Origin of the sequence: Myxococcus faecalis, from assembly GCF_050039385.1 — a bacterium.
Taxonomy (GTDB): Bacteria; Myxococcota; Myxococcia; order Myxococcales; family Myxococcaceae; genus Myxococcus; species Myxococcus fulvus.
On the sequence record NZ_CP144336.1, the window covers coordinates 4,248,444 to 4,303,095 of the forward strand.

A 54,652-nucleotide genomic window follows, 5' to 3' on the forward strand; every position below is an offset into this window, starting at 1 on the left:
CTGCGCACGCCGCGCGTGGAGGTGACGGGCGGCGAGCCGCTCTTGCAGCCCGGCGTGTATCCGCTGATGCAGTCGATGCTCGACGCGGGGCTCATCGTGCTGCTGGAGACCAGCGGCGCCATCGACGTGCGCCTGGTCCCTCCGGCGGTGCACAAAATCGTCGACATGAAGACGCCATCCTCGGGCGAGTGCGCGCGCAACGACTTGCGCAACTTCTCGTCGATGAACGCCAACGACGAGGTGAAGTTCGTCATCGGCTCGCGCGAGGACTACGAGTGGTCCAAGGCGCTCATCGCCGAGCACCGCCTCACCGAGAAGCCCTTCTCGCTGCTGTTCTCCACCGTGTTCGGCAAGCTGCACCCGCGCGAGCTGGCGGAGTGGACCATCGAGGACCGGCTCTCCGTCCGCTTCCAGCTCCAGATGCACAAGTACATGTGGGACCCGAACGAGCGCGGCGTCTGACGACGGGCCTCACCTGTCGATGGCGAGGAACAGGAACATCGCCACCCAGACGAGCACCAGCAGGAGCGTCAGCCCCCCCAGCACCCAGCCGACGCGCGCGGGCCACTTCCCCCGGACGGGGCTTTCGGCCCTGCGGATGCGCCCGGTCTCACGCAGCCCCAGCACCAGGGCGCCCGCGCCCGCCACCAGCGGCGGCAGGGGAATCCCCAGCGAGCACGGCAGGAGCAACAGCCCCGCCACGCCCAACCCCAGCGCACCCCAGGCCACGCGCGACGCGGGCCCGTCCATGCGCAGCCGCGCCCGGCACGGCTCGCACACGGAGCCCTCCGGGACCAGCTCCACGCACTCGGCACACAGGAAGGTGCCGCAGCGCGCGCAGGTGGCGACCGCGGGCTCTTCCGGATGAAGGCCGCAGCGCGCCACGGCGGAGCGTCAGAAGCCCGGCGGCGGGAAGCGGATGGGCGGCGGCGCGAGCGCATGCGCGCCCAGCCCCAGGAACACCGCCGCCAGCGCCGCACACGACACGAAGCCGGCGACGATGAAGCCCTTGTGGCGGTGCTCGAACTGGCTGAACGCGTAGAAGAACACGTAGCAGGGGATGAGCAGCACCATCACCCCCGTGCCCACGCTGCGACGGAAGGCGTGGACGAGGAGGAAGGCGGCGCACACCAGCGCGACGAGACTGAACAGGAGGGCGAGCGGGAGCAGCGGCACGCCCCTCCCTTAACACGTTCCCCCCTGGCCCGCGCGCCGTGCACATACTAAGCACGGCCCGCCGTCCTCCTTCCGAGGTGCTTGCCCATGAACGCCGCCAAGACGCTGCTCAACTTCGTCCTGCTGGGAACGCTGCTGGGCGTCCTCGTGGCGTCCTGGGTGGGCCCCAACTACCTGGGCTGGTACAACGAGACGCCGCTGGCCAGCCAGACGATGTGCAACCTGCCCGAGGTGATTCGCAACGTCACCACGGACCTCATCCACTACCAGACCATCGGCGCCGGCGTGGGCGCCTTCATCTTCCTGGTGCTGGGCGTGCTCTTCGTCATGCGCGCCAACCGCAAGGCCCGGGACACGGGCGCTCCGCCCCCGGCCGCCCCCCAGACGGCCCCCTGAAGCACTACGGCACCCGCACCAGCACCGACGGCGCCGTGCCGAGCAAGCCGCCGCCCTCGTTGTCCACCACGTTGACCTGCAGCAGGAAGTGCTTGGGCCCATCCACGTCCGGCGCCGTCCACGTGGGGGCGCGCGCGTGAGGGTCACTGAACCGGCCCGCGGGCTCCGCGGGCGACTGCGTCCAGTAGTACTCCATGCCGTCCCCGTCCGGGTCCTTCACCTCGAACAGCATCTGCACCACCTCGCCCGGCGCCACCGTCTTCGGGCTGGGGATGGGCCCGGCGGTGACCTCGGGGGAGTGGTTCACCACCATCCCGCAACCGGTACCCAGGGCGGAGATGACCAACGCGAGGAAGACTCCCGAACGAGACCGAAGCATGACCGACCCCTGCTGTGAGGAATGACTGCACGGTAACGCGTGGGCCGGGTTTCGTGTATCGGCATCCGGAACGGAAAAGACCCGGATTCCGGGATGAAAACACATGCGCGGAGAAAGGCTCACCGAGCAACAGACATCCCCGCTCCGAGGTATGACGTCGAGCCGCCGCCTTCAGCGCGGGCGGCGCCTTGCGGGTGGACGGGCCGCCTCCACCATCAGCAGCTTGTCGCCCCGGGACAGGCGCTTGATGGCGGCCTCCCGCCGCAGGGCCGCGCTCCGGTCCTCGGCCGCCTCGCTCCAGACGAGCGTCACCGGCAGCCGCGCCCGCGTGTAGGCCGCGCCCCGCCCCCGACCATGGGTGGCCACCCGGCGCTCCAGGTTGTTGGTGGCGCCGGTGTAGAGCGAGCCATCACGGCAGCGCAGCATGTAGACAGTCCAGCGGGGGGCGTCGTCCGGCACGGGGGGCGCCACTGTAGCGCCACGCCGCGCCCGGCGCGCCCCCGGACGTCAGGTGGGCAGGCGCCCCTTGCCCCCACGCCGCAGGGTCAGCTTCGGCAACCTCAGCCGGAAGCGCTGCCGCTCCGGAGGAGGCTCGCCCACCCTCGCCATGACCGCCGACACCGGGGCCAGCGGATCTCCCCGCCACGCCGCCAGGATGTGCTGCTCGCTCACCAACCCCATCAGCCCGCCCCCCTCCCCCACCACGCCCAACAGCTGTACCTGGTGCCGCTCCATCACCCTCAGGGCACGCAGGAGGGTGTCTGTGGGAAAAACGGTGGCGATGAAGGATGACAATGCTTCCTTGATTGCCCGGTTTTGCCGCATCCAGTTTCCTCCGAACGGATATGCCTACATCTCCTTGCAACCCCCCTGCCGACAGGGGTGACTGCCCAGGATTGGACACGGCAACGAGCCCTGGACCGGCGTAGAGTAGGGGTGTGACACGTAGACAGGCGGCGCGGCTGGGGCGGATGGCGGACCTCTTCTCGCGGACGATGACGCGCGGAAAAGAGGGGCTGCTGACGCTGACGTTCCGCCCGGACGAGCTTTATCGGGTGCCCACGGACGACGGCGCGGCCATCTCGTTGGGGCGCTATCACGCCCGAGGGGAGCGCCGGCACGCCGAGCCCGTCATCCTCTGCCACGGGCTGGGCGCCAACCGCTTCCACCTGGACTTCGACGAGCAGTACAGCCTGGCCCGCTACCTGGCCCGCTCGGGGTTCGAGACGTGGGTGATGGAGCTGCGCGGCCGGGGGCTGGCGGGCGACTGCTCGGACTTCACGTTCGATGATCAGGCCGAGCACGACGTGCGCACCGCGCTGCGCACCGTGGTCTCCACCGGTTCCAAGGAAGTACTCTGGGTGGGGCATTCCAAGGGCGGGCTGATGCTCTACGCCCACCTGGCGCGAAATCCGCAAGCGCCGGTGCGCGCGGCGGCCATCCTCGGCAGCCCCTTCACCTTCGCGGTGCAGCCGGGGCTGCGCACCTTCATCCAGAAGGTGGAGCCGCTCCTGCGGCTGAAGGTCATCCCCACCGGCCGCGTCACCAGCATCGCGCTGCTCGGCGCGCCGCCGGGCCCGCTGAGCCGGTACATGATGCTGGCGGAGAACATGGAGCCGGACGTGGTGCGGCGCGCGCTGGCCAACGTGCCCGCGAACATCTCCGGCGGCGTGGGGCGCCAGTTCGCCCGGTGGATTTCGACCAACCGCTTCACCACCTACGACGGCGGCTTCGACTACCGCGAGGCTTTGTCGAACGTGCGCATCCCCTTCCTGCTGCTTGCGGGGAGCAAGGACCTGCTCGCCCCGCCCATGTCGGTGGCGCGGGCGAAGGAGGCCCTGGGCGGCCCGGTGAAGTTCCTCGTCGCCGGGCGGGGGCACGGCTTCGGCGCGGACTACGGGCACGCGGACCTGGTGCTGGGCCGCCGCGCCCCGGATGAAATCTTCCCCCTGGTGGAGGCGTTCCTCTCCGCGCACGCCACCCGGCCGTGAGCCGGCCGACGTGAGGGCCTGGGCCCGGGTTGTCCCCTCCTCGGCCGCGTGCTACCCCGCTGAGCCTCTCCCCCATGAGTCTGTTCCCCCGCCTCCCACGCCCCGCCCCGCTGGCCGCCGCCCCTGGTGGACACGTGCCAGCCGAGCGCGCCCGGGACGGCGGGCGGCGCGACGACGGGGCGTCCGACAGGGCGCACAGCCCATGAGGGCTCGCTTGCCAGCTCGGGGGGCCATCCCCACCTTTGGGAGTCGCCCCCACCCTTCCCCCAGGACCTCGCGCATGCGTCTTTCTCCCACCCGCGCCCCCCTTCTGTCCCTGGTGCTCGCCCTGGCGCTGGGCCCGGCCTGCAACACCCCGGTCAAGTCCGCGCCGGAAGACACGGTGGTCGCCACCGTGAATGGCGAGGTGCTGTCGCGCACGGACTTCGAGCAGGAGCTGGCCCGGGAGCTGGCGTCCACGGACGTGTCCCAGCGCACGCCAGAGGAGATCGAGCCCTTCAAGCGCACGCTGCTGGACACGTACATCCACCGGATGCTGCTCTTGCAGGCGGCCCGGAAGAACAACCTCACCGTCACGCCCGAAGAGGTGGACCGGGGCGTGTTGAGGCTGTCGGGCGACTACCCGGCCGGCAACTTCAACGAGGTGCTGGCCCAGGGCCAGCTGTCCATGGCGGAGCTGCGCGCCCGCGAGGCGAGCCGGCTCACGATTGAGAAGCTCTTCGCCAGCCACGTGTACTCGCGCGTCGCGGTGACGGAGGAGGAGCTGCGCGCGTACTACTCCGCGCACGAGGCGGAGCTGAACGAGAGCGAGCAGGTGCACGCGGCGCAAATCGTGGTGAAGGGCCTGGACGAGGCCCGCCGGGTGCAGGCGCAGCTGAAGTCGGGCAAGAAGTTCGCGGACCTGGCGCGCAGGTACTCGCTGAGCGCGGACGCCAAGGTGGGAGGCGACCTGGGCTTCTTCCCCCGAGGACAGATGCCGCCGGCCTTCGACGAGGTGGTATTCAAGCTGGGAGTCGGTCAGGTTTCGGACGTGGTGTCCACCGAGTACGGCTACCACCTGTTCAAGGTGCTGGAGCGAAAGCCCGCCCGCAAGCGGGACTTCGCCGAGGCCCGGCAGTGGGTGGAGGCCAAGCTGCTGGAGCACAAGCGCACCGAGGCCCAGGAAGCCTTCGAGAAGGACCTGCGGGACAAGGCGCAGGTCCAGGTGAACGAGGCCACGCTGCAGGCCATCCGCGGAGTGCCCGCGGTGGTCCCGCAGGCGGCGAAGTGACGGGAAATGCAGGGGGTCGTCGGAAGGTTGGACGGCGCCTGGGTGGTGCGGAAGGATGCACGGAATGAAGAAGCTGGTGGCATTCGTCGCTGCGGCGGCGCTCCTGGGGGGCGCCACGTCGGCGCGCGCGGAGCTGGTGGACAAGGTGGCCGCGGTGGTGAACCGCGACGTCATCGCGCTGTCGGAAGTGCAGCAGCGCGCGGCGCCGGAGGTGTCGCGCCTGAACGACCCGGATCCACGCAAGCGCGCGGAGATGCGCGCGCAGCTGATGAAGACGGCGCTCGACACGCTCATCGGCGAGAAGCTGATGGAGTCCGAAATCACGGAGATGGGCATCTCCGCGACCGAGGGCGAGGTGGACGAGCTGGTCAACGACGTGCGCCGGCAGAACAACATCACGGACCCCGCGCAGTTCGAGCAGGTGCTCGCCGCCGAGGGCCTGACGATGAAGGCCTACCGGGAGATGCTGCGCAAGCGCATCCTGCGGGACCGCCTGCTGCGCATGAAGGTGGGCCCCAAGGTGAAGGTCACCGAGGAGGACCTGAAGGCGGCCTACAACCAGTACGCCCGCGTGGAGAGCGAGGACTCGGAGGTCCACGCGCGCCACATCCTGGTGCAGGTGGACCCGAAGGCCACCGAGGAGCAGGTGGCCGCCGCGCGCAAGAAGGCCGAGGGCATCGCCCAGGAGGCCCGCCGCGAGGGCATGGACTTCGCCTCGCTGGCGCGCGCGCGCAGCGAGGGCCCCAGCGCGCAGGACGGCGGAGACCTGGGCTGGTTCAAGCGCGGCGTGATGGTGGCCGCGTTCGAGAAGGTCGCCTTCAACCTGAAGGAGGGAGAGGTCAGCGAGCCGGTGCGCACCAACTTCGGCTGGCACATCCTGAAGGTGGAGGAGCGCCGCTCGGTGGCCGCCACCTCGTACGACGAGATGCGTCCGAAGCTGGAGAACAAGCTGCTCCAGGAGAAGACGGACAAGTTCCTCGACCAGTACGTGCAGGAGCTGCGGCAGAAGGCGAACGTCGAAGTGAAGATGTAGCCGGACGGAGGTCCGGCGGGGGATGCTCGGGTGCGTGAGCCTCCCCCTCGTCGGAATCTCCCTGGGTGATGTGTCGGGCATCGGGCCGGAGGTGACGGCCGGTGCCCTGGCCCGCCCCGCCGTGCGTCGCGCGCTCATCCCCGTCGTCTTCGGGGACGGGCCCACGCTGGAGCGCTTCCCCCTCTTCCGCCGCTATGCCCGCGTGGAGCTCGCCGCGCTGGGCCGCGTCGAGTCCCCCACCGTGGTGGAGGTGACGCGGCTGAACGAGGCGGAGCGCGTGCCGGGCAAGCCCTCGCGCGTCGGCGGCCGCGCGCAGTTCGCGTTCATCACCCGCGCCATCGAGGCGATGCGCGAGGGACACGTGGACGCGCTATGCACCGCGCCGGTGTCCAAGGAGCAGATTTCGCGCGCGGGCATTCCCTTCATGGGCCACACGGAGGTGCTCGCGGAGGCGTTCGGCGCGGACGTGCTCATGATGATGGACGGGCCGCGCGTGCGCATCGCGCTGGCCACCAACCACGTGCCGCTGTCCTCGCTGTCCTCGCTGCTCACGGTGGAGAAGCTCGTCGCGCAGCTCAAGCTCCTGTCACGCAGCCTGGAGCCGGTGGTGGGCCGCAAGCCTCGCATCGCCGTGCTGGGGCTCAATCCACACGCGGGCGAGGGTGGCCTGCTGGGACGCGAGGAGGTGGAGGTCATCGGCCCCGCCATCCGCAGGGCGCGCGCGGCGAAGGTGGACGCGCACGGGCCCCTCCCCGCCGACGGCCTGTTCGCCAGGCCGGATGACATCGCCGGCAGGTACGACGCGGTGCTGGCCATGTACCACGACCAAGGGCTCATCCCGGCCAAGGCGCTGGACTTCGAGCGCACCGTCAACGTGACGCTGGGGCTGCCGGTGCCGCGCACGTCGCCGGACCACGGCACCGCCTATGCGATTGCGGGCAAGGGCGAGGCGAGCTGCGTGCCCATGGTGGAGGCGCTGCTCAAGGCCGCCCAGCTGGCGGCGGTGGATTCGCGAGGCGCTCGGCCAGGTCCTCGCCGTCCTTCGCCGCGTCGATGAGCTGGAGGCTCGAGCCCGTGCCGTTGGGAGGCAGCACCAGCACGGTGACGAGGCCGAGCGGGCACTCGCCCAGACATCCCGAGGAGAACACGCGCGTCGTCGGTCCCAGGCCTCGCGCGGCCACGGCCTCGCGGATGCGGCGCGGCAGATCCACGCCACCCAGGCTCGAGTCCAGGCGCACCATGCAGTTGTGACAGACGTGCAGCTCCGTCGCGGGAGCGCCGGGCGGGACCTCGGGTGGGGGGGGCTTGCGCGACATTTCGAAACATTAAGGCCAACACGCGCCGCGCGCCGCACACATGCTCGCCTGACAGGCTCCCTGGCGCGCCCACGAAAGACCTTGCGACGACAGGGGGGCTCCGTAAGCTGCCTCATGGGTGTCGAGGGACGCCCGGACCCGGAAAGACGACGTCACCCTCCGCTGGAATCGCGTGGCCCGCTCAGGCTCCTGGCGAGTTCCTTTCATGGCCCATGCTCGGGTGAGGGCCGCTCCTGAGGGACTTTCGATGGACCCCCTGAACGAGAGCTTCGGCTCATGAAACCGTCATTCAGTCGCGACCTGACCACCGGCAGCATCCCCCGTCACATCGTCGCCTTCTCCATCCCCATGCTGGTGGGGAGCTTCCTGCAGACGGCCTACAGCTTCGTCAACGCCATCTGGGTGGGCCGCTTCCTGGGCACCGAGGCGCTGGCGGCGGTGACGGTGAGCTTCCCCGTCGTCTTCGTCCTGTTCTCCATCGGCATGGGCCTCACCATGGCGACGAGCATCCTGGTGTCGCAGAGCTACGGCGCCAGGAGGATGGACGAGCTGCGCCGCGTGGTGGACAGCTCCACGCTGCTCATCTACGCGCTGGGCCTGGTGCTCACGCTGCTGGGCGAGTGGCTGGCGCCGACCATCCTCACGTTGATGGCCACGCCGCCGGAGATCCACGCGGAGTCGGTCAGCTACCTGCGCATCTTCCTGCTCTCCATGCCGCTGGGCTTCGGCCTGTTCCTGACGCGCAGCCTGCTGCAGGGCGTGGGGGACTCGAAGACGCCGCTGTACTTCCAGGCGGCCTCGCTGCTGCTGACCACGGTGCTGGACCCCATCCTGATTTTCGGTTGGATGGGATTGCCCAAGCTGGGGCTGAACGGCACGGCGTGGGCCACGGTCGTCTCGCAGCTGCTCGCGCTCACCGCGCTCATCATCTACCTGCGCAAGAAGGACGTGCCCGTCGCGCCGCGCATGCCCCGGCTGGGCCACCTGGGCCCCACCACGTTGAAGACGCTGCGCATCGGCGTGCCGGCGGCGGTGCAGCAGTCGCTGGTGTCCATCGGCATGGTGTTCGTGACGGGCATCGTCAACAGCTTCGGCGAGGTGGCCACGGCGGCCTTCGGCGCGGCGTCGCGCATCGACCAGATTGCGTTCATGCCGGCGATGACGTTCGGCATGGCCGTGTCCACGCTGGCGGGACAGAACCTGGGCGCGGGCCGGTACGACCGCGTGCAGGAGATCTTCAAGTGGGGCTGCCTGTTCAGCGGCGGCATCACCCTGCTCATCTCGCTGGTGGCGGTGTCGTTCCCGGAAGCGCTCTTGCGCATCTTCATCTCGGACCCGGCGGTCATCGCGCCGGGCGTCTCGTACCTGCACATCGTCGGGACGACCTACGTGCTGTTCGCGCTCATCTTCGTGAGCAACGGCATCATCAACGGCGCGGGGCGCACGTTCGTGACGACGGTGTTCTCGCTGGTGAGCCTCTGGGTGGTGCGCGTGCCGGTGGCGTACTGGCTGTCGCACCGGATGAACAGCGTGACGGGCGTGTGGCTGGCGATGGCGCTGAGCTTCGCGGTGTCGCTGGCCGTGAGCATGGCCTACTACTTCTCCGGCCGGTGGCGCACGCCGCTGGCCAAGAAGGCGCCGGAGGGCCCCGCCGCGCCGAACCCCGGCGAGGTCTTCGGACACGAGACAGGCGAGGCCTGAAGCACGGCCCCGCCCCCTCGTCGACGCGCGGACTAGAAGACGAACGGGAAGCGGATGGGCTCCTGCATGCGGACCGCGTGCACGGGGAACTTCCAGGTGCGCACCACGCCCTCGATGCAGCCGGCGAGCGGCGTGGCGCGCAGGGCCTGCGTGTCCATGGCGACGTTCGTCGTCTCGCCGCCGGGCTGCACGGACCAGCGCATCACGAAGCGGCCGCTCTTCTCGGCCGAGGTGTCCGCCGCGTGCTGGCGCAGACACGCGGTGATGGCGGGCTGATTCGCCAGCACCACCTGCTTCACGTCCTCCGGCGTCAGGTGCTGCTTCGCCTCGAGCGCCGGAGGCACGTACACCGTGCGGGTCGGCGCGGTGTCCTCCTCGGCCTGGGCGTCGGCCTCTTCCGTGAAGCCCAGCTCGCGCGCGAACTCCTCATCCAGCTCGGACTCCGGCTCGTTGGCGGCGTCCGAGTCATCCCCGGTGTCGGCGGGCGCGCTAGCGGCGTCGTTGCCGGTGTCGGGCTCGTCGAAGGTCATCTCCTGCACGGCGGCGGTCGCCACGGCGGCGACCGCAGGGGCCGCGGGCTTCGCGGTGGGCACGGGCGCGGGGGGCTCCACGCGGGAGCGACGCTCGCCGTTCTTCACCGCCCGCGTGTCACGGTGGGCCATGAGGTCCGCGTGGCTGGGGCCCGTGCTCGACGTGGGACGTGCGTTCGTGCCCACGCTCGCGCCCTGCGTGCCGACGCTCGCGAGACCCGGCAGGGCAGCACCGGCGGAGACGCCCGGGACACCGCCGAGGGACCACGCCTCCGAGGGCACGGGACGCAGGACACCGATGGGGCCCGTCGAGCCGATGCCCGTCCAGGTGGACACACCGGGGATCACCTCCCCCACCTGCGAACCCGCCGCGTTCGGTGACACACCCGCAGCGCTCCCGACATACGAACCCGAAGCGAGCATCGATGCGCCCGCGAGGACTCCCACCTGCGCACCCGCCACGCTCGGTGACGTACCCGCAGGGCCTCCGACGTACGAGCCCGAGGCCTGCGTCGAGACACCCGTGAGGCTCCCCACCTGCGAACCCGCCGCGTTCGGTGACACACCCGCAGCGCCGCCGACGTACGAGCCCGAGGCCTGCGTCGAGACACCCGTGAGGCTCCCCACCTGCGAGCCCTCCACGTTCACGGACGTACCCGAGGCGCCCCCGGCGTATGCACCCGACGCGTGCATCGGTGAACCCGCCGTGTTCACGGACGCGCCAGCGACGCTCCCCATCGCGCCCGCGCGCTCGTACGGAACCGACGCGCTCGAGCCCTGCTCCCAGATGCGAACGCTCGCGACCACGAGCATCCCCGCCGCGACGACGCCCACGCCCGCGACACCGAGCAGGACGCCCGAGACCACATCACGGCTCCGACGCGACGCCTGCGCGCCACGCCCGTGCGCCACGGCACCACTCGTCGCGCTCCATGGGTTCGACATCCCCGGCGCAATCGCGCCATCCCAATCACTGCGCGCGCCCGCGGCGCCACTCCCCTCCAGCGCGGAGGGCGGCACCAGGGGAATCCCCCATGGTCGCTCCTGCAGATTGAGCGGAGCCTCCGAAGTCCCCGTCGCGCGCACGGCCCGCGGCGCCTCCTTCGAGTACGACCACGCCATCCGCACCGGGTCCGCGACGGGCACCTGGGGGTTCGCGCGCATCCACTCGGGGAGCACCACGGGCACCGACTCCGGCGTGGCCACCCCGTCCGACGCCTCATCGGCGCACGAGGGCGCGGGCAGGTCCGCCAGCCACCGCGTCTCCTCCTCGGCCAGCTCCAGCAGCGCGCGCATGCCCTCCGTCACCTCGCGCGACGACGGCGAATCCACCAGCTCACCCACCGTGAGCTCACGGTCCAGGTACGCGTCGAGGTCTCCCTCCAGCGCCTCCATCACGTTCAGCGCGTCGTTCGCATCCCCGGGCCCCAGGCCCTCCGTCTCCGGAGCACCCAGGTCCCGCGCGCGGAACCGTTCCTCGCCTCCAGTCAGAAGCTCGCCCACACACCCCTCCCCTCGACCGCGCGACCCGTCTCGCGCCAGGGCTCGCAACGTAGGGATGGGTCCGGCGCACGCCAGCGCGTCTGTCCGACGCATGACGCTTCACCGCCCGGGCACGCGCTCGCTGTCCGCTGTATCACCGCTCGCGCACGAACACGGCGACGTGCCACGCCTGCACACCGACATCACACCCCAGCGGGGCGCTCACACCCTGTCACACGGCGGAGCACCCTGACGCCGAGGCAGCCCGCCCGGAGGCCGGCGACTCCCGCGTCACGGACGACGCGGGCCCGAGGACGACGACATCCCCAGCGGCCGCTGCGGCAACAGCTTGAAGAGGAAGGCCAGCAGGTTGTCGAAGTGGTCGCCCTTGCGGAACACCGCGTCCACCGGCATGTCGATGGGACTGTCCGCTCCGGTGACGAACACCACCTTCGCGCCCGGCATGTGGTGACGCACCAGCGGAATCAGCCCCGTCCCGAAGCCGTCCCCCAGGCTCTGGTCCAGCAGCACCGCGTCGATGGGCCGCGGCTGGTTGAGCCACCGCTCCGCTTCCGAATAGGAGCCCGCCGTGACGACCGCGAACCCCGCCTCCTCCAGCAGCGCCGCGAGCGTCATCCGGTTGGACGGGTCATCTTCCACCAGCAGCAGGCATCGCCCGAAGGTCCAACTCGTCTCCATCACTTGCTCCCCCGTATCTCGTCCTGCCCCAGCCGCGTCCGGCCGCGCGCCTCCGGGCGATGGGGAAAGATGACCTCGACGTGGGTCCCCCCGGAGGGCCCCCCATCCAGCGTCACCTTCCCACCCTGGCGCAGCACCAACCGCTGCACGATGTTCAACCCCAGCCCCGCGTGTCCCGGGCGCGTGGAATAGAAAGGTTCGAAGGCACGCGAATACGCCTCCGCCGTCAGCCCCTCTCCCGAGTCCTCCACGCGAATCCCCACGCCGCCCTCACCCTCCTCAACGTCCCAGGTCCGCAGCGTGAGCATTCCGCCGCGCGGCATCGCCTCCACGGCGTTGTCCACCAGACAGCGCACCAGCAGCGCCAGGTCCTCCACGTCCAGCGGCACCGTGTCGCGCGCCTTGAGCTCGCGCACCACCCGCACGTGCTCGGGCACCCGCGCCTCCGCGAGCCCGCGCTCGGCGGCCTCGCTGGCGTGACACAGCGGCCGGTCACTGCTCGACACCGGCGCGCGGCGCGTGAGCACCTCCTCCGCGGCCGCCAGCTCCTTGTCGATGAGCTGGAAGAAGGCCTCCACCCGGGCATCCGCGCCCCAGGCGTCCGTCTTCTGCATCTTCCGCATCAGGTAGAACGAGGCATTGCGGACGCTGGCCAGCTTGTTGCGCAGGTCATGCCGCAACGTGGAGGCCACGACGTCCGCCACCGCGGCCCGCTCCCGAGCCTGGAGGTCTGCGCGCGCGCCCATCCGTCAATTCCTCGCGCCCTGGGTCCCCGCGGGCCCCTGCGCCCTCGGCTGACCCCTCACCCGGGCAATCGCTTGCACCAGCTCCCGCAGCGGCACGGGCTTGGTCATGCACACCACCGCCCCCTGTGCCGCCACCTTCCGGAGCAGCTCCGGCACCACGTGGCCCGACATGGCGATGACCGCCACCGACAGGTCCGCCGCCTTCACCTTGGCCACCAGCTCCGGCCCGCTCATCTCCGGCATCACCAGATCCAGCACGCACACGTCGAAGTCGCCCGAGCGCAGCCACGTCAGCGCTTCCTCGCCGCTGTACACGGCCCGCGCGCGCAGCCCCACGGTGCTCAGCGCACGCACCATGGCGCGCGCCACCGGCTCCGTGTCGTCCACCACCAACACCTGCGGCGCCCGCGCCGCACGCAGGATGGTGTCCAGCGCGTGCGCCACGTCGAAGGGCTTGGGCAACACGGTGAACGCGCCCTCCGCGAGCGCGTCCTCCACCAGCTCCTCCGCCGTGAAGGCCGTCATCAACACCACGGGCATGTCCGGTCGCGCCTGTTTGATGCGGCGGAGCAGGTCCACCCCGTGCAAGCCCGGCATGCGCATGTCGCTGAGCACCACGTCCACCGGGTGTTCACCCAGCAGGCGCAGCGCTTCCTCGCCGTTGGAGGCCTCCAGAACGGTGTGGCCCTCCAACTCCAGGTTCGCCGCGAGCGTGATGCGCAGCCCCTCCTCGTCGTCGACCAAAAGGATGCGAGCGGGGCCCAAAGCCACGTCCTCCATCATGCGGCCTGCGCCGCCGCGGTTGCCGGGAGATGAATATGGAATTCACTACCCCGGCCGGCTTCGCTTCGCACAGAGATTGTGCCTCCGTGACGTTGCACCATGTTGGCCACAATGGCCAGCCCCAAGCCGGTGCCGCGCGTCTTGGTTGTGAACAGCGGTTCGAAAATCTTGGGCAGCACATCCGGTGGGATGCCCGTCCCGTCATCTACCACGCGAATGGCCCAGGGCCCCGCGTCTCCACCTTCCGCCAGCACTGAAACCTGTCCCGTCCTTCCCTGAGGCATGGCCTCCACCGCGTTCTGCACCAGATTCACCAGCACCTGACGGAATTGTTCCTTGTCCAGGCTGGGCACGGGCAATGACTCCGGGACATCGTTCACGATGCGAACACCCTCCCGGGAGGGAACCACGCCGATGGCCTCGTCCACCAGAGGTCGTAAAGGACACGGCTGCAGCGCGGGGGGACGCTCGCGCGCGAAGTCGAGCAGGTCGGAGATGATCTTCGCGCACGCCCCCAGCTCGCGCTCCATGACGCCCAGGAACTGGGGCACGCGTGGGTCATCCGCGGCCCCAATCGCATCCCGGCTCAACCGTCGGGAGAGGTAGGCGTGCGCGTTGCGCACGGCGGCCAGGGGATTGCGGAGCTCGTGACCCACGCTGGCGGCGAGTTGACCCACCGCGGCCAGCTTCTCCACGCGGATGAGGTGCTCCTGGAAGCCGCTGAGCTCGCGCAGCGCGCGGTCCAGCTCGGCGGACTTCTCCTCCTCGCGCTCGCGCGCCAGCTCCAGCTCCGCGCGCCGCACCGCCACCTCGCGCATCTCCCGCCGCATCACCCTCCCCGCGTGCAGCAGCACCAGGTCCAGGCAGCCCACCCACAGCGCGTGCTCCAGGAAGCGCCACCACTCCGGATTGGGCAGGCCGTACACCGACTCCGGCCAGAGCAGGCCCCGGATGACGTGGTCCGCCACGGTGGCGCACGTCGCCGTGAGCAGCACCCACGGGTCGCGGTACAGCGAGAGGAAGGCGAGCGACACGAAGATGTGGAAGTGTGTCTCGATGCGCCCACCCGTCAGGTGGATGAGCAGCGAGGACCACAGCACCTGCGCCAGCGCCACGCCGTGCCGGGTGGAGGTGGCCCCGGGCCGCCAGTGCGCCAGCGCGATGGGGAACACGGTGAGCGCCGCGCCCAGGAAGAGCACCGCGTACACGTGTGCATGCAGCGCGCGGTCCTCGCCGGACCAGCCATAGGGCGACACGAAGAGGGCCACCAGGACCCCCACGGCCCACTGCGCGAGCATCAACCCCGCGAACAGCCGGTCCGTGCGACGGCGCACGGCGCCCAGGTGCTCGTGGAACAGCAGGACGGCGCGTTCCTTCAGAGCCACCGTGGGGCCGCTGACATCCTCCGTGGGCTTCATGGGGTGTTCGTGGCCCGGGCCGCGGGCGGTTCCTCCGGTACGGGGCCGTAGACCGTTCGCATCATAGGCCAAGGAATGTCCGGAAGTGATGACTGCAAACCCGCGTGCCTGCTCGCTCCCCTGGAAGCAGCGGCCCTGGGAACACACGGCGCCGTGCGTCGTGCGCCAGGGTGGTGGAGGACTCGTGGGGAACGGCCCGGGGTGAGGGGATGTCGGCACGAGGGCGCGAGGTCCGGCTGCGAGCGCCGTGTGTCGAGGGGGCTTCGTCGTGAGCTTCCCCCGGAGGACCGGAGGGAGGGCTCATCGAGGCCCCCACTTGTGTTCGGCCAGGCCGAGCGAGAGCTGGCTCATCTCCCGCTTGAGGCGAGCGGACTCGGCGGCGCGGCGGATCATCCCGATGAGGTCCGAGGGCTGATAGGGCTTGAGCACCAGATAGAAGAGGCCCTGCGTGTCCAGCCTGTCTCGCCAGTCGAGGTACTCGCGCGAGCCCGTCACGAGCACCCCGGCGAGGAAGGGGTCCCGGATGACCGACTGGCGCAACAACTGGATGCCGCTGGGCCCGGGCATGTGGAGGTCCGTGCAGAGGACGTCGAACGGATGACGCGCGAGCAGCCTGCGCGCCGCGAACGCGTCGCGCGCGGTCTGGACGTCGAAGTCCTCGGAGAGCACGGCGGCGGTGGTGGCGAGGACGGGCGCCTCGTCATCCACCACCAGGACCTGGAGCCGCGGAGCATTCATGGCGGGCAGACGCCGAGGATAACGAGCGGTCCACGCGCGCGTCCGCGGATGCGCAGGACTGTTCGCCACTCACTGGCACCCTGCACACGAGCGCTAGATGGCGAGCACCCACACCCGCGGGGGAGGCGACAGGCGTCATCCGGCGGACGTCCCGCACACGGCGGCAAGCGCCTCGGCGCTCCGAGCGCGCGCCATGCGGGCCAGCGCCGCGGCGTCGAACGCGCGTCGGGCAGGCGACCTCACGCGCTCCGTCCCAAGCGATGGAAGGGTCGAGCTCGCGCTGTCCGCGCCACATCGTCGAACGGGCGCGTCGGGCAGGCGACCTCGCGCGCTCCATCCCAAGCGATGGAGGAGGCGATCTCGCGTTGCCAGCCATCTCCCTGGCGACTCGCGGGCGAGGCGTCGCGCCGTCTCGCCCCGGAGGCGCCCGCTCCTCAACGCCCCGGGGACTTCGCGCGCGGAGCACTTCGCGCGGACTTCGCCTTCGCGGGCTTGCCGTCCACCCCCTGCTCGCGCGCGGGCAGCGACGGGGCCTTGGGCAGGTGCCGCAGCCCCATCCAGCCGAGCGCCGCCACGTGACGGGCCACGCTCTCGGTGGAGAACGACTTCCCCTCGGCGGCCCACCAGTGCCCCACCTGCGTCACCATCCCGACGAGCGCGTTGGCGTAGATGGGCGCGACCTTCGACGGATATCCGGCGCGCTCGAACTCGCTGCGGAACACATCCCCCACGCGGTGGGCCAGGTCGTCGATGACGCGCGTCAGGCCGCGCCGCGCCGTCGCCAGGGGGGAATCCCGCGTCAACACCGCGAAGCCCGCGGGCTCGTCCTTCACGTAGGCCATGAACGCGAGCACCGCGCCCTCGAAGCGCCGGCGCGGCGAGCCGTCCGTGATGCTCGACGACACGCGCGCCACCAGGTCGTCCATCTCCCGCTCCATGATGGCCGCGTAGAGCCCCTCCTTCGCGCCGAAGTGCTCGTAGACGATGGGCTTGGACACGCCCGCCCGCTGCGCGACCTCCTCGATGGAGGTGGGCTCGTAGCCCTTCGCCGCGAAGACCTCCCGGCCAATCTCCATCAGCTGGACCCGGCGCTCGGCGCCCGTGAGCCGTTGCTTCTTCTTCACGTTGACCTCGAACCTACTCACCAGTAACCTACCCGACCGGAACCTACCATGCGGTAGGGACGAACCAAGAGGGCCGTCGTCATGGATGCTTCCGTCTGGATGGGTATCGCTTCCGGCGGGGTGGCGCCATGACCGCGGCGGTGCTCGCCGGGGAGAAGCCGAAGCTGCGCGGCGTGCTGCACCAGTGGGCGGCGACGTTCGCGGTGGGCGCGGGAATCGTCCTGGTGGCCATGGCGCCCACGTGGCGCACGGCCGTGGCCGCGGGCGCGTACGTGGTGAGCCTGGTCTCCCTGTTCACCATCAGCGCGACGTACCACCGGGTGAACTGGTCGCCGCGCGGGCGCACCTGGATGCGCCGGGCGGACCACGCCGCCATCTTCCTGCTCATCGCGGGCACGTACACGCCGGTGATGCTGCTGGGCCTGCCGCCCGAGGTGGGCAACCGCCTGATGCCGTGGCTCTACGCGGGCGCGCTGCTGGGCATCCTCCAGTCGATGTTCTGGGTGAACGCGCCCAAGTGGGTGACGGCGGCGCTGGCCGTGGGCGTCGGGTGGACGATGATGCCGTACTTCGGCGACGTCTTCCGCGCGGTGGGGCTCGGCGCCACGCTGCTCATCCTCGCCGGAGGCCTGGCTTACACGCTGGGCGCGCTCGCGTATGCCTTCAAGCGCCCCAACCCCCGGCCCGGCGTCTTCGGCTACCACGAGGTGTTCCACGCGCTGACGCTCGTCGGCGCGGCGCTGCACTTCGCGGTGGTGCTGGGCATGGTGCGCGCGGCGGCATGAGCCCCCGGAGAGGGCCCCTCACGCGGACCCTCTCCGACCCACACCGCGCTCAACCGTGGCGGTGATGCGCGTGCAGCGCTCCGGTGTAGTGCTGGAGCTGTCGGCGCACGGCCTCGAACGCGTCCGTCACGGCCTGGTACGGGTCCTCGTGCGCGGCATGCTCGTCGGGGTCCCTGGCGGCGACCAGGTCCTTGCCGGGCACATGCAGGTCCACGCGCACCCGGAAGTGGTTTCCCTGGTGCTTGTGTCGATGCGGCTCGTCCACCACCACATGGCATCCGACGATGCCGTCGAAGAACTGCTCCAGCTTCTCCGCGTGGTCGCGGATGTGCTCGTTCAGTGCCTCGCTCGTCGCCATGCCCCGGTAGGTGATCTGCAACGCTCGCTTCATCGTCGACCTCGGGTGCTGTCCCCGCTCGTGCGGGGCTCGGGTTGCACCCCTTCTCATTGCATCCCCCCTGCCAGCACCAACCCCGCGGAATGTCAGGGGTTCGCGCGGCACGGGCCGCAGGCTTTGCGGAGGAATGGGACAGCGCGCAGAGCCTGCGGGGCGGATGGCCCCACCTACCCGCGAACCTCCAGCACGGCCGCGCCGTGGACCCGTCCCTCGCGCAGCGCGAGGAGCGCCTCGTTCGCCGCCGCCAGGGGGAACACCTGCACCCGCGTGTGCACCGGCACGCGGGGGGCCAGCGCCAGGAACTCCACCGCGTCCGCCCGCGTCAGGTTGGCCACCGAGCGCACCACGCGCTCCTCCCAGAGCCACGCATAGGGGAACGTGGGGATGTCGCTCATGTGGATGCCGCCGCACACCACCACGCCGCCCTTGTCCACGGCGCGCAGCGCGGCCGGCACCAGGCTCCCCGAGGGCGCGAAGAGGATGGCCGCGTCCAGCGGCTCGGGGGGAATGACCTCCGAGCCTCCCGCCCACTCGGCCCCCAGCTCCCGGGCGAAGGCCTGCCCCGCCTCGTCACCCGGACGCGTGAAGGCGAACACCCGCCGCCCCTGGTGACGCGCCACCTGGATGAGCAGGTGCGCCGCGGCGCCAAAGCCATACATCCCCAGCCGCGCGCCCGCGCCCGCCATCCGCAGGCTCCGATAGCCGATGAGCCCCGCGCACATCAGCGGCGCCGCGTGCACGTCATCGAGCCCTGGCGGCAGCGGGAAGCAGAACGCGTGATGCGCCAGCGTGTACTCCGCGTAGCCGCCATCCATCTGGTAGCCGGTGAAGCGGGCGAAGTCGCAGAGGTTCTCGCGCCCGGAGACGCAGAAGCGGCACTGGCCACACGTCCAGCCGAGCCAGGGGACCCCCACGCGCGTGCCCGGCTCCAGCCCCAGCACCTCGGAGCCCACCTCCACCACGCTCGCCACGATTTCGTGGCCGGGAACCACCGGCAGCTTGGGGCGGGGCAGCTCACCGTCCACCAGGTGCAGGTCCGTGCGGCACACCGCGCAGGCGCTCACGCGCAACAGCACCTCCTGCGGCCCCGGATGGGGGATGGGCCAGCGCTCCTCGCGCAGCGGCTGTCCCGGCGCGTGCAGCGCCATCACGCGCATGGTGCCTTCCATGGGCCCGCCCCCCGGACTGCCCACCCCAGGTGAGCGCGTCCGAGGGGAACATGGGGCGGGCCCTCCACGTCGGGAAGCACCCGCCCCTCCCGCTCAAATCTGCACGCCCGCGAGGATGCCCGGCCAGGTGCGCACGATGGTGCGCCCGCTGTCGGAGACCTCCCGCCACTCCGGACCGATGCCCAGGTCCTTCCACGGGTCGCTCCCGTTCCAGGTGACGAGCGTGTTGGCGCTGACGCCGCCGAACACCGCGAAGCGCTTGGACAGCTGCCAGCCCGCCATCACCCGCAGCTGCCCGAGCACGTGGTTCGTGTCGTCGTCGAAGTCGAACAGCCGGTTCGCGTGCACGCTGGAGCCGAGCAGGTCCACGTCGAAGAAGAACCGCCCCGCGGGGATGTGCCCGCCCACGCCCGCGCCCAGCGTGTAGCGCCGCCGCTCTCCGCCCATCGGCGGGTTCAGGCCCACGGTGAACAGCGTGTACAGGTGACGTCCGCCCAGCTTCACGCCCACGTTGGTCAGCGCCACATCGCTGGCCCACACCTGCACGTGCGCCTGGCCGTTGCCGACGAAGCTCAACAGGCCCACCGACTCGCCCTCCGTCTCACCCGCGAAGTTGAGCAGCCCCACCTGCGCGCCGTCCATGTGGCGCGCCACGTTCACCAGGCCCACCTGCGCGCCGTCCACGTCGCCGCCCACGTTGATGATGGACACCTGCGCGCCGGCCAACCTGCTCGCGTAGCTGACGCCCGACGACATCTGCAGGCCCGTCAGCTCCGAGGCCACGTTGACGCCCGCCGCCATCTGCACGCCGCGGGACACGCCGCGCGCCACGTTCGCGCCCACCGCCATCTGCAAGCCATTGAGCGTGCCCCCCGCCAGGTTGCCGCCCACCGAGAGCTGCGCGCCCACCACGTTGGCGCCCGCCACGTTGGCGCCCACGCCCAGCTGCGCGCCGTCCAGCGCCTGCGTCGCCACGTTGGCGCCCACCGTGAGCTGCGTGCCCTTCATCGTGCCGCGCACGATGTTCGCGCCCACGCCGGCGAGCAGCCCCTCCGTGTCCGCCCCCACCACGTTGCCCCCCACCGTCAGCAGCGTGCCGCTGACCGGTCCGCCCGACACGTTGACGCCCACCGAGGCGAGCACGCCGCTCGCGCCATGCGTCACCCAGTTGCCGCCCAACGACAGCCCCATCACCCGCACCCGCTTGGCGTGCGTGGCGAGCAGGCCGATGGATACGTCGTGCACCTGGTTCTTCTGGCTGAAGCCCGACGTGCTCAGCCCCGGGACGACGGTGAAGCTGAAGGGCACGTGGACCTCCGCCTCTTGCGAAGCCTCCGAGGTGGCCTTGGCCTCCACCTCCGTGGGCGCGTCAGCAACCGGCGCCGAGCTCCCCGCCACCGTCGTCGCCTCCACCAGCGGAGGCGGGGCCATCACCCGCTCCGCGCCAGGCCCCTCCACCAACCCCTCCCCTCCCGCCGAGGCCACGGGCGCCTGGTCGCCCGCCTTCGCCTCCTCGGCCCCCGCGGCCATCGCCACCATTGCCGCCATGACGCCCGCACACACCGAGACCTTGCGCTTCATCGCTGGACCTTCCTGAGTTGTTTCCCAGAGGGGCTCGGCCCACCTTCACGCGGGCACACGAGCCACGGTTGCTTCGCGGGAGGCTGTGACGCCCCCCTCGCGCAACGGAACACCGGTCCCACGAAATACTGTCACCCGTTAGAGTCCCGCCATGTCCCAGCCCCCCTCCCCACCCTCGCGTCGGGACGTGCTCGTCGCGGGACTCAGCGCCGCGCTGCTGTCCCCGCTCACCCACGCCGCCCAGCCTGTCCCCAAGCCCACCATGCTCACCCGCCCCATCCCCAAATCCGGCGAGGCGCTGCCCGTCATCGGCCTCGGCACCTGGCAGACCTTCGACGTGGGCGCCTCCCCCGCCGAGCGCGCCCCCTTGAAGGACGTGCTGCAACGCTTCCTCGACTCGGGCGCGCGCCTCATCGACTCGTCCCCCATGTACGGCCGCGCCGAGCGCGTGGTGGGCGACGTGCTCGCCCAGTTGCCGGACGCGCCCAGGCCCTTCCTCGCGACCAAGGTGTGGACCACCGGCAAGGAGGCGGGGCTCGAGCAGTTGGAGACGTCCGTGCGCGACATGGGGCGCGGACGCATGGACCTGCTCCAGGTCCACAACCTCGTCGACTGGCGCACCCACCTGCCCGTGCTGCGCGAGTGGAAGGCACAGAAGCGCGTGCGCTACGTGGGCATCACCCACTACCAGAAGAGCGCCTTCCCGGAGCTGGAGCGCCTGTTGAAGGAGGAGACGCTGGACTTCATCCAGCTGCCCTACTCGCTCACGGACCGCGAGGCGGAGAAGCGGCTCTTGCCCGCCGCCGCCGCGAATGGCGTGGCGGTGCTCGTCATGCAGCCCTTCGCCACCGGCGACCTCTTCCGCCGGGTGAAGGGCCGCGCGCTGCCGGAGTGGGCCCAGGAGTTCGACTGCGACAGCTGGGCGCAGTTCTTCCTGAAGTTCATCCTCGGCCACCCCGCGGTGAACTGCCCGCTGCCCGCCACGAGCAATCCCAGACACGTGGCCGACAACGTGCGCGCGGGCTTCGGACGCATGCCCGACGCGAAGACACGCGAGCGCATGGCCCGCGTGCTGGACACTTGAGCTACAGCTCCGGGTCCGGCGTGTACTGCACCTCACCGGTGGCGGCGAGCACCACGCCGGTGCCCGGCTCGCCCGCGTCATCATCGCGGCCGACCTCCAGCACCTCGTCCTTCGAGTCCCACTGCCCCAGGTAGTACGAGCCGCCCGCCACCATGCACGCCTTGCCGTCCGACACCACCGTCTCCACCACCTCCTGCTTGTCGCTGGTCGCGCGCAGGAGCGTCCACGGCTTGCCGTCCTCGCGGAACTCGCGGACCATCTCCTCCAGCTCCGCGTCGCTCGGCGTGCCCTTGTCCAGGGTCTGCTTCTCCCACCGACGCCCGTCCTTCGCCGGCTGCCGCTCCTTCCACGCCCGCCCCAGCTCCAACAGCTTCTCCTCCGCCGCGTCCTGCAGCCCGTGCATCTCCTCGGGCAGCTCGATCTCCTCCAGCGCCAGCAGCGCCGTCTCAATCTGCAGCGCCTTGAGGCACCACTCGTTCCACGCGGTCTTCAGCATCGTCGCACTCGCTTTCCATCCCCGGACACGGCAACCACCCCGCCACCGTGAGGGCTCTCCACGCCCACTACCACACCGCCCGCCTGCCCTGGCGCCATCCAGCCGGCCCCACCCGCCCCGGCCTCCGGACACTGCCTAGTTTTCAAGGTCAGGAGGCAGCCATGAGCAAGAAGCAGGAGCAGGGCACGCGAGGCGCCGTCGAGCACCTGGGGCAGCTCATCCACGGCATCAAGGTCGCCATGATGACCACGGTGGATGCCGACGGGAGCCTGCACAGCCGTCCCATGTGGACCCAGGACCATGACTTCGACGGAGAGCTCTGGTTCTTCACCCGCGAGCACTCGCACAAGGTGGACGAGGTGGAGCAGGACCACCACGTCAACGTCTCCTTCTCCGACCCCGCGCGCGAGCGCTACGTCTCCGTCAGCGGCCGCTGCCGGCTGGTGAAGGACCCACGCAAAGTTCGCGAGCTGTGGAGCCCCGCGCTCAAGGCCTGGTTCCCCGACGGCATGGATGATCCCGAGCTCGCGCTCCTGTGCGTGCGCGTCGAGCGCGCCGAGTACTGGGACACCCCCTCCAGCCGCATGGTGCAGCTGGTCGGCATGGTGAAGGCCGCGCTCACGGGCAAGAGCTACGCCCCGGGCGACCACCAGTCCCTGGTGCTGGGCGACCCGCGCTCCCATTGACACTTGGGGTTGCGCCACGGCGACATGGGCGCCATGACAGGCCCGCAGCCGACTGTTGGCTCGCGGGCCGTCCCACACCCCTCGAAGGCTTCCCCCACCCCTCGACACTCACCCTGTCAGTTCACCCCGGGTCCTAGCGACCCCGGACCTACCCTCCACGCCCATGGAAGGTCAGGTAGGTGTCATTTTTCTCACGACGTGGTGTTTCTCTGACAGGCGCGTTCGCGGCGGCTTGTACCTGGGCCTGCGCTGATCCATCAGTCCGCGCCACACCGTGGTAACCAGCCTGCCCCACATCACGTTGAAGTCACGAACGCTTTAGCGTATCAACCATCCGCATCCGAGATTTTCCGCAAACCCCACGGCATCCAGTCGGTGCGCAGCGGCAAGTCCGAGAAGACTCACCACAGGGCGGCCCCCCGCCCCCCTTAAGGAACCCCACGATGGAGAACAAGAAGTCGGTCACGAAGCCCGAGGGCAGGCTGGCGGTGCTGGTGCCCGGGCTGGGCGCGGTGTCCACGACGCTGATGGCGGGCGTGGAGCTGGCGCGGCAGGGCAAGGGCGCGCCCATCGGCTCGTTGACGCAGATGGGCACGGCGCGACTGGGCAAGCGCACGGACGGACGGACCGTGAAGCTGGGCGAGCTGGTGCCGCTGGCGGGCCTGGGTGACGTGGTCTTCGGCGCGTGGGACATCATCAGCGAGGACGCGTACCAGGTGGCGGTGCGCTCCGGCGTGCTGCACGACAAGCACCTGGAGCAGGTCAAGCCGTTCCTGCAGGGCATCAAGCCGAAGAAGGGCGTGCACGACCCCGAGTTCGTCCGCCGCATCGAGGCCAACCACACCAAGTCCACCAAGACGCATCGCGAGAGCGTCGAGGCGCTGCGCCAGGACATCCGGGACTTCATCAAGGAGCTCGGCGCCACCCGCGCGGTGATGGTGGTGTGCAGCAGCGTGGAGACCTTCCGTCCGCTGCCCGAGGCGTTCAAGACGCTGGCCGCCTTCGAGAAGGCGCTCGACGAGAACAGCCCGGACATCAACCCCACCGCGCTCTACACCTACGCGGCCATCAAGGAGGGCGTGCCCTTCGCCAACGCCACGCCCAACGCCAGCGTGGACACGCCGGCGCTGCAGGAGCTGGCGAAGCAGGCGGGCGTCCCCATCGCGGGCCGCGACCTCAAGAGCGGCCAGACGATGATGAAGACGGTCATCGCCCCCGCGCTCAAGGCCCGCATGCTCGGCCTCGAGGGCTGGTTCTCCACCAACATCCTCGGCAACCGCGACGGCGAGGTGCTCGACGACCCCGCGGCCTTCAAGGCCAAGGAAGTGACGAAGTCGAGCGTGCTGGACACCATCCTGCAGCCGGAGCTCTACCCCGAGCTGTACAGCAAGTACTCGCACAAGGTGTCCATCCACTACTACCCGCCCCGCGGCGACGCGAAGGAGGGTTGGGACAACATCGACATCATCGGGTGGCTCGGCTATCCGATGCAGATCAAGGTCAACTTCCTCTGCCGCGACTCCATCCTGGCGGCGCCGCTCGTGCTGGACATCGCGCTGTTCCTGGACCTGGCCAAGCGGCTGGAGTGGCGGGGCATCCAGGAGTGGATGTCCTTCTACTTCAAGAGCCCCATGGCGCAGCCGGGCCTGCCCGTCGAGCACGACCTGTTCATCCAGCTCACCAAGCTGAAGAACACGCTGCGCGTCGTGGCCGGTGAGGAGCCCATCACCCACCTCGGACTCGACTACTACGGGGATGACCTCCCGCTCGCTCGCTAAGACTCCGGCGTTCATCTGGCTCGTCACCCTGTTGGCGATGGGCCATTTGATGCTGGTGACGGCCACCGGTCGGCTCCGGTGGGACCACGTCGCGGCGGACGCGGCGCTGTTGGGGGTGGCCTGGGCGGGCCCCCGCACGCGCCGCTTCCTCTTCGGTGGGTTCCCGCTGTGGCTGACCGGCATGCTGCTGGACAGCCAGGGGCTCTGGCTGTTCCTGCGCGGCCCCATCCATACAGGTGACTTGTGGGTGTGGGAGACGCAGTGGTTCCCCGCCCCCGGCGGTGTCAACTGGCCCCAGTGGTGGAGCACGCGCTCGAACGTCGCGCTGGACCTGCTGTGCGGCTTCGCCTACGCGGCCTACCTTTACGAAGTCTTCCTGATGGCCATCTTCTTCTTCGTGAAGAAGGACGCGCGCTTCGAGAAGCTGTGCTGGGCCTTCCTGGTGGTGAACGCCCTGGGCGTGGTCACCTACCTGCTCTATCCGGCCGCGCCGCCCTGGTACATCCTGGATTACGGCCCGGGTCCCGCCAACCTGGCCGCCCTGCCCAGCCCCGCGGGCACGGCGCGCTTCGATGCCCTGTTGGGCATCAACTACTTCGCCGGCTTCTACGCGCGCAATCCCAACGTGTTCGGAGCCATGCCCTCGCTGCACGCAGCCTACCCCTTCATGGTGATGCTGTTCGTGTGGAGGGATGGGTGGAAGTGGCGGGTGGGCACCGGGGCGTTCGCCCTGCTCGTCGCATTCTCCGCCATCTATCTGACGCACCACTATGTCCTGGACGTGCTCGCGGGTCTCGCCTTCGCGCTCGCGGCCTTCCTGGCGGTGGAGCTCGCGTTCTCTCGCAAGAGCGCGCCCATGACTGTTTCGATGCCGCTGACACCTGGAGGGGACACCCGTGCTTGAGAACCTGGTTGCCTGGTTGACCGGAAACCTGTCTCCGTCGGCCCGCATCTGGACCGCGCTGGGCCCCGCCATCCTCGCCTGTGTGTACTTCCTGGGCGGCCTGCTCATCTTCTGCATCCGCGTCGCCTTCAAGGGCGTGCCGCGCGACGAGGAGACGCTCAAGCGGGGCAATGCGGGCTTCGTGGGCTACTTCCTGCGCCACTACTTCTTCTGGGTCATCCAGCCGCTGTGGGCCGTCATCCTGCGCTCGGGGCTGCCGGCCAACGCGCTGTCGATGCTGTCGGGCCTGCTGGGCATCTCCTCGGGCGTGGCGGTGGCGGCGGGGCGCTTCGCGCTCGGTGGCTGGCTGTTCCTGGCGGCGGGCATCCTGGACGTGATGGACGGGAGAATCGCCCGCACGCGCAAGGAGGCCAACCCCGCGGGCGCGGCGCTGGACTCGGTGCTGGACCGGTACGTGGACTCGGCGATGTTGATGGGCCTGGCCTGGTACTACCGGGACACGTGGGTGCTCCTGCCCGCGCTGGGCGCGCTGCTCGGCTCGTCGCTGGTGCCGTACGTGCGCGCCAAGGGCGAGGGCCTGGGCGTCAACGTGCGCGACGGCGCGATGCAGCGGCTGGAGCGCGTGCTGTTCCTGGGCGCGGGCACGGCGCTGTCGCCCATCCTCGAGGCGGTGTTCTGGCCCGAGGAGAAGCACCCCATGCACTGGATGGCGGTGGTGGGCCTGGTCTTCGTCGCCATCATGAGCAACCTGACGGCCATCTCCCGGTTCAGGAACCTCGTGAAGGCGCTGGCGCCGAAGCGCCAGGAGGCGCGCTCGGAGAAGGCGATTGTGAGCCTGAACGCGGCGGCGGGCGCCATCGCGACGGTGGCGGACTTCGCGGTGGTGCTGGCGCTGGTGGAGTGGATGGGCCTGCTGCCCGCGTGGGCGACGGTGCTGGGCGCGCTGCTGGGCGCGGTGGTGAACTACTCCATCAACCGGGTGCTCACCTTCCGCAGCACGGCCGCGGTGGGCCGGCAGATGATGCGCTACGCGGTGGTGAGCGGGACGAGCGCGCTGCTCAACGCGGGCGGCGTGGCGCTGCTCACGTTGCATCCGCAGCTGGCGTACACGCTGGGCTGGTGGCTGGTGCGCGGCGTGGTGTACTTCGCGTGGAACCTGCCGCTGCAGCGCGACTACGTCTTCAACGACACGAACTCGTCGGACGCGCTCATGGAGCAGCGCCCCCATGCGGCGTGAGGGACGGTCCCAGGTCCTGGGACTCCTGCTGACGCTGCTGCTGCCCACCGTGGCGGCGGCGGGCGCGGCGCTGGAGCCCACGCTCTCCCCGAGCGACAACTACGGGGAGAGCTTCACCTTCATCGGGGACCTGGAGGACGGCACCTTCGTGCTGGTGCAGTTGCAGGTGACGAACATCGGCCCGGGCTCGCGCACGGGCATCTGCCGGGCGACGGTGCTCAAGCCGGGGCAGCGCGCGTGGACGCCGCAGAAGAAGGTGGGCGCGAAGGAGTGGAGCTATGACGCGGCCACCAGCACCTTCCGGGTGGGAGCGTGCTCGGCGCGCTCCGCGGACGGGGTGACGAAGGTGGAGGCGGGACTGGAGGGCGGGCGGGTGGTGCTGGAGTACGCGGCGCAGGTGGAGCCGCGCTCGCCGGAGGGCTCCGAGGTGGAGGTGGGCAGCGCGCGCTACCGTCACGAGGTGACGCTGGCGTTCAGCCCGCTGAAGGCGACGGTGCAGCAGCCCAAGGGCGCGGCGGTGACGCTGTCGGGCGGCGGGTACGCGGACCACACGCGGTCCACCATTCCCCCGGGGAAGCTGGCGCGGCGGTGGGTGCGCTTCCGGGCGCTGCGCGACGGTGGCGAGCGGATGGTGTTGCTCGCGCGCGAGGGACAGGACGGTGAGTTCGGCCCGGTGTACTCGTGGACGGAGGGTGGCGCGCCGAACGCGATGGAGTCGTTCACGCTCAGCCGCGAGGGCGCGAAGGAGCGCAGCGTTTGGACGGTGGACGTGTTCGGCGGCGATGGCGCGAAGGCCATGGTGCTGAAGTCCACGTCGCTCCTGCAGCGCAGCGCGCCCGTGGAGGAGCTGGGCATGCTGGGTGGGCTCATCAAGCCGGTGGTGGGCTCGCCGGTGACGTACCTGCACCGGGCGGTGCTGGAGCGCTCGGGGAAGACGCCGGTGGCGGGGCTGATGGAAGTGACGCTCGAGGGTGATTTGTGAGCGTGTCGTTGTTGCGGGACGTGCATCACGTGCCGGGGGTTCGAGGCTGGGTGCGCAAGCAGGTGCTGCGCTCGGTGGCACGCTGCGTGGAGTGGACCACGAAGCTGCCGGGCCAGGGCCTCAACGTGTCGCAGGTGAACGAGTGGCTGCACGTGGGCGGCTCGGTGTCGCCGTCTCGGTACGCGGAGCTCCAGGCGCGCGGAATCACGGCGGTGATTGATTTGCGCGCGGAGCGGGTGGACGACGCGAAGGCGCTGGCGGCGCTGGGCATCGAGCTGCTCAACCTGCCGGTGACGGACCGGTATCCGCCGACAGTGGAGCAGCTGGTGCAGGGCGTGGAGTGGGCGCTGCCCCGGCTGGAGAGGGGCGGGCACCTGTATGCGCACTGCGAGCACGGTGTCGGGCGTGGGCCGCTGATGGGATTGGCGGTGATGGTGGCGAAGGGCTGGGAGGCGCCGGATGCGTACCGCGCGCTGAGGAAGGCCCGGTGGCAGTGCACGTTGAATGACCGGCAGCTCGGCGGCCTCGCGGACTTCGTCACCGCGTGGGCGGCCCGTCGGTCCGGGCGCGCGGCGTAGCGGCGGCTCGTTGTCTGACGGATGGCGTGGGGTGTCTCGGACACTCGATGCCTGACGACGGTCGTGCCTTCCACGAGAGGACACTCGAGGGCGAGGGGTCTGCGCTTCGCGGAGGGGGGATTCCTACGCTGGAGGCATGGCGCGGCGGGGCGCTCGACGTGTCCCTCCGATGGGAGACCGCTCGACATGTTGGACCTGTTCACCGATGACACGCGTCGGAGTCCCTTCGCGCTGTACGCACGGTTGCGTGAGCGCTCGCCGCTGTTGCATGAGCCGCGAGCGGACCTGTGGTTCCTGTTCGACTACGACAGCGTGAAGCGGGCGCTGCAGGACCATGCGGTGTTCAGCTCCGTCGTCACCAGGCCGGGAGGGAGGACGCCGGACTGGCTGTTGTTCAAGGACCCGCCCCAGCACACAAAGCTGCGCGGCATCATCATGCAGGCCTTCACGCCGCGCTCCATCGCGAACCTGGAGCCGCACGTGCGGGAGCTGTCGCGTGGGTTGCTGGCGCCGCTGGTGGGGCGTGGGGAGCTGGACGTGGTGGCGGAGTATTCGAGTCAGCTGCCGACGATGGTCATCGCGGAGATGATTGGGATTCCGGTGGAGGACCGGGCGCGGTTCCTCAGGTGGGGGGACATCATCCAGAAGCTCAGCCACACCATCTCCGAGGGAGAGGAGGCGGAGCGGGCGCGGGCGGAGAACGCGGCGATGCGCGACGAGATGCGGGGGTATCTCTCCACCATCCTGGAGGAGCGGCGGAGGGCGCCGAGGGATGACCTGCTGACGCGGCTGGTGGAGGCGGAGGTGGATGGGGAGCGGCTGGACGAGAAGGAGCTCCTCGGCTTCTTCCAGTTGCTGCTGGCGGCGGGGACGGAGACGACGACGGACCTCATCGACAACGCGCTCTTGTGCTTCCTCGAGTCCCCGGACCAGTTGGCGCGGCTGAGGAGGCAGCCGGGGTTGTTGGGCTCGGCCATCGAGGAGGTGCTGCGGTTCCGGTCGCCGGCGCAGTCGATGTATCGGTCGACGAAGCGGGAGGTGGAGCTGAACGGGCGGGTGATTCCGGCAGGGAAGTTCGTGTTGCCGATGATTGGCTCGGCGAACCGGGACCCGCGGCACTTCGAGGAGCCGGAGCGGTTCGACATCGGCAGGGAGCCGAATCCGCACCTGGCCTTCGGACACGGCATCCACTTCTGCCTGGGCGCGGCGCTCTCGCGGATGGAGGCGAGGGTGGCGCTCACGGACCTGCTGGAGATGCTGGGCGACTTCAGGCTCGCGAGCGACGCGCCGTGGGAGCCCCGCGAGGCGTTCCACGTCCACGGCCCCAAGCGCCTGCCACTGCGCTTCGAGCCGGGTGCGCGGCGCTGAACAGGGCAGCCCGAGACGATCCGGAAGCGCTATGAAGGGCGAATGAGTGCTCGACCTGCCTGGCACCTGAGCCTGTGGTGTTACGTCCTGGTCTTGCTTCAGGCGGGCTGCGGAGCCACCACCGTCAATCTTCGTGACTGGGGGAGCATCCACGTCACGACGGACGAAGACACTGCGGGGGCATTCCTGCCCGACGAAGCAGCCGATGGCACAGGCCGGGCCGAATTCGAGCAGCCGGAAGCGTACTGCGCCTCACGAACCGATACTGCGTGCGAGAGCGCGGGTATGAGACCGCCGCTTCGGCGAGGGCCCGGAGCACGCCCGTGGCGACGCCCTCCTCTGCTCACCCCGACGCTGACACCGCAACAGAGTCAGCTCCAGGCGCATCGGCTGGCGAACCTTCAAGTCGTCCAGCAGGCACGACAGCTCTATGCCCAGCGGCTCAAGGAAGCCCAGGCCCGCTATCCGAATAGCGCCGGATTCCAGGAGCACCATCTGGTCCCGCTGTATCTGGGCGGCGCCAAATCAGGTGCGACCTACCGACTGCCGACCGCGTACCACAAAGCCATCACCCAGGCCTTTCGCGAGCGCTGGGCCTATGGTCAGGAGCGACCTGCTCCGGACAAGCTCCAGCTCCTCCTGGTCCAGGTCTACTCCCAGCATCCCATTCCCCAGCTCATCGGACTGCAGCCCTAGCTCATGCGCGAAACCATCGAGCTCCGTGTCGAGGAAGCCGAAGCATCGCGACTCTTCCGCGGTGATGAGGGTGTCGTGCTGCCGAGTGGCACGGTGCGCAAGCTGACACTCCCCACGGATGATGAGCGCATTCCACGCATCCGTGAACTCGACCGCGCCCTGCGACAGCAGGGCAAGTTGTTCTTCTCGGGCTGGCGCCTCCTGCGCCACTACACGCCCAAGGAGCTGAAGTCCGCCGAGTTGCTCGAGCTGCGCCTGGATGCGGTCTTCGAGCCCTCCGGTGAGGAGTGCGGCACTCACTACGACGAGTCCACCGCCTGCGCGCTCTGCGGAGCAGGCGCCAGACAGGTCACGGACCTGCACCTCGACCCGCGCCGGATTCCCCAGCGCGCGGACCTCGCGCGAACCCTCGCCCACGAGTGGGTCATCTCCGCTCGGCTCGCGGACCTCTGGCGAGCGCATGGAATCACAGGCGCGGACTTCCGCCCCATCCGGCGCGCAGGCCCGAAAGCCGAACCCGTGAAGGAGTGGCACCAGCTCGTCGTGACAGCCCATCCCCTGGACCTCCTGCCTGCGACTCGCACGGGCAATGACCCATTCGACCTCGACGAGGACAACGCGCAACGTTGCCCCAGGGGACACATCGTCGGCCTGAACATCCTCTCCGAGCTGTCCCTCCGACGCGGAGACCACGACGGCAGCGACCTGACCTGCACCCGTCAGCACGTGGGCATGCGTAGCGGAGTCCTGCGTCCTCACCCGCTCCTGCTCATGTCCCCGAAGCTGCACGCGCTCCTGGAGGAGCAGAAGGTGAAGCGCCTGGACATCCAGGTCGCCCACCTCGCGTAGCCACTACCAGCGCCGCTCCGGCTCCATCGCCGTGGGCCGGCGCTTGTCCGTGGGCGTCAGCGCATCCGCGGGCGAGCAGCGGCACACCTCACAGCCCCGGTCGCGGTCCATGGAACACTCCGTGCCCGTGATGCACGAGAGATTCCGCGACTCCTCACAGCGCGTGTCGCCCTTCTTCTCCTCACGCTGGCCCCCGTGGGAACACCCCACCAGGGCCACCGCCATCGACACCGCCGCGAACCACCCGAGCGCCTCGCCTCGCATCATCACGCTGCCCTCCTGAGCTACGCCCCCGGCGCCGGCTCCTCCGCCGTCGCGCCGTGCTTGCGCCGCCAGCGCTCCACCAGCAGCAACAGCGACGGGAACCCCAACAGCACAATCACCAGGTTCAACCCGAACCCCAGATTCGCCAGGTCGCCAATCGAGTTCAACCCCGGGTGCTTCGCCAACACCAGCGCCACGAAGCCAATCGCGCTCGTCAGCAGGCCGCCGGTAATCGCCCGCCCCGTCTCCGCGTACACGGAGATGAAGTCCGCCCCCGGCTCACCCAACCGCTGCACCAGGTGCACGCCCGCGTCCACCGTGGTCCCCACCAGCACCGGCAGCACCATGATGTTCAGGTAGTTGAACTGCAAATCCAAGAGCGCCATCAGCCCCACCAGCCCCGCCACCGACAAGAGCGTGGGCACCATGCAGATGAGCGCCGTGCGCAGCTTCCCCAGCGTCAGCCACATCGCCGCCAGCACGCTCAACACCGCCGCCGCCAGGATGCGCGGCCCCTCGCGCGACACCATGTCCAGGATGTCCGCCAGGATGAGCGCCTCACCCGCCGCCGACACCTGACTGCCGTCCGGCATCTGCAGCCCGCGCACCTCCTTGGAGAAGCGCCGCGTCCCCTCACCGTCCGACAGGCTCACCCCGCCGCCCGCGTACACCAGCACCACGCCGCCCGTGCTCCCATCCAGGCTCTCGAACTGGTGACGCACGCTCGCCGGCAGCTCCGCCTGCGTGAAGGGCTTCGCCTTCGACATGTTCAACGCCCGCGCCAGCGCCACCCGCGTGTCCTCCGGCAGCCGCTCCGGGTCCAGCTTCTCCAGCCGCGTCCGGATGGCCTCCAGCACCGCCTGCTTCTCCGGCTGCTGCCGGGGCACCAGGTCCTCCAGCGCCCCCACGAAGTCGATGGTGGACTCCTTGCCCCGAGCCGCCTTGCGCGCCTCGAGCTGCCGCACCACCTCGCGCTCCATGTCCTGCGAGTCCGTCAGCACCACCACCGGCGTCTGCGAGTAGCCCAGGATGTTGTTCACCTTCTGGTCCAGCACCGCCGACGCCTGCTTGTAGTCCTCCAACGTGCGCGAGTCGTAGTTGAACGAGATGCGGTACGCCTGCGAGATGAGCACCACCACGCCCACCCCAATCACCACCGCCACCCCGCGGTAGGAGCGCGGCAGCCAGCGCCCCAGGAGCGCCATGGGCCCCGCCCCCTCCTCCTGCGTGCGCGGCGCCCACCCGAAGCGCGACGCCATCCCCAGCAGCGCCGGCAGGATGAGCACGTACGCGAAGATGCTCACCAGCATGCCCACCGCCGCGATGATGCCGAACTCGCGAAACGCCCTGAACTCCGACATCGCCAGGCTCAGGAACGTCAGCGCCGCCACCAGCGCCGCGATGAGCGCGGAGAAGCCTGTGTGCCGGAAGGACTCCTGCACCGCCGCCTCGGAGGTCATCCCCTCCGAGCGCAACGTCCCGTATCTCCCCAGCAGATGGATGCCGTGCTCCACGCCCAGGCCGCCGAGCACCGCCGCCAGAAAGCCCGTCAGCAGATTCACCTGCCCGTACGCCAGGCCCACGAAGCCGTACGTCCACCCCAGGCCCGCCATCACCGGCACCATGGTGAGCACCACCGACAGCGCGCTGCGGAAGTGGAACACCAGGTAGACCACCAGCAACACCATGGCCAGCGTGGACGCCCGCGCCAGATCACTCACGATGACGCGCTGCTGGTCGATCTTCTTCTTGAAGGTCCCCGTCACCGCCGTCTTGAAGCCCGGCCCGTACTTCGACAGGTCCTGCGTCGCCAGGAACTCCTCCACCTGCGTGACGACCTTCTTCGAGTAGTTCAGGTCCGCGGCGCTGCCCTTGGGCTTCGCCATCAGCACCACCATCCGCTCCGTCGTGTCCAGGTAGTACAGGTCCCCCTGGCCCGACAGGCGCTGGTTGGCGCGGCCCGTGTACTTCTGCTCGATGTCGGAGAAGTCCACCGACGGCGCGGGCTCCTCGTCCAGCCGGACGAAGAGCGGGTTGGCCTGCTCCTTCTCCCACGCGATGCGCGCGTCGATGCGGCCCTGAATCGTCTTCAGGTCCTCCAGGTCGACGTAATACAGCGCGTGCTCGTTGAAGAACTCGCTGGGCCGCTGCGAGTTGACGTAGCGGATCTCCGACAGCTGCGCGAGCTTCGGCGACAGGTCATCCACGAAGCGCTTGAGCGCCTCGGGCTCCGCCCCCATCCCCACCACCACCACGTTGCCCTGGCCACCGAAGCGCTTGCGCATCTTCTCGATGTCCTGGACGCTCGGGAACGACTTGGGCAGCAGGCCCACGAAGTCCGCGCTGAGGGTCAGGTTCCTGGCGAAGTACGCACCCAGGAGCGTCAGCACCACCGCCACCACCACCGCATGCATCGGACGCCGATGGCTTCGCGCGGCGAGTTGGCCCATCGCCCCCTCGAACCGCTCCGACCAACGCTTCTCACCCATGTTGCGACACCTGCTGTGTTGTTTTCGGGCCGACCCGCGGCCCACCTTGGGCATGCGCCAACCGGGGAGTCAACGCGTTTATGCCGTAAGCCGGAATGTAAGGCCCCGAATGACTTTCCCTCTGTAACAGGCCCCCACGTCCCCCGCTCGACTGTCCGCACGGCCGCCTGCGGGCTCGTGACGCCCACGGCCCTGCGTCGCGCATCTGGACCGCGCGCACCGGGCCCGAAGGCCTCCTGGAGGGCAGACGGCCGAGCGGCGCGGACTGCACACCCCGCGCCGCGTCCCCAGGTTCCCGCCCACATGGGGCCGCTCTCGCGGACACCCGAGGGAGGGGAAGCCGTGCCACCTTCCACGCCGTCGGACTTCTCCGGGGGTGGGAGGCTGGGACGCCCGCGCGACGGATGGACTCGGAGCCGACCACATCGACGCAGGGAGAGCGCCGTTGGATGCAGCGCGTGGAGCGGGGGCTCGGCGCCCTGGCCGCGCGCAGCCACCGGCGGCCGGTGCTCGCGCTGGGCCTGGCGGTGCTGCTCGCGGCGGTGGGAGGAGTGCTGTCGCTCAAGCTCCGCCTCAACGCCAACCTGGTGGACCTGCTTCCCCGCTCCTTCGAGAGCGTCCAGGACCTGGGGGAGCTGGAGTCGCGCTTCGGCGCGCTCGGCTGGGTGGCGGTGGTGGGCGAGGGAGGCGACGCCGAGTCGCTGCGCCGCTTCGCCGATGACCTGGCGCCCCAGCTGGAGAAGCTGCCGGGCATCCGCTTCGTGGAGAAGGAGCGCACGGGGGCCTTCTTCCGCGACAGGGCGCTCTACTTCCTGTCGGAGGAGGACCTGAAGGAGGTCCACCGTCGGCTCGCCGCGCGGCTGGCGTGGGAGCGGCAGCGGGCCAATCCGCTCTACGTGCCGCTGGTGGACGAGCCGGAGCCGTCGCTCGACTTCTCCGACCTGGAGGCGAAGTACGGCGGCGCGGCCGGACAGAAGCTGTCGGGCGCCCAGGACGACTACTACCTGGACGCCAAGGCCGGGCGCGTCGTCGTGCTGGCCAAGCCGGAGACCACGTCCGCGGACCTGGCCTACTCGCGGCGAATCGTCGACGAGGTGCGCGGGCTCATCGACGCGCAGGACCTGTCGAAGTACGGCCCCGGCTTCCGGGTGGACATCACCGGCACCTTCCAGAAGAAGCTGGACCAGCAGCAGCAGATTGTCCGCGACATCGCCGTGTCGTCCGCCGTGGCCACGGCGCTGATGCTGCTCTACCTGCTCTTCCACTTCCGCAGCCCGGTGGCGGTGGGGCTGGTGCTGACGCCGGTGGGCGCGGGGCTCGCGTGGACGTACGGGCTGGTCGCGCTCCTGTATGGCCAGGTGAATCTGCTGACGGGCTTCCTCGGCGCCATCCTCGGGGGCCTGGGCGTCGAGCACGGCATCCACCTGCTGGGCCGCTATCTCCAGCTGCGCACGCAGGGAGAGGACTCCGAGCGGGCCACGCGCGAGTCCTTCACGCACACGGGCGGCGCGGCGCTGGTGTCCGCGCTGGTGGCGGCGCTCACCTTCTTCGTGCTGGGCACGTCCCGCTTCCGAGCGTTCCGCGAGTTCGGCGTCATCGCCGGCATCGGCATGCTGGTGCTCGTCGCGGCGTACGTGCTGGTGCTGCCGGCGCTGCTGGGGCTGACGGCGCGCCTCGGCTGGCGGCCGCGACACGCGCGCGTCGCGCCGCGCGAGTCCTCGATGGGCCGGGTGCTGGTGCGCCACCGCGTGGCCATCACCGCCATCTCCGCGGTGGTGCTGGTGGGGCTCTTCTCCCAGGTGCCTCGGGTGCGCTTCGACTACAACTTCGGGACGCTCGAGGACCAGGACCTGCCGTCGTTCGTCCTGGACCGACAGGTCAACGACATCATCGGCTACTCGCAGACGCCCGTGGTGGTGCTCACGCGGGACGAGCAGGAGGAGCACGCGATGGCGTCCGCGCTCGCCCGGCGTCAGCGGGAGCGGGGCAAGGACTCCACCATCGACTTCGTGGCCTCGCTGTCCTCGCTGGTGCCCCGGGACCAGCCGAGCAAACAGGTGGTGCTGCGCGACATCCACGCGCTGCTCGAGAACGTCCCGGAGGAGCGGCTGTCCGCGGAGCAGCGCGCGCAGGTGGCGCAGCTGCGTCGGCAGACCCAGGCGCCGCCCTTCACGCTCGCGGACCTGCCGGCGAGCGTGCGGCAGCAGTTCACCGGACGCGAGGGGACGACGGGTGGCTTCGTGCTGGTGTACCCGGCGGTGAACCAGTCGGACGGCCAGGCCGTGCGAGCGCTGGCGCGCGAGATTCGCGGCGTCACGCCCCCGGGAGGCGGACGCGTGTCCGCGGCGGGCGAGTCCATGGTGATGGCGGACATCCTGGACATGGTGACGCACGAGGCGCCGCTCATCCTCGGAGGCGCGACGCTGGCGGTGCTGCTCGCCATGTGGATGACCCTGGGAGGGCTGCGCATGGCGGTGCTGTGCCTGCTGCCCACGGTGGTGTCCTTGCTGGCCTTGATTGGCCTGATGCCGGTGGTGGGGTTGGAGTTCAACTATCTGAACATCCTCATCATCCCCGTGCTCATCGGGACCACGGTGGACGCGGGCGTGCATCTGCTGACACGGCTGGCGTCGCCGGGCAGCGACTTCGTGGCGGTGTACTCGGAGACGGGCCGTGCCATCGCGGGCGGCCTGCTCACGAGCGCCATGGGGTTCGGCGCGCTCTTCCTGGCCAGGCATCCAGGCCTGAACTCGGTGGGGGCACTGGCCAGTCTGGGATTCGCCACCAATCTACTGGTCATGCTGGTGGCGTTCCCCGCGCTGCTGTTGGTCCTGACGGCGCGGGGGCACCGCAAGCGGCGAGCGCGGTTGGACTCGGAGGTGAAGGAGAGGGCGGCGGCGGGGGGCACGGGGCCCGAGCACGCGACGCCTTGAGCTGAAGCAACACATACCCACGAACGGAGGCGGCAATGGTGAAGCACATGAGGCGGTGGATGTGGGCGGGTGCCATGGCGGGGACCCTGGCGCTGGGCACGGCTTGCAGCGCGACGGAAGCGCCGGTGATGGTGGCCCAGGCGGACCCCAGCACCACGACGAGTGAGCCCGCGACGGGCGGCTCGGGCACGACGACGACGACGCCCAGCCCCACCACGACGGACCCGATGACGCAGGACCCGACGCAGTCGACGCCGGGCACGGTGCCGAGCACGCCGGACACGAACCCGGGCAGCACCACGACGATGCCGGGTGACACCACGACGGCTCCGGGCAGCACGACCACGGCGCCCGGCAGCCTGCCCACATTCGACGGCGACGCGGGCATGGGCGGCTCGGGCCCCACCACCGTGCCGGGCCCCGCGGACGACAACGCCTCCGGCACCTTCACGCCGCCCGCGGGTGGCTCGGTGCTGGACGGCGGCACGTACTGACGTCCGCTCGCGCCTGAGCGCGACCTGAGGGAGCGGAGGGCGACTCGCTGGAGACGTCTTCCGCTCCCGTCGCGTGGCCCAGGCACAGGCTCGACGCTGGACAGCCCCCCGCGCGCCTGCTTTGTCGCGAAGCCGATGCAGACCCAGACGCCCCGCATCCTCTCGCTCCACATCGGCATGCCCCGCGAGCTCGGCACGCCCGGCGCCGCCGACCCGATGGAGCGGCCGTGGACCAGCGGCATCCACAAGCAGCCCGTGACGGGGCCCGTGTGGCTCACCCGCACGGGGCTCACCGGTGACGGCCAGGCGGACCTGCGCGTGCACGGAGGCCCCGAGAAGGCCGTGCTCGCCTACGCCGCGTCACACCATGCCTTCTGGCGCGAGCAGCTCGGCCGCGAGGACCTGGGCCCGGGCGCCTTCGGCGAGAACTGGGTCGTCTCCGGCGGCGCGGAGGAGAGCGTCTGCATCGGCGACGTGCTGAAGGTCGGCACCGCCGTGGTGCAGGTGTCCCAGCCAAGACAGCCCTGCTGGAAGCCCGCGCGGCGCTGGCGCCACAAGGAGCTGGCGCTGCTGATCCAACGCACCGGCCGCACCGGCTGGTACTTCCGCGTCCTCCAGGAGGGCGAGGTCCGCGCGGGAGACGTGTTGGAGCTCGTGGAGCGTCCCCACCCCCGCTTCACCGTCACCTTCGCCAACCAGGCCATGCACGAGCAGCGGCCCGAGGACGCCGCGGCCCTGGCCGACTGTCTCCTGCTCACCCCCAGGTGGCGCGAGTCCCTGCACCGCCGCGCCCAGGGGAATCGGGGAGACGACGCCCCCCGGCTCACCGGCCCCAACAGCGACGGCTGAGCCGCGCGAAGCGGCGCTCGAAGGACCTCCGGAAACGCCCTGTCTCGACACCACCTCGAGACGCGCGACGCCTGGGACAGGCGTCAATCACAAACACTCCACCCCGCACCTCGGGACGGTATCGAGACGGCGGCCGCCTCCCCGTGCGGGTGACAAATGACAGTCCCGCCCCGACAAGTCGTCCCCACGTCGGGCCCCCGCCGTCGTCAGGAGAGCAGGCAGCCGGAGGAGCGTCCCCTGCACACCGCGTTCCGGCTGCTCACGTTCCCGGCCAGCAGCAGCCAGCCACAACCACCGCAGCACTCCAGAACTTTCCAATGAGGGGAACCACCATGAAGAAGTTCATGAAGACGAAGGTCGTGTTGGGTTCGCTCGCCGCCGGCGCGCTCATGTTCAGCACCGCGTGCAAGTCCGACTCGAGCGCCAAGCGCGACGACACCACGGCGCCCACGACGACGGACACGGGCACCACGACGGGCACGGACACGACGACGACGCCTCCGACCGGCACCACCCAGGACCCGGGCACGGGCGGCACGGGCATGGATGACCCGACGATGAGCCCGCCGCCCGCCACGGACCCCACGTTGGACCCGGGCACCGGTGGCACCGGCGTGGACGACCCGTCCATGAGCCCGCCGCCCTCCACTGGTGACACGCCGGTGAGCCCGCCCACGGGCATGGACCCGTCGACGGACCCGGGCACCGGCGGCTCCGGCACGCTGGACCCCGCCGATGACACCGCCGTGGACCCCGGCACCACGGGCGACGGCGACCTGACGGCGCCCGACTCCAGCAACCGCGAGGACCCGTACGCTCCGGACGCCCTGCCCCGTGAGCCCGAGTCCGGCCGCTAGGCAAAGCCCCCTGCCCAGGCGCTGACCGTGGCGCCAAGGCGAGTGGAGCTCCGGATGCCCGCGCCCCGACCGGCGCGGGCCTCTGTGTTTCCGGCCGACCCGGGGACGCGCCCACCCCTTCACGACCGCGCAACGACAGCAGGCCCACGCCCCGACTCGGGCATGGGCCTGCTCGCCGCGCGTCACGCTGTCGACGCTCAGCTCACGCTGACGCCGGGATAGCGCCCGGGCGTCGTCTGAGGCTCGATGATGCGCGGGGTGTCATCCACGCCCGGCGTCCCACCTGGCCCCGTGTTCGGGTCCAGCGTCTTGGGGGCACGACGCCTGGGCTCGTCCTCGGCGCCAGCGTCATGCTTGGGGATGGTGGGGAGGTTCTCGGTCGGAATCTTCAACACGTCCTTCTTGCTCATGACGGCCTCCTTTCCCGCAAGGTGATGTCCCCAGTGCCTGCGGGCAGCATGCGCCTGCTTGAATGGTGGCCCCGGCCTTGGCAGCGTCCTCTCCGGATAACCTCGCAACCCGGAGTATTCACGCCATGCGCCGTCTCCTCGCGGTCCTCGCCCTCCTCCAGCTCACCGCCTGCGCCACCACGCACACCAACGACCCGCAGAACCCGACGCCGCCGGTGCCGCGTCCCGTCCCGCCCGACGCCAGCGAGGCGCGCCGCCTGGGCACCGAGGCCGACAAGCTGCTCGAGGACGGCCGCTACGAGGACGCGCTCTTCCTCTACCGCCGCGCGTGGAACGACGGCTTCCGCCACCCCGACGGGCTCTATTACGCGGGCGTCATCGCCGCGCGCGCCGGCAGCCTCGACGAGTGCATCGTCTGGCTGGAGCGCGCCGCCGACGAGGGCTTCTCCGCCACCCAGTCCCTCACCACCGAGCCCTCGCTCGAGGCCGTGCGCACCCACGCCGCCTGGAGCCGCATCGCCGAGAAGGTCGCCGCCAACGCCCGCAAGGACGCCCCGGCCGCCACCACCCAGAACTGACGCTTCACCCTTCTTGAAAAACTGAATCACCATTCACCTTCCGCGCCCGCACTCACCGGGGCGCGGAAGACCCGGCACCTCGCCTTGGCCCGTCCACACGGCAGCCGAGCGAGCCAGCGCTCCGTCGCGCACTCGGGCCTTCGCGCGACGTGGAGCACGGGCCGGCCGGCACACCGGGTCGGTGGCACCTTCAGCGTGAAACGCGCTTTCCTGACAAGGCGCGGAGACATGCCCGGTCCCCGATGCGCGGGGGGCCCCGAACCCAAGAGAGGCGTGATGAGTTTGAAGTTGCTGCTGGCCGGCTGGCGTGGGGGGGACGCACCGCACTCGCCGACATCCGAGAACGCGCGCACGTGGCTGGGTCAGGTCGAGCGTTGGTTCCAGATGAATGTGTCGGAGTGGCTGGAGAGCAGTCGCTTCGGGACCGGTCCCCGAGGCGCGCCGCAGCTGCGGCTGCGGCTGCATCCGGCCGCGGGCGAGGTCTCGTTCCTCGCGGCCAGCGGCTCGCGCGTGGTCATCTCCGCGGAGACCTCCGCGGTGGGCCCCGGCTACCACGTGTTCCTGTGCGACACGCTCAAGGCCCTGGGCCAGGCGCTCGACATCCAGTGGGTGCAGGCCGACGACACGTTGGACGTCGGAGACCCCACGGGCTACTTCCACACGGGCGACGCGGGGCCGGTGGAGGTCTACATGCTGGCGTGGCTGCAGGAGACGGTGGCCCAGGTGCTGCGCATGCGCAGCCTGGGTGAGTCCGGCTTCTCCATGTCCCTGCGCTTCGGCCACATGTTCGAGCACCCCGGCGCGCTGCTCACGCCGCTGGGGCCTCGCGACGAGCGCTGGATGCGGCGTGTGTACGAAGACCCGCGCGTGGGCATGGACGTGTTCCCCTGGTGGCGACAGGGCGTCGGCGCGCACGCGCGGCTGGGGCGCGCCTTGTGTCGGCTGTGGACGGAGGTGGTGTGGCGCCCGCCGCTGCTCGAGGAGGAGCGGCGGCTGTTGCGCGACGTGGCCCGCTCGCTGGAGCTGGCGTGGCGCGAGGACCCGGAGCTGGCCTACCCCTGGCGCGAGTGGCGCGAGGTGCTCGGCTACCTGGGCGTGGGCGGCACGCTGGCGGAGACGGTCCATCACCACGCGGACCACCACGGGGCGCGCGGCCCGTCCATCGGCTACCGGCGCGGGGCGGTGCAGGTGGCGCTGCCGGCGGGCTGGGAGATCCGCATCCCCGGCTCGCTGGCGGAGGCGCATCTGGAGGACGGGACGTGGGTGGCCCGGGACCATCGGCGAAGTGTCCGATTCGTGCCACTCGAGGACGACGCGGAGGAGCACTTCGCCACCACCACGGCCGAGCGCCGCGCGCTGGAGCTGGAGTACCAGGGCGAGCGGGTGAGCGGCCGCGCGTCGCTGCACATGGAGCCGGGCGAGTGCCGGCTGACGGCCCTGTGCAGCTCCGGGCGCCACCGGGCGCTGTGCGTGGTGAGCTTCGCGGACCCGGAGGAGGAGGACTGGGCCCTGGGGACATGGCGCTCGCTGGACCACGCCGCCGCGGCCTGACGCTTGCCGGTCCGACAGGGCCATCCCACATTCAGCGGGCATTTTCCTTGAGAGGAATCGAGAGCCTGTATGAGCAGGGAGGTCTGGCCGGGCAAGCCCTGGCCGCGCGGCGCCACGTTCGATGGCACCGGAGTCAACTTCGCCGTCTTCTCCCAGGCGGCGACCCGCATCGAGGTCTGCCTCTACGATTCGGCGAACCCGACGCGCGAAATCGAACGTTTCACGCTGCCGGAGGCGACGGACTTCGTCCACCACGGCTACGTCCCCGGCCTGGAGCCCGGGACGCTCTACGGCCTGCGGGTGCACGGCCCCTACGAGCCCACCAAGGGCCACCGCTGCAATCCGCACAAGCTGCTGGTGGACCCGTACGCCAAGGCCCTGTACGGCGAGGTGGACTGGAAGCAGCCGGTCTTCGGCTATCCGCTGGGCCACGCGCAGCAGGACCTGGCGCGCGACGAGCGCGACAGCGCGGCGGGCGTGCCCAAGAGCGTGGTGGTGAGCGACTCCTTCGACTGGGGCGATGACCGCCGGCCGGAGATTCCCTGGCGCAAGACGGTCATCTACGAGGCCCACGTGCGCGGCCTCACCATGCGCCACCCGGAGGTGCCCGAGCACCTGCGCGGCACGTACGCGGGCCTGGCCTCACCGCCCATCATCGAGCATTTGAAGAAGCTGGGCGTCACGTCGGTGGAGCTGCTCCCCATCCACGCCTTCGCGGACGACTCGTTCCTGGACGACAAGAAGCTGTCCAACTTCTGGGGCTACAACACGCTCGGCTTCTTCGCGCCGGAGCAGTACTACGCGAGCCGCAAGACGCCGGGCAGCGCGGTGGCCGAGTTCAAGGCCATGGTGCGCGCGCTGCACGCCGCGGGGCTCGAGGTCATCCTCGACGTGGTCTACAACCACACGTGCGAGGGCAACCACCTGGGGCCCACGCTGTCGCTCAAGGGCATCGACAACGCCAGCTACTACTGGCTGATGCCGGACGCGCGCTACTACCTGGACTTCACCGGGTGCGGCAACAGCGTCAACGCGTCCAACCCGAACGGCGCCCGGCTCATCGTCGACAGCCTGCGCTACTGGGTGGACGAGATGCACGTGGACGGCTTCCGCTTCGACCTGGCCACGGTGCTGGGGCGCACGGGCGAGGGCGGCTTCGACCCGAGGGCGGCGCTGTTCCAGATTCTCCAGCAGGACCCGGTGCTCAGCCGGGTGAAGCTCATCGCGGAGCCGTGGGACGTGGGGCTCGGCGGCTACCAGGTGGGCGGCTTCCCCGCGCCGTGGCGCGAGTGGAACGGCAAGTACCGCGACGCGCTGAGGCGCTACTGGAAGGGCGACGAGAACCTCGCCGGCGAGGTGGGCTACCGGCTCACGGGCAACTCGGACCTGTACGCGGAGGCGCGGCGCAAGCCGCAGGCGAGCATCAACTTCGTCACCGCGCACGACGGCTTCACGCTGCACGACCTGGTGACGTACAGCCACAAGCACAACGAGGCCAACGGCGAGCACAACCGCGACGGCGCGGACGACAACCAGTCCTGGAACTGCGGCGTGGAGGGTGAGACGGACGACCCGGGCGTCGTCTCGCTGCGCGAGCGCCAGAAGCGAAACCTCCTGGCCTCGCTGTTCATGTCCACCGGCGTGCCGATGATTGTCGCGGGCGACGAGATGGGGCGCACGCAGCAGGGCAACAACAACGCCTACTGCCAGGACAACGAGCTGTCGTGGGTGGACTGGTCGCTGGACGAGCGGCGCAAGAAGCTGCTCGCCTTCACGCAGAAGCTCATCCACTTCCGTCACCGGCAGCCGGTGTTGCAGCGCCGCCGCTACTTCAAGGGCGCGCACCTGTGGGACTCCGAGCACAAGGACCTGGCGTGGTTCCGTCCGGACGGCTCGGAGATGAGCGAGGAGGACTGGCAGAAGCCCTTCGTGCGCTCGCTGGCGTTCCTGCTCGGCGGCGACGCCATCCCCACGCCCGACGAGCGCGGCCAGCGCATCATCGGCGACGCGCTGCTGGTGCTGCTCAACGCCCACCACGAGCCGGTGGCCTACACGCTGCCCGCCCTCACGGACGGACAGAAGTGGGAGCTGGAGCTGTACACGGCGGACGATGCGCGGGGCGCGGAGAAGGTGCCCTCCCAAGGCAGGTTCCAGCTGGAGGGGCGCTCGATGGCGGTGTTCCGGCAGGTGGAGCGCTGAAGGAGCGCGGCACCCCGGGCGATGCGTGGCTCGGGGTGCTCGCTTGTCGGCGGACGCGTGCGCGCACGCCTGGAGCGCGATGCGTGCGCGAGTGAAGGCACTTTGCGTCCGAGTGGTCCTTCGACAGTGGACACACGTGAAGGTTCAGCGCGCCCTGGGACTCGGGGCACGGTAGAACGGCCGTCCCCATGCGAGCGAAGCGCCATGTCCCGCGGTAGTCCCCAGGAAGAGGCCGTCCGGGCCATCTACGGGGAGATTGCGTCCGCCTACGAGGCCCTCTTCCCCGTGCTGGGCCGGTACGAGGACCGCGTCGAGCGGTTCCTCACGGACGCGGTGTCCCCGGGCTGCAGGGTGCTCGACGTGGGCTGTGGGCCGGGGCTGCACACCAAGGGCCTGGAGCCCTCCGTGCACGTGGTGGGCACGGACCTGTCGCCGCAGATGCTGGAGCTGGCGCGACAGGCCCGTCCCTCCGGCGAGTGGTACGCGCATGATTACTACCAGCCGTTCCCCGCGGAGTGGGGGCGCTTCCAGGTGGCGCTGGCGTTGGGCTGTCTGGACTTCTGCGACGACCTGCGGCGCGTGCTGCGGCACATCGCGGACATGCTGGCGCCGGGCGGGCGGTTGTTGTTCACCGCGCTGGAGCGCAGGCCCGGCCACGAGGGACACGAGGCCCCCACGCGCGAGGTGCGGACCGCGGGGCCCGCCGTGACGCTGCATTTGTATTCCTTCGAGGAGGCCTCGCGCGCCGTCACGGACGCGGGGCTGGAGCCGCGTGCCTACGTGCATGCCCCCGGGTGGGTTCAGCTCGCCGAGGAGCGGACTTTGTGGTTCGGTTGGTGGGAGGTCGAGCGTCGGTAGTCCCGCGACGTGTCGGGCGACACTGCCCGGTCGGTCAGCCAGGAGCGCACTGCGGATGATGACGGAAGAAGACATCCTGGCGGCGGAGGAGACGCTGCGCCAGGCCATGCTCGCCAGCGACGTGGACATGCTCGACCAGCTCCTCTCCGAGGACCTCGTCTTCGTCAACCACCTGGGACAGGTCTTCAACAAGGATGCGGACCTGGAGGGCCATGGCTCGGGCGCGCTGCGACTCACCCGGCTGGAGCTGGGTCCCCCCGTCATCCGGTTCCTCTCCGCGGGCGCGGTGGTCGTCGTGCAGGCCTCCGTCGCGGGCCAGTCCGCGGGCACCGGGTTCGCCGCGCAGCTGCGCTACACGCGCGTCTGGCAGTGGGTGGACGAGCGCCCCCAGGTGGTCGCCGGCCAGTGCACCGTCATCGTCGACGCGCCGAGCTGAAGTCCCGGGCAGGAGCGCGGCCCCGTGGACACGGCGCCGTGGCTGCCCGGACACATCCGGGGGCCACGCGCGCGCCAGGATGCACACGGACCCGGGCGATGGACTGGCCTGAAGGTTGCCAAGGCGTGCACCGCTCCTCTCTCTCGCGAGACTGAACCCATGACCTCACGCCCGCTTCGCGTCCTCGTTCCCCTTCTCGTGCTGACGCAGTCCTGCACCTCGGCGCCCGTGCGTCCGAACGCCGCGGAGGCGGCGCGGGCGACAGGGGCAGGTGAGTACACGCTCGCGAAGGACATCACGGTGCGGCGCATCGCTCCGGGGGTCTGGATGCACACGACGCTCTCGGACGAGGACTTCGGCTTCGTTCCCGCCAACGGGCTCATCGTCGAGGACGGGGACGGCTCGCTGCTCGTGGACACGGGCTGGAACCAGCAGCAGGCCGAGCAGCTCGTCGACTGGGCCGCGAGCTCGCTGGGCAAGCCCGTCCGCGCGGCCGTGGCGACGCACTTCCACGATGACCGGACCGCGGGCATCCCCGTGCTCGTTGCCAGGGGCATCCCGGTGCACGGCCTGGAGGACACCGTGAGAATCGCGGGGGAGCGCGGCAAGCCGGTGCCCTCGCGCGCCTTCACGGAGGTCGCGACGCTCGGTCCGCTGGAGTTGTTCTTCCCTGGTGCGGGCCACGCGCCCGACAACATCGTGGTGGTGCACCGCGACAGCCAGGTGTTGTTCGGTGGGTGCTTCGTGAAGGACGCGGCGGCGAAGGACCTGGGCAACCTGGGGGACGCCGTGGTCTCCGAGTGGCCCGCGAGCCTCGAGCGTGTGCAGGCGCGCTATCCCGACACGCGCATCATCGTCCCGGGCCATGGCGCTCCGGGTGGCCCTGAGCTGCTGAACCACACCCGCGCCCTGCTCCGCTGAGCCTCCGCATCTCGCGCGCACGAGCAAGGCGCAGGGCTCTCGTCCGGCTGCTCACCCTCGGATTCAGGTGAGAGCGTTGGGCAGCACACGGGGATGGGTCATCGCGAGCTCGGCTGTCTGCCGTCAGGCGTCCGATGCACGACATGCGTCTGGTGCGCGAGGGCTGCGCCGCATGGGCAGGTGTTGGTGACGTTCCTACCGTGCATCCGGGGCGAAGCGCGGAGCCTGGGCCGGCGGGTGGGACGGAGGAGGGGCGTCATGAGGCGAGTGGCGACGTGGGTGCTCGTGCTGGCGGCGAGCGGGTGCGCATCGGTGAAGGTGGAGCAGCGCGACGGTTGCTGGGTGAAGCAGACCCGCACGTTCCCCTCCACATTCAGGGAGGAGGTGGGCCCATGCTCGCGGCCGAAGCCCGAGTGGTCCGCGGATCGGCTCACGCGGCTGGTGCAGGAGTGCGTGATGCACGCGGACTACCGCTGGCAGAGCAGCGCCATGGTGGCGTGGAACCGGGGTGAGCCCCTGCCCGTGCGCGAGCCGGACGAGAAGGTGCTCGAGGCGTGCATGGTGACCACGGAGCGGATGCTCTCCGCGGAGAAGGGCGCGCTGGAGGCGCAGCTCAGCGACGTCTCCAAGGAGCGCGACAGCCTGCGCGCCCACCAGGAGCAGGAGCGGGAGCAGTACCGCGCGAAACTGGATGCCCAGCGCGAGGCCGCCCAGGCGGAGCTGCTGAAGGAGCGCGAGCGGCTCCAGGACAGCATGGACCAGCAGCGCGCGCACTCGCAGGCGAGCCTGGACCGCGCGCGAGACCAGATGCACGAGAGCAATGGGCGCCTGGCGACGGCGCTCGGCGAGGCGGCGAAGCGCCCGACCCCGTCCGCGGTGGCGACCGCCACCTCCTCGTCGACGAGTGAAGGCCGGGCGGACACGCGCAGCGACTGGCAGTCACGAGGCGACTCTCGCGCGCGCGGTGACGCGACGCAGCCCCGCGTGGCACGGCCCACGGTGGCGACGCCCGCGTCCATGTGCTCGCTGCCCGCGAAGCGCGGCGCCCCGAGGGCCACGACGTCGAGCGAGGCGGAGGCGTCCCCGGAGCCGGCGAGCTGTCAGCCGATGACGCCCGCCGAGCCGCCCGAGGCCGAGCCCACGCCCGTGCCTCCGGCGCAATCCCAGACGACGGCCTCGGTGCCCCTGCCGCTGTTGCCCAGGCTCCAGCCTCAGTAGGGCTTCTCGCCCTTCACCACGCCGAACGGGGACGGCTCCATGAAGACGCCGTTCACCGTCGTGCCGCCGTTGTGGATGGCGGGGAAGATGGGCTGCATGCTCTGGGGGAAGCCGAAGGTCGGCTTGCTGAGCGCGTCGAGCCGGCCGAGCTGCTCGGCGCTCAGCTTCACCTCGAGGGCGCCCACGTTGTCCTCGAGCTGGGACAGGCGCCGGGCGCCGATGATGGTCGAGCTCACGCCCGGCTGTGCCTGCACCCAGGCCAGCGCCACGCGCGCGATGCTGGTCCCCTGCTCCTTGGCGATGACGCCGAGCGCGTCGACGAGCGCGTAGGTCTTCTCGTTCAGGTACGACTCCACGAAGGCGCCGCGGTCACCCTTCTGCTGGCCGGCGTTCGCGCGGGTGTACTTGCCGCTGAGCGCGCCGCTCTTGAGCGGCGACCAGGGGGTGATGCCCAGGCCGAGCTCCAGCGCCATGGGCACCAGCTCCTGCTCCACGCTGCGCTCGAGCAGGGAGTATTCGATTTGCAGCCCGATGAAGGAGGACCAGCCGCGGAAGTGGGCCATCACGTTGGCCTGGGCAATCTTCCACGCGGGCGTGTCGGAGACGCCGAGGTAGCGGACCTTGCCGGCGCGCACCAGGTCCTCGAGCGCGGCCATCGTCTCTTCAATCGGCGTGTGGATGTCCCAGTTGTGCAGCCAGTAGAGGTCGATGTAGTCGGTCTGCAGGCGGCGCAGCGAGTTCTCGGCGGCCGCGATGATGGACTTGCGGCCCGAGCCGCCGCCGTTCGGGTCCCCGGGGTACAGATTCCCGCTGAACTTCGTCGCGAGGACCAGCCTGTCCCGCCGGGCCGGGTGGCGACCGACGTGGTCACCGAGAATCTTCTCGGAGTGGCTCTTCGTGTAGAAGTTCGCCGTGTCGATGAAGTTGCCGCCGAGCTCGATGTAGCGGTCGATGATTTGCTGGGACTCCTCCACGCTGGACCCCCAGCCGAGGTCTTCACCGAACGTCATGGCACCAAGGCACAGCGGGCTCACGCGCAGGCCCGAGCGGCCCAGCGTCACGTAGTGGTTGAGAGGCATGTGGGCTCCAGGGGAGTGCTACATTGTGAGGACGACGATTTAGTTCAATCTGGAACTGGATTAATTTTGAACCAATTTCCGCGCAAGGGGCCATGTCGAAAATCGACCCGGCGAGAATCTGGTCGTTGAACCACCGGCTGTTGATGTCGGTGATAGCCAGTGTCGCCTCGGACATCGCCGCGTTGGGCCTGGAGACGAAGGAGCTGTTCGTGCTGGCGGAGGTGGACGACCACCCCTATCCGGCCGAGCTGGCGGCGTCCCTGTGCATCCCCAAGCCCTCGGTGACGCTGTACGTGAAGCGGCTCGAGGCCGCTGGGTTCCTGCGCCGTGAAATTGATACCGCGGACCTGCGGCGTCACCGGCTGCAGCTCACCTCGGCCGGCCGCAAGGTCATGCAGCAGGGGACGACGCTGCTCTCGGAGGCGTTCGGCACGAAGCTCGGCCGGCTGACCGCCGCCCAGCAGGCGGAGCTGCGGGCCCTGCTGGAGAAGATGAGCTGAAGCAAGCGTGCCGCGACCTCAGGCCAGGTGAGCGACCTCCAGCACGTGCCCCTTCGCCTTCAGGGTGGTCATCAGGTCCCGGAGCCGAGCAGAGATGAGCCAGCGAGGCTCTGGGCGAAGCTCGCCGCGCCTGTCGCCCCAGCGTGTGTCCGTGATGAACAGGTCCGAGCCATCGAGCGAGGCCCGGTCGACATGGAGCGCTGAGAGCAGGTTGAGGCCCGCGACATGCCCCTTCGGGCACCGGTGCTCACCACGCTCGTCGAGGTCGAAGGGGTTGTTGCCCGACACCGTCTTCGCATCCAGCTTCAGCGGCTTCGAGGTCGTGACGGGCTGATACCACTCCGGCTGGCGCGAAGGCTTGCCGCCCAGGTGCAGCACGGGGCGGAACTCCGCGCCTCGCAGTCCAGCCTCCTGGAAGGCGTCGACGAACCTGGAAGAGACCACGACCTCTCCCGCGAGCGTCTTCGCGAAGTCACGGCCTTTGGCAATCCGGCGCGTGTCGAGGATGAGGTCCGTCGTCTGCCGTGCTCCAACGCCACAATGCGGGCAGGCCTCCGACGCATCATAGCCCGTGCCGCACATGGCTCCGGTGGGCGCGACGGCCCCTCGGATGACGAGGTTCAACAACTCCGCCGACTCGAGTTCCCGAGCCGAGTAGCGGCGCTCGACGTTCCAGTAGGTGAAGAAGAGGTCACCCTCGGCGCGGAGCTTGCGCTCGATGGCGCCAATCTCCCGCACGCGGGGATCATCCCCGGGCAACACCACCTTGCGCAGCCCCTCGTTCACGCGCATGCCGAGCCCAGGCGCCAGGAACTTCCGGGCCCGCTCCTCCGCAATCCTGAACTCGAACGTCTCGCGCATCGTCAGGGAGGGATTCCGATAAGTTGAGGGATGGGGTACCGGGAATAGACCCGCACCAGGATGTCCGTCAGTGCTCGTGCATCCGGTCGCTGTCCCTAACCATAATGCCACTCCTCACGGAAAGCCCGGGTGATGGCCTTGTGATACGCCGTGGGCAAACGGTACGTCTGCCCATCCTTCGCCCCTCCCAGGTACAACGGAACGAGGTGATGGTTCTCGTATCCCGCGCTGTTCGGGTACGTGGTCTGAGCCTCCTGAATGCGTTGCTGGTAGAGCTTCCTTGCTTGGAGCACCACAGCAGCATCCACTGTGCGTCGCGCCTGGACTTGAGCCTGGAGTGGCGCGGGTCGTGGAGTCAGGAGAGGAGGTCTGCGCAGCGGACCTGCTCCTGGCGTGCGTCGCACGGGGCGGGTGGCGATGGCGCCCTTGAGTGGATCCACATCATCGCCGAGCGCCTGTCGCGCCCACCCCATGGGGAGGAATGCGCCTGCACGAGTCTCCAGGTCCGCGTCGGACGTGAGCTCGACATAGGTGTACTCCTCGGCCAACCCATCACGGGTGCTCCATGCCGAGGAGCCTCGCGGCTCTACCTCCGGGCTCCCCGCACACCCCAGGCACACCACCCACAGGCTCCAGAACACGAAGGGCTTCGTCATGAACATTGGCTCCAGGCATCCCCTGGCCCTGCTCGCCCCTCCGATTGACCCTCCCATCCGGCGGGTTCAGGATGCACAGCGAATTTACTCGTTTTACAGGAGATGCGGCTATGCGCTCGAAGCTCGTCCTCACCACCGTGGCGCTCATGGGAGCCGCCCTCACCACGGGCGTGGCGCAGGCCTCGTCCGATGAGGGGCAGACCGGGCTCACGTTCTACGCCAGGACTTTCACCCAGCCGGTCCTGAACGTGGCGCAGCCAGACGGCACGTGCACGGCTTTCCCCGCCGATGCGGACTCGCTCGTGGGCTGGAGCAACGTCCAGCAAGTCCTCGCATACCGCACCGCGGACTGCACCGGCCAGGCCGTGGGCCTGGGCACCCTGCGCACCTTCGCCGCAGGCGAGTTCGCTAGTTTCGTCGCCTACTGAGTCGAACTCCTCGCATCTCCCGCTGTCAGCCCCGGCGCGGCACCCGCGTCCCTCGCCCCCGACGCATTCCAGAGGTGTCACGGGGCTGTCCCCGGGCTCCCGAATCCAGACATGGGTGCTCTGCGCTCGTGTCCCGGACAGGGTGTCCCCCGGGTCCATCGTCCGCGGTGACTCCCTCACATCGGGGCGTCCGGCCGGCCGCCGCGAAAGCCAAAGCGAGCAACCCCTTCCAGGGACTGCTCAGAACTAGCTCACCCGGTAGAGCACAAGATATTGGATCTTGAGGAGAAGGTTCGAATCCTTCGTTCTGACCCGATCTGAAAAATCGGTTCCGCCAGAAGGCTCCATCCCGAGCCGGTAGAAGCGCTGGCCCACTCCACCCAACCTTCCCCCACCGCGAAGCCATGCCGTCCGCCAGGACGACAGTCCCCTTCCGCGCCGTCAGCGGAATGTCTGTCGTCGTCCGCGCCCGGTCCGGCCCGCGAGCGCGGGATGCGTCGATGGGGCCCGGGCACGCAGCCGGCGCTCTCCACCCGCGAAGGCTGGAGCCTTCACTTTTCTCGCAGTCCCCGGGACGCGCGCCTCTCGCGCCACCTCGCGCCCCGGTCTCACCACTCCCCCCTCCGGGGGAAAGGAGGTGCGCGATGAGCTTCTTCATGCGTGTGGATGTCGTGCAGCACGAGCGGGCGTTCGTCCTCGTCGACGAGGTGCCGACGCGCTACCTCGTGCCGGGCCGCTACCGGCTCACCTACCCCTTCCGCAACGTGCGCATCGTCCGCGTCGCCACGGGCCTGCCCCTGGCCAACCTGGACGCGGAGCTGCTCGCGCTCGTGCCGCCCTCGGACCTGCAGGTCGTCGACCTGGGCGCCGACGAGCGCGCCATCCTCTACCACCGGGGCCGCCCCCTGAAGTGGCTCGGCCGCGGCCAGCACCAGGTCTGGACCGTGGAGCACGTCCCCGCGCGCGCCCTGACGCCGCCCACCCCCGCCGTGCGCGTGGAGCGCGTGGACACCACCGGCGTCTCCACCGCGCCCCTGCGCGACGACGTGCGCGCCATCGTCCCCGCGAGCGACTACACGGAGGCCACGGCCACGGAGGGCTCGGTGACGCTGCGCTACGTGGACGGCACGCTCGACGCCGTGCTGCCCGCCGGCCGCCACGCCGCGTGGACCGTCGCCCACAAGGTGCAGCTGGCCGTCATCGACCTGCGCGAGCGGCTGCTCCACGTCACCGGCCAGGAGGTCATGACGCAGGACCGCGTCACGCTGCGCCTCAACCTGTCCACCGCCTTCCGCGTCGCGGACGCGCGCCGGCTCGCCGTCGTCGCCCGCGCGCCGGATGACATCCTCTACCTCGCCATGCAGCTGGCCGCCCGCGAGGCCGTCGCCACCCGCACGCTCGACGAGCTGCTCGCCTCCCGCGAGGCCCTGGCCGACGGCCTCTTCGCCCAGGTGAAGGAGCGCGCCGAGTCGGTGGGCCTGGAGCTGTTGCGCTTCGGCATCAAGGACGTCGTGCTGCCCGGTGAGATGAAGGAGCTGCTCAACCGCGTCATCCAGGCCCAGAAGGAGGCCGAGGCCAACGTCATCACCCGCCGCGAGGAGACCGCCGCCACGCGCTCGCTCGCCCAGACGGCCAAGGTGCTCGCCGAGAACCCGCTGCTCGTGCGCCTCAAGGAGCTCGAGGCCTACAAGGACCTCGCCGCCAAGGTGGGCCAGGTCCACCTGGTCCTCGGCGAGGGCGCCGTGCCGTCGCTCCAGCTCAAGGGCTGAGCACACACGCACGTGGAATTGTCGTGACGAAGGGCCTCTGGGGCCGGTTCCCCGGGGGCCCTTCGTGCATCACGGCTCCATGCGTCATGCACCATGGGTGCGGTGCGGGCGCCTTCGGCTGACTCGAAAATCAATCTCGGCTACCCTCGTGGGCCTTTCGTCCTCGTGAGGAGCTTGAGATGTCGTCGTCCGCCAACCACTACGTCCCCAACCTGCGCGATATCGAGTTCAACCTCTTCGAGTTCCTCGACATCGGCCGAACGTCGCTGGGGCGCGCGCCCTTCGGCGACCTGGACGAGACATCCGCCCGGCAGATGCTCCAGACGTTCTCCGTGCTGTGCGCGAACGAGCTGGCGCCGTCGTTCGACGAGGCGGAGCACAACCCGCCCAAGCTGGAGAACGGCGTGGTGACGCTGCCCCCCGGGCTGAAGAAGTCCATGGCGGCGTTCTTCGACGCGGGCATGCACCTGTTGGAGCAGCCGCCGCACCTGGGCGGCCTGGGTGCGCCGCCGTCCTTGGGCTGGGCCGCGTTCGAGCTGATGGTGGGCGCCAACGCCTCGCTCGCCTTCTACACGCTGGGCAACCTGCTCGCGCGAATCATCGACCGGCTGGGCACGGACGCGCAGAAGCAGCGCTTCCTGCCGCACATGCTGGACAAGCGCTGGAGCGGCACCATGGTGCTCACCGAGCCCGACGCCGGCAGCGACGTGGGCGCCGCGCGCACCAAGGCGCGCCCGGTGGGCGGCGACGTCTGGGAGATTGAAGGCGTCAAGCGCTTCATCACCAACGGCGACTCGGACATGTCCGAGAACGTCATCCACATGGTGCTGGCGCGTCCGGAAGGCGGTCCCCCGGGCACCAAGGGCCTGTCGCTGTTCGTCGTCCCCAAGTACTGGGTGAACGAGGACGGCAGCCTGGGTGAGCACAACGGTGTCGTGTGCACCAAGCTCGAGAAGAAGATGGGCCTGAAGGGCTCCGTCACGTGCGAGCTGACGTTCGGCGACGGCAAGCCCTCGCGCGGCCTGCTGCTGGGCGAGGTCCACGACGGCATGCGCCAGATGTTCTACATCATCGAGCAGGCGCGCATGGCGGTGGGCGTGAAGTCCATGGCCACGCTGTCGGCGGGCTACCAGCGCGCGCTGGCGTTCTCCAAGGACCGGCTCCAGGGCGCGGACCTCTTGCAGGCGCGCGACAAGACGGCGCCGCGCGTGCCCATCTTCCGCCACCCGGACGTGCGGCGCATGCTGATGACCCAGAAGGCGTTCGCGGAAGGGATGCGCGCTTTGTGCCTCTACACCGCCTCCGTGCAGGACGGCGTGGAGCTCAAGGGCGGCCACCGCGCCACCGAGGCCGGTGAGATGGACGCGCTCAACGACATGCTGCTGCCGCTGGTGAAGGGCTACTGCTCGGAGAAGGCGTACGAATTGCTCGCGCTGAGCCTCCAGGTGCACGGCGGCTCCGGCTACCTGACGGACTACCCGGTGGAGCAGTACATCCGGGACCAGAAGATCGACACGCTCTACGAGGGCACCACGCACATCCAGGCGTTGGACCTGCTCATGCGCAAGGTGGCGCGCGACGGCGGCGCGACGCTGCAGGCGCTGCTCGGGCAGGTGCGCGAGACGGCCGAGGGCGAGCTGGGCGGCAAGGAGCTCCAGGCGGAGCGCGCCGCGCTGGGCAAGGCGCTGGGGGATTTGGAGCTGATGCTCGGCACGCTGATGGGCAAGCTGGGCGAGTCCGTCTACCACGTGGGCCTGCAGGGCAACCGCGTGCTGGCGGGCGTGGCGGAGGTGATCATCGGCTGGCTCCTGGTGCGCCACGCGGGCGTCGCGCTGGAGCGGATGAAGTCCAACCCCGGCGACCGCGCCTTCTACGTGGGCAAGCTCGCCAGCGCGCGCTGGTACTGCGCGGAGGTGCTCCCGGGCCTCGC

At 70.1% G+C, this 54,652-nt stretch carries 55 protein-coding genes and 1 tRNA gene (2 of these 56 only partly in view); 34 read left to right on the forward strand and 22 right to left on the reverse strand.

The window, feature by feature from the left end; all coding sequences use genetic code 11:
* On the forward strand, window positions 1-462 hold the 3' portion of the coding sequence (locus VZQ01_RS16795; protein ID WP_267698347.1) for a radical SAM protein. The gene continues 231 nt to the left of window position 1, outside the view; 462 of the gene's 693 nt are visible here — the last part of the coding sequence; the start codon falls outside the window, past its left edge; it ends in the stop codon at window positions 460-462.
* A gap of 9 nt (window positions 463-471) precedes the next feature.
* Here the strand turns inward: VZQ01_RS16795 and VZQ01_RS16800 are convergent, their stop codons facing one another.
* Both VZQ01_RS16800 and VZQ01_RS16805 read right to left on the reverse strand, forming a co-directional pair.
* Complete coding sequence (locus tag VZQ01_RS16800) at window positions 472-885, reverse strand: B-box zinc finger protein (RefSeq protein WP_426748358.1); 414 nt, start codon at window positions 883-885, stop codon at window positions 472-474.
* Window positions 886-894: 9 nt separating this feature from the next.
* Window positions 895-1,176, reverse strand: coding sequence for a hypothetical protein (locus tag VZQ01_RS16805; protein WP_046710668.1), 282 nt, complete (start codon window positions 1,174-1,176; stop codon window positions 895-897).
* A gap of 87 nt (window positions 1,177-1,263) precedes the next feature.
* On the opposite strand from VZQ01_RS16805, the gene VZQ01_RS16810 reads away from it, so the two are divergent.
* Window positions 1,264-1,572 (forward strand): hypothetical protein, encoded by a 309-nt coding sequence (locus tag VZQ01_RS16810; protein ID WP_223749791.1) that lies wholly within the window; start codon window positions 1,264-1,266, stop codon window positions 1,570-1,572.
* Window positions 1,573-1,576: 4 nt separating this feature from the next.
* On the opposite strand, the gene VZQ01_RS16815 is transcribed toward VZQ01_RS16810, so the two are convergent.
* The 3 genes from VZQ01_RS16815 to VZQ01_RS16825 all read right to left on the reverse strand — a co-directional run bounded on the left by VZQ01_RS16815 (window position 1,577) and on the right by VZQ01_RS16825 (window position 2,686).
* The gene (locus VZQ01_RS16815) at window positions 1,577-1,951 is read right to left on the reverse strand and encodes a hypothetical protein (RefSeq protein ID WP_141333091.1); all 375 of its coding nucleotides are present in this window, start codon (window positions 1,949-1,951) and stop codon (window positions 1,577-1,579) included.
* Between the two features lie 171 nt (window positions 1,952-2,122).
* Window positions 2,123-2,377 (reverse strand): GIY-YIG nuclease family protein, encoded by a 255-nt coding sequence (locus VZQ01_RS16820; RefSeq protein ID WP_141333092.1) that lies wholly within the window; start codon window positions 2,375-2,377, stop codon window positions 2,123-2,125.
* Between the two features lie 81 nt (window positions 2,378-2,458).
* Window positions 2,459-2,686, reverse strand: coding sequence for a hypothetical protein (locus VZQ01_RS16825; RefSeq protein ID WP_370640400.1), 228 nt, complete (start codon window positions 2,684-2,686; stop codon window positions 2,459-2,461).
* Window positions 2,687-2,922: 236 nt separating this feature from the next.
* On the opposite strand from VZQ01_RS16825, the gene VZQ01_RS16830 reads away from it, so the two are divergent.
* From VZQ01_RS16830 to pdxA, 4 genes are all read left to right on the forward strand, one after another.
* Window positions 2,923-3,942, forward strand: coding sequence for an alpha/beta fold hydrolase (locus VZQ01_RS16830; protein WP_223749885.1), 1,020 nt, complete (start codon window positions 2,923-2,925; stop codon window positions 3,940-3,942).
* Between the two features lie 280 nt (window positions 3,943-4,222).
* The gene (locus tag VZQ01_RS16835; RefSeq protein ID WP_141331287.1) at window positions 4,223-5,212 is read left to right on the forward strand and encodes a peptidylprolyl isomerase; all 990 of its coding nucleotides are present in this window, start codon (window positions 4,223-4,225) and stop codon (window positions 5,210-5,212) included.
* Between the two features lie 64 nt (window positions 5,213-5,276).
* A complete protein-coding gene (locus VZQ01_RS16840; protein WP_223749789.1) occupies window positions 5,277-6,245 on the forward strand; it encodes a peptidylprolyl isomerase in 969 nt (322 codons plus the stop codon).
* Between the two features lie 34 nt (window positions 6,246-6,279).
* A complete protein-coding gene (gene pdxA, locus VZQ01_RS16845; protein ID WP_426748359.1) occupies window positions 6,280-7,302 on the forward strand; it encodes a 4-hydroxythreonine-4-phosphate dehydrogenase PdxA in 1,023 nt (340 codons plus the stop codon).
* On the opposite strand, the gene VZQ01_RS16850 is transcribed toward pdxA, so the two are convergent.
* Window positions 7,226-7,561: a hypothetical protein gene (locus VZQ01_RS16850; protein ID WP_426748360.1), complete on the reverse strand. Its 336-nt coding sequence runs from the start codon at window positions 7,559-7,561 to the stop codon at window positions 7,226-7,228. The genes pdxA and VZQ01_RS16850 overlap by 77 nt on opposite strands.
* Before the next feature lie 276 nt (window positions 7,562-7,837).
* On the opposite strand from VZQ01_RS16850, the gene VZQ01_RS16855 reads away from it, so the two are divergent.
* On the forward strand, window positions 7,838-9,262 hold the full coding sequence (locus VZQ01_RS16855) for an MATE family efflux transporter (RefSeq protein ID WP_426748361.1): 1,425 nt from the start codon (window positions 7,838-7,840) through the stop codon (window positions 9,260-9,262).
* A 32-nt stretch (window positions 9,263-9,294) separates the two neighbouring features.
* Here the strand turns inward: VZQ01_RS16855 and VZQ01_RS16860 are convergent, their stop codons facing one another.
* From VZQ01_RS16860 to VZQ01_RS16890, 7 genes are all read right to left on the reverse strand, one after another.
* Complete coding sequence (locus VZQ01_RS16860) at window positions 9,295-11,295, reverse strand: AgmX/PglI C-terminal domain-containing protein (protein ID WP_426748362.1); 2,001 nt, start codon at window positions 11,293-11,295, stop codon at window positions 9,295-9,297.
* Between the two features lie 270 nt (window positions 11,296-11,565).
* Window positions 11,566-11,973, reverse strand: coding sequence for a response regulator (locus VZQ01_RS16865; RefSeq protein ID WP_046710657.1), 408 nt, complete (start codon window positions 11,971-11,973; stop codon window positions 11,566-11,568).
* Window positions 11,973-12,719, reverse strand: coding sequence for an ATP-binding protein (locus VZQ01_RS16870; RefSeq protein ID WP_223749784.1), 747 nt, complete (start codon window positions 12,717-12,719; stop codon window positions 11,973-11,975). The genes VZQ01_RS16865 and VZQ01_RS16870 overlap by 1 nt, the downstream gene beginning before the upstream one ends.
* A 3-nt stretch (window positions 12,720-12,722) precedes the next feature.
* Entirely contained in the window at window positions 12,723-13,499 is a 777-nt protein-coding gene (locus VZQ01_RS16875) for a response regulator (protein WP_267701146.1), read from the reverse strand.
* A complete protein-coding gene (locus VZQ01_RS16880) occupies window positions 13,499-14,920 on the reverse strand; it encodes a sensor histidine kinase (protein WP_141331303.1) in 1,422 nt (473 codons plus the stop codon). The genes VZQ01_RS16875 and VZQ01_RS16880 overlap by 1 nt, the downstream gene beginning before the upstream one ends.
* Before the next feature lie 300 nt (window positions 14,921-15,220).
* Window positions 15,221-15,658 (reverse strand): response regulator, encoded by a 438-nt coding sequence (locus tag VZQ01_RS16885; RefSeq protein WP_141331305.1) that lies wholly within the window; start codon window positions 15,656-15,658, stop codon window positions 15,221-15,223.
* Between the two features lie 434 nt (window positions 15,659-16,092).
* Window positions 16,093-16,782 (reverse strand): TetR/AcrR family transcriptional regulator, encoded by a 690-nt coding sequence (locus VZQ01_RS16890; RefSeq protein ID WP_223782272.1) that lies wholly within the window; start codon window positions 16,780-16,782, stop codon window positions 16,093-16,095.
* 128 nt (window positions 16,783-16,910) lie between these two features.
* Here VZQ01_RS16890 and trhA point away from each other — a divergent pair, with 128 nt between their 5' ends.
* Entirely contained in the window at window positions 16,911-17,567 is a 657-nt protein-coding gene (gene trhA / locus VZQ01_RS16895; protein WP_426748363.1) for a PAQR family membrane homeostasis protein TrhA, read from the forward strand.
* A 49-nt stretch (window positions 17,568-17,616) separates the two neighbouring features.
* Here trhA and VZQ01_RS16900 read toward each other — a convergent pair whose 3' ends face one another.
* The 3 genes from VZQ01_RS16900 to VZQ01_RS16910 all read right to left on the reverse strand — a co-directional run bounded on the left by VZQ01_RS16900 (window position 17,617) and on the right by VZQ01_RS16910 (window position 20,714).
* Window positions 17,617-17,958 carry an HPF/RaiA family ribosome-associated protein gene (locus VZQ01_RS16900; RefSeq protein ID WP_046710649.1) on the reverse strand — a complete coding sequence of 114 codons (342 nt, stop codon included), beginning with the start codon at window positions 17,956-17,958 and terminating at the stop codon, window positions 17,617-17,619.
* A 173-nt stretch (window positions 17,959-18,131) separates the two neighbouring features.
* The gene (locus VZQ01_RS16905; protein WP_426748364.1) at window positions 18,132-19,133 is read right to left on the reverse strand and encodes a zinc-dependent alcohol dehydrogenase family protein; all 1,002 of its coding nucleotides are present in this window, start codon (window positions 19,131-19,133) and stop codon (window positions 18,132-18,134) included.
* Window positions 19,134-19,226: 93 nt separating this feature from the next.
* Entirely contained in the window at window positions 19,227-20,714 is a 1,488-nt protein-coding gene (locus VZQ01_RS16910) for an LA_2272 family surface repeat-containing protein (protein WP_426748366.1), read from the reverse strand.
* 151 nt (window positions 20,715-20,865) lie between these two features.
* On the opposite strand from VZQ01_RS16910, the gene VZQ01_RS16915 reads away from it, so the two are divergent.
* Window positions 20,866-21,798, forward strand: coding sequence for an aldo/keto reductase (locus VZQ01_RS16915; protein WP_426748367.1), 933 nt, complete (start codon window positions 20,866-20,868; stop codon window positions 21,796-21,798).
* Between the two features lies 1 nt (window position 21,799).
* On the opposite strand, the gene VZQ01_RS16920 is transcribed toward VZQ01_RS16915, so the two are convergent.
* On the reverse strand, window positions 21,800-22,294 hold the full coding sequence (locus tag VZQ01_RS16920; protein WP_426748368.1) for a hypothetical protein: 495 nt from the start codon (window positions 22,292-22,294) through the stop codon (window positions 21,800-21,802).
* Window positions 22,295-22,455: 161 nt separating this feature from the next.
* Between VZQ01_RS16920 and VZQ01_RS16925 the strand changes: the two genes are divergently transcribed.
* The 9 genes from VZQ01_RS16925 (at window position 22,456) to VZQ01_RS16965 (ending at window position 31,372) form a co-directional block, all read left to right on the forward strand.
* Window positions 22,456-22,980 carry a pyridoxamine 5'-phosphate oxidase family protein gene (locus tag VZQ01_RS16925; protein WP_223749778.1) on the forward strand — a complete coding sequence of 175 codons (525 nt, stop codon included), beginning with the start codon at window positions 22,456-22,458 and terminating at the stop codon, window positions 22,978-22,980.
* A gap of 443 nt (window positions 22,981-23,423) precedes the next feature.
* Window positions 23,424-24,758: an inositol-3-phosphate synthase gene (locus VZQ01_RS16930; protein ID WP_141333149.1), complete on the forward strand. Its 1,335-nt coding sequence runs from the start codon at window positions 23,424-23,426 to the stop codon at window positions 24,756-24,758.
* Window positions 24,736-25,662, forward strand: coding sequence for a phosphatase PAP2 family protein (locus VZQ01_RS16935; protein ID WP_426748370.1), 927 nt, complete (start codon window positions 24,736-24,738; stop codon window positions 25,660-25,662). The genes VZQ01_RS16930 and VZQ01_RS16935 overlap by 23 nt, the downstream gene beginning before the upstream one ends.
* Window positions 25,655-26,899: a GtrA family protein gene (locus VZQ01_RS16940; RefSeq protein WP_223749776.1), complete on the forward strand. Its 1,245-nt coding sequence runs from the start codon at window positions 25,655-25,657 to the stop codon at window positions 26,897-26,899. The genes VZQ01_RS16935 and VZQ01_RS16940 overlap by 8 nt, the downstream gene beginning before the upstream one ends.
* Complete coding sequence (locus tag VZQ01_RS16945) at window positions 26,889-27,881, forward strand: hypothetical protein (RefSeq protein WP_223782268.1); 993 nt, start codon at window positions 26,889-26,891, stop codon at window positions 27,879-27,881. The genes VZQ01_RS16940 and VZQ01_RS16945 overlap by 11 nt, the downstream gene beginning before the upstream one ends.
* The gene (locus tag VZQ01_RS16950; protein ID WP_426748371.1) at window positions 27,878-28,459 is read left to right on the forward strand and encodes a protein-tyrosine phosphatase family protein; all 582 of its coding nucleotides are present in this window, start codon (window positions 27,878-27,880) and stop codon (window positions 28,457-28,459) included. The genes VZQ01_RS16945 and VZQ01_RS16950 overlap by 4 nt, the downstream gene beginning before the upstream one ends.
* A 186-nt stretch (window positions 28,460-28,645) precedes the next feature.
* Entirely contained in the window at window positions 28,646-29,827 is a 1,182-nt protein-coding gene (locus VZQ01_RS16955) for a cytochrome P450 (RefSeq protein ID WP_426748373.1), read from the forward strand.
* A gap of 285 nt (window positions 29,828-30,112) precedes the next feature.
* Entirely contained in the window at window positions 30,113-30,523 is a 411-nt protein-coding gene (locus VZQ01_RS16960) for a hypothetical protein (RefSeq protein ID WP_267698358.1), read from the forward strand.
* 75 nt (window positions 30,524-30,598) lie between these two features.
* Window positions 30,599-31,372, forward strand: coding sequence for a hypothetical protein (locus VZQ01_RS16965; RefSeq protein ID WP_223749771.1), 774 nt, complete (start codon window positions 30,599-30,601; stop codon window positions 31,370-31,372).
* Between the two features lie 3 nt (window positions 31,373-31,375).
* On the opposite strand, the gene VZQ01_RS16970 is transcribed toward VZQ01_RS16965, so the two are convergent.
* Both VZQ01_RS16970 and VZQ01_RS16975 read right to left on the reverse strand, forming a co-directional pair.
* Complete coding sequence (locus VZQ01_RS16970; protein ID WP_223749770.1) at window positions 31,376-31,639, reverse strand: hypothetical protein; 264 nt, start codon at window positions 31,637-31,639, stop codon at window positions 31,376-31,378.
* Between the two features lie 17 nt (window positions 31,640-31,656).
* Window positions 31,657-34,125 (reverse strand): efflux RND transporter permease subunit, encoded by a 2,469-nt coding sequence (locus tag VZQ01_RS16975; RefSeq protein WP_267698359.1) that lies wholly within the window; start codon window positions 34,123-34,125, stop codon window positions 31,657-31,659.
* Between the two features lie 449 nt (window positions 34,126-34,574).
* On the opposite strand from VZQ01_RS16975, the gene VZQ01_RS16980 reads away from it, so the two are divergent.
* From VZQ01_RS16980 to VZQ01_RS16995, 4 genes are all read left to right on the forward strand, one after another.
* Window positions 34,575-37,058 (forward strand): efflux RND transporter permease subunit, encoded by a 2,484-nt coding sequence (locus VZQ01_RS16980; RefSeq protein ID WP_426748374.1) that lies wholly within the window; start codon window positions 34,575-34,577, stop codon window positions 37,056-37,058.
* A 74-nt stretch (window positions 37,059-37,132) separates the two neighbouring features.
* Complete coding sequence (locus VZQ01_RS16985; RefSeq protein ID WP_223749767.1) at window positions 37,133-37,552, forward strand: Erp protein; 420 nt, start codon at window positions 37,133-37,135, stop codon at window positions 37,550-37,552.
* Between the two features lie 135 nt (window positions 37,553-37,687).
* Window positions 37,688-38,401, forward strand: coding sequence for an MOSC domain-containing protein (locus VZQ01_RS16990; protein ID WP_223749766.1), 714 nt, complete (start codon window positions 37,688-37,690; stop codon window positions 38,399-38,401).
* 332 nt (window positions 38,402-38,733) lie between these two features.
* Entirely contained in the window at window positions 38,734-39,258 is a 525-nt protein-coding gene (locus tag VZQ01_RS16995) for a hypothetical protein (RefSeq protein ID WP_223749765.1), read from the forward strand.
* A gap of 197 nt (window positions 39,259-39,455) precedes the next feature.
* Here VZQ01_RS16995 and VZQ01_RS17000 read toward each other — a convergent pair whose 3' ends face one another.
* Complete coding sequence (locus VZQ01_RS17000) at window positions 39,456-39,668, reverse strand: hypothetical protein (RefSeq protein ID WP_141324659.1); 213 nt, start codon at window positions 39,666-39,668, stop codon at window positions 39,456-39,458.
* A gap of 125 nt (window positions 39,669-39,793) precedes the next feature.
* Here VZQ01_RS17000 and VZQ01_RS17005 point away from each other — a divergent pair, with 125 nt between their 5' ends.
* From VZQ01_RS17005 to VZQ01_RS17035, 7 genes are all read left to right on the forward strand, one after another.
* Window positions 39,794-40,246, forward strand: a complete 453-nt coding sequence (locus tag VZQ01_RS17005; protein WP_223749764.1) for a hypothetical protein — start codon at window positions 39,794-39,796, stop codon at window positions 40,244-40,246.
* A gap of 276 nt (window positions 40,247-40,522) precedes the next feature.
* Window positions 40,523-41,797 carry a hypothetical protein gene (locus VZQ01_RS17010; protein ID WP_223749763.1) on the forward strand — a complete coding sequence of 425 codons (1,275 nt, stop codon included), beginning with the start codon at window positions 40,523-40,525 and terminating at the stop codon, window positions 41,795-41,797.
* A gap of 69 nt (window positions 41,798-41,866) precedes the next feature.
* Entirely contained in the window at window positions 41,867-43,996 is a 2,130-nt protein-coding gene (gene glgX, locus VZQ01_RS17015) for a glycogen debranching protein GlgX (protein ID WP_267698362.1), read from the forward strand.
* Window positions 43,997-44,200: 204 nt separating this feature from the next.
* Window positions 44,201-44,854 (forward strand): class I SAM-dependent DNA methyltransferase, encoded by a 654-nt coding sequence (locus tag VZQ01_RS17020; protein ID WP_223749761.1) that lies wholly within the window; start codon window positions 44,201-44,203, stop codon window positions 44,852-44,854.
* Between the two features lie 55 nt (window positions 44,855-44,909).
* Window positions 44,910-45,290 (forward strand): nuclear transport factor 2 family protein, encoded by a 381-nt coding sequence (locus tag VZQ01_RS17025; protein WP_223749760.1) that lies wholly within the window; start codon window positions 44,910-44,912, stop codon window positions 45,288-45,290.
* A gap of 159 nt (window positions 45,291-45,449) precedes the next feature.
* Window positions 45,450-46,211 carry a subclass B1 metallo-beta-lactamase gene (gene bla / locus VZQ01_RS17030; protein ID WP_426748375.1) on the forward strand — a complete coding sequence of 254 codons (762 nt, stop codon included), beginning with the start codon at window positions 45,450-45,452 and terminating at the stop codon, window positions 46,209-46,211.
* A 258-nt stretch (window positions 46,212-46,469) separates the two neighbouring features.
* A complete protein-coding gene (locus tag VZQ01_RS17035) occupies window positions 46,470-47,429 on the forward strand; it encodes a hypothetical protein (RefSeq protein ID WP_426748376.1) in 960 nt (319 codons plus the stop codon).
* Here VZQ01_RS17035 and VZQ01_RS17040 read toward each other — a convergent pair.
* On the reverse strand, window positions 47,423-48,508 hold the full coding sequence (locus VZQ01_RS17040; RefSeq protein ID WP_223782262.1) for an aldo/keto reductase: 1,086 nt from the start codon (window positions 48,506-48,508) through the stop codon (window positions 47,423-47,425). The genes VZQ01_RS17035 and VZQ01_RS17040 overlap by 7 nt on opposite strands.
* Before the next feature lie 92 nt (window positions 48,509-48,600).
* Between VZQ01_RS17040 and VZQ01_RS17045 the strand changes: the two genes are divergently transcribed.
* Window positions 48,601-49,008, forward strand: coding sequence for a MarR family winged helix-turn-helix transcriptional regulator (locus VZQ01_RS17045; protein WP_408888337.1), 408 nt, complete (start codon window positions 48,601-48,603; stop codon window positions 49,006-49,008).
* An 18-nt stretch (window positions 49,009-49,026) separates the two neighbouring features.
* On the opposite strand, the gene VZQ01_RS17050 is transcribed toward VZQ01_RS17045, so the two are convergent.
* Window positions 49,027-49,869: a hypothetical protein gene (locus tag VZQ01_RS17050; protein WP_141324667.1), complete on the reverse strand. Its 843-nt coding sequence runs from the start codon at window positions 49,867-49,869 to the stop codon at window positions 49,027-49,029.
* A 766-nt stretch (window positions 49,870-50,635) separates the two neighbouring features.
* Here VZQ01_RS17050 and VZQ01_RS17055 point away from each other — a divergent pair.
* The 4 genes from VZQ01_RS17055 to VZQ01_RS17070 all read left to right on the forward strand — a co-directional run.
* A complete protein-coding gene (locus VZQ01_RS17055) occupies window positions 50,636-50,953 on the forward strand; it encodes a hypothetical protein (RefSeq protein WP_141324668.1) in 318 nt (105 codons plus the stop codon).
* A gap of 240 nt (window positions 50,954-51,193) precedes the next feature.
* Window positions 51,194-51,265: transfer RNA gene (locus VZQ01_RS17060), tRNA-Gln, on the forward strand.
* Window positions 51,266-51,597: 332 nt separating this feature from the next.
* Window positions 51,598-52,722 carry a slipin family protein gene (locus tag VZQ01_RS17065; RefSeq protein WP_408888338.1) on the forward strand — a complete coding sequence of 375 codons (1,125 nt, stop codon included), beginning with the start codon at window positions 51,598-51,600 and terminating at the stop codon, window positions 52,720-52,722.
* 179 nt (window positions 52,723-52,901) lie between these two features.
* On the forward strand, window positions 52,902-54,652 hold the 5' portion of the coding sequence (locus VZQ01_RS17070) for an acyl-CoA dehydrogenase (RefSeq protein ID WP_426748377.1). It continues 67 nt past the right edge of the window; only the first 1,751 of its 1,818 coding nucleotides appear in the window; the start codon lies at window positions 52,902-52,904; its stop codon lies beyond the right edge, outside the window.

What these genes read in the sequence shown, in the direction of transcription:
- VZQ01_RS16910 (WP_426748366.1), bottom strand. Translation starts at nt 20,714, where the DNA reads ATGAAGCGCAAGGTCTCGGTGTGTGCGGGCGTCATGGCGGCAATGGTG.
- VZQ01_RS17035 (WP_426748376.1), top strand. Translation starts at nt 46,470, where the DNA reads ATGAGGCGAGTGGCGACGTGGGTGCTCGTGCTGGCGGCGAGCGGGTGC.
- VZQ01_RS17000 (WP_141324659.1), bottom strand. Translation starts at nt 39,668, where the DNA reads ATGAGCAAGAAGGACGTGTTGAAGATTCCGACCGAGAACCTCCCCACC.
- VZQ01_RS16960 (WP_267698358.1), top strand. Translation starts at nt 30,113, where the DNA reads ATGAGACCGCCGCTTCGGCGAGGGCCCGGAGCACGCCCGTGGCGACGC.
- VZQ01_RS16935 (WP_426748370.1), top strand. Translation starts at nt 24,736, where the DNA reads ATGACCTCCCGCTCGCTCGCTAAGACTCCGGCGTTCATCTGGCTCGTC.
- VZQ01_RS16865 (WP_046710657.1), bottom strand. Translation starts at nt 11,973, where the DNA reads ATGGAGACGAGTTGGACCTTCGGGCGATGCCTGCTGCTGGTGGAAGAT.
- VZQ01_RS16945 (WP_223782268.1), top strand. Translation starts at nt 26,889, where the DNA reads ATGCGGCGTGAGGGACGGTCCCAGGTCCTGGGACTCCTGCTGACGCTG.
- VZQ01_RS16900 (WP_046710649.1), bottom strand. Translation starts at nt 17,958, where the DNA reads ATGAAGCGAGCGTTGCAGATCACCTACCGGGGCATGGCGACGAGCGAG.
- VZQ01_RS17020 (WP_223749761.1), top strand. Translation starts at nt 44,201, where the DNA reads ATGTCCCGCGGTAGTCCCCAGGAAGAGGCCGTCCGGGCCATCTACGGG.
- VZQ01_RS17065 (WP_408888338.1), top strand. Translation starts at nt 51,598, where the DNA reads ATGAGCTTCTTCATGCGTGTGGATGTCGTGCAGCACGAGCGGGCGTTC.
- VZQ01_RS16880 (WP_141331303.1), bottom strand. Translation starts at nt 14,920, where the DNA reads ATGAAGCCCACGGAGGATGTCAGCGGCCCCACGGTGGCTCTGAAGGAA.
- VZQ01_RS16840 (WP_223749789.1), top strand. Translation starts at nt 5,277, where the DNA reads ATGAAGAAGCTGGTGGCATTCGTCGCTGCGGCGGCGCTCCTGGGGGGC.
- VZQ01_RS16885 (WP_141331305.1), bottom strand. Translation starts at nt 15,658, where the DNA reads ATGAATGCTCCGCGGCTCCAGGTCCTGGTGGTGGATGACGAGGCGCCC.
- VZQ01_RS16980 (WP_426748374.1), top strand. Translation starts at nt 34,575, where the DNA reads ATGCAGCGCGTGGAGCGGGGGCTCGGCGCCCTGGCCGCGCGCAGCCAC.
- VZQ01_RS16925 (WP_223749778.1), top strand. Translation starts at nt 22,456, where the DNA reads ATGAGCAAGAAGCAGGAGCAGGGCACGCGAGGCGCCGTCGAGCACCTG.
- VZQ01_RS17040 (WP_223782262.1), bottom strand. Translation starts at nt 48,508, where the DNA reads ATGCCTCTCAACCACTACGTGACGCTGGGCCGCTCGGGCCTGCGCGTG.
- VZQ01_RS16835 (WP_141331287.1), top strand. Translation starts at nt 4,223, where the DNA reads ATGCGTCTTTCTCCCACCCGCGCCCCCCTTCTGTCCCTGGTGCTCGCC.
- VZQ01_RS17045 (WP_408888337.1), top strand. Translation starts at nt 48,601, where the DNA reads ATGTCGAAAATCGACCCGGCGAGAATCTGGTCGTTGAACCACCGGCTG.
- VZQ01_RS16810 (WP_223749791.1), top strand. Translation starts at nt 1,264, where the DNA reads ATGAACGCCGCCAAGACGCTGCTCAACTTCGTCCTGCTGGGAACGCTG.
- VZQ01_RS16995 (WP_223749765.1), top strand. Translation starts at nt 38,734, where the DNA reads ATGAAGAAGTTCATGAAGACGAAGGTCGTGTTGGGTTCGCTCGCCGCC.
- VZQ01_RS16990 (WP_223749766.1), top strand. Translation starts at nt 37,688, where the DNA reads ATGCAGACCCAGACGCCCCGCATCCTCTCGCTCCACATCGGCATGCCC.
- VZQ01_RS16875 (WP_267701146.1), bottom strand. Translation starts at nt 13,499, where the DNA reads ATGGAGGACGTGGCTTTGGGCCCCGCTCGCATCCTTTTGGTCGACGAC.
- VZQ01_RS17025 (WP_223749760.1), top strand. Translation starts at nt 44,910, where the DNA reads ATGATGACGGAAGAAGACATCCTGGCGGCGGAGGAGACGCTGCGCCAG.
- bla (WP_426748375.1), top strand. Translation starts at nt 45,450, where the DNA reads ATGACCTCACGCCCGCTTCGCGTCCTCGTTCCCCTTCTCGTGCTGACG.
- VZQ01_RS17010 (WP_223749763.1), top strand. Translation starts at nt 40,523, where the DNA reads ATGAGTTTGAAGTTGCTGCTGGCCGGCTGGCGTGGGGGGGACGCACCG.
- VZQ01_RS16905 (WP_426748364.1), bottom strand. Translation starts at nt 19,133, where the DNA reads ATGGAAGGCACCATGCGCGTGATGGCGCTGCACGCGCCGGGACAGCCG.
- VZQ01_RS16855 (WP_426748361.1), top strand. Translation starts at nt 7,838, where the DNA reads ATGAAACCGTCATTCAGTCGCGACCTGACCACCGGCAGCATCCCCCGT.
- VZQ01_RS16820 (WP_141333092.1), bottom strand. Translation starts at nt 2,377, where the DNA reads ATGCTGCGCTGCCGTGATGGCTCGCTCTACACCGGCGCCACCAACAAC.
- VZQ01_RS16955 (WP_426748373.1), top strand. Translation starts at nt 28,646, where the DNA reads ATGTTGGACCTGTTCACCGATGACACGCGTCGGAGTCCCTTCGCGCTG.
- VZQ01_RS16830 (WP_223749885.1), top strand. Translation starts at nt 2,923, where the DNA reads ATGGCGGACCTCTTCTCGCGGACGATGACGCGCGGAAAAGAGGGGCTG.
- VZQ01_RS16975 (WP_267698359.1), bottom strand. Translation starts at nt 34,125, where the DNA reads ATGGGTGAGAAGCGTTGGTCGGAGCGGTTCGAGGGGGCGATGGGCCAA.
- VZQ01_RS16915 (WP_426748367.1), top strand. Translation starts at nt 20,866, where the DNA reads ATGTCCCAGCCCCCCTCCCCACCCTCGCGTCGGGACGTGCTCGTCGCG.
- VZQ01_RS16985 (WP_223749767.1), top strand. Translation starts at nt 37,133, where the DNA reads ATGGCGGGGACCCTGGCGCTGGGCACGGCTTGCAGCGCGACGGAAGCG.
- VZQ01_RS16825 (WP_370640400.1), bottom strand. Translation starts at nt 2,686, where the DNA reads ATGGAGCGGCACCAGGTACAGCTGTTGGGCGTGGTGGGGGAGGGGGGC.
- trhA (WP_426748363.1), top strand. Translation starts at nt 16,911, where the DNA reads ATGACCGCGGCGGTGCTCGCCGGGGAGAAGCCGAAGCTGCGCGGCGTG.
- VZQ01_RS16930 (WP_141333149.1), top strand. Translation starts at nt 23,424, where the DNA reads ATGGAGAACAAGAAGTCGGTCACGAAGCCCGAGGGCAGGCTGGCGGTG.
- VZQ01_RS16815 (WP_141333091.1), bottom strand. Translation starts at nt 1,951, where the DNA reads ATGCTTCGGTCTCGTTCGGGAGTCTTCCTCGCGTTGGTCATCTCCGCC.
- VZQ01_RS16920 (WP_426748368.1), bottom strand. Translation starts at nt 22,294, where the DNA reads ATGCTGAAGACCGCGTGGAACGAGTGGTGCCTCAAGGCGCTGCAGATT.
- VZQ01_RS17005 (WP_223749764.1), top strand. Translation starts at nt 39,794, where the DNA reads ATGCGCCGTCTCCTCGCGGTCCTCGCCCTCCTCCAGCTCACCGCCTGC.
- VZQ01_RS17050 (WP_141324667.1), bottom strand. Translation starts at nt 49,869, where the DNA reads ATGCGCGAGACGTTCGAGTTCAGGATTGCGGAGGAGCGGGCCCGGAAG.
- VZQ01_RS16850 (WP_426748360.1), bottom strand. Translation starts at nt 7,561, where the DNA reads ATGTCGCGCAAGCCCCCCCCACCCGAGGTCCCGCCCGGCGCTCCCGCG.
- VZQ01_RS17055 (WP_141324668.1), top strand. Translation starts at nt 50,636, where the DNA reads ATGCGCTCGAAGCTCGTCCTCACCACCGTGGCGCTCATGGGAGCCGCC.
- VZQ01_RS16970 (WP_223749770.1), bottom strand. Translation starts at nt 31,639, where the DNA reads ATGATGCGAGGCGAGGCGCTCGGGTGGTTCGCGGCGGTGTCGATGGCG.
- VZQ01_RS16870 (WP_223749784.1), bottom strand. Translation starts at nt 12,719, where the DNA reads ATGGGCGCGCGCGCAGACCTCCAGGCTCGGGAGCGGGCCGCGGTGGCG.
- glgX (WP_267698362.1), top strand. Translation starts at nt 41,867, where the DNA reads ATGAGCAGGGAGGTCTGGCCGGGCAAGCCCTGGCCGCGCGGCGCCACG.